General features: G+C 50.8%; 52 protein-coding genes, 1 pseudogene and 1 riboswitch (1 of these 54 running past the window's edge). Of the genes and pseudogenes, 33 read left to right on the top strand and 20 right to left on the bottom strand.

The annotated features are described in order from the left end of the window. Nucleotides 1–316: ExbD/TolR family protein (locus HJG40_RS08845; protein WP_215862345.1), on the top strand; the 316-nt coding region annotated here is incomplete at its 5' end. Nucleotides 317–362: 46 nt separating this feature from the next. Next, nucleotides 363–2,738 carry a TonB-dependent receptor gene (locus HJG40_RS08850; RefSeq protein WP_215863847.1) on the top strand — a complete coding sequence of 792 codons (2,376 nt, stop codon included), beginning with the start codon at nucleotides 363–365 and terminating at the stop codon, nucleotides 2,736–2,738. A gap of 36 nt (nucleotides 2,739–2,774) precedes the next feature. Here HJG40_RS08850 and HJG40_RS08855 read toward each other — a convergent pair. Then, nucleotides 2,775–3,629: pseudogene (locus tag HJG40_RS08855) on the bottom strand (IS1595 family transposase). Nucleotides 3,630–3,637: 8 nt separating this feature from the next. Between HJG40_RS08855 and HJG40_RS08860 the strand changes: the two are divergent. From HJG40_RS08860 to phnF, 14 genes are all read left to right on the top strand, one after another. Then, nucleotides 3,638–4,150, top strand: a complete 513-nt coding sequence (locus tag HJG40_RS08860; RefSeq protein WP_215863848.1) for a tetratricopeptide repeat protein — start codon at nucleotides 3,638–3,640, stop codon at nucleotides 4,148–4,150. 214 nt (nucleotides 4,151–4,364) lie between these two features. Then, a complete protein-coding gene (locus tag HJG40_RS08865) occupies nucleotides 4,365–6,431 on the top strand; it encodes a phosphocholine-specific phospholipase C (RefSeq protein WP_215863849.1) in 2,067 nt (688 codons plus the stop codon). A gap of 61 nt (nucleotides 6,432–6,492) precedes the next feature. After that, complete coding sequence (locus HJG40_RS08870) at nucleotides 6,493–8,871, top strand: TonB-dependent receptor (protein ID WP_215863850.1); 2,379 nt, start codon at nucleotides 6,493–6,495, stop codon at nucleotides 8,869–8,871. A gap of 127 nt (nucleotides 8,872–8,998) precedes the next feature. Continuing rightward, a complete protein-coding gene (locus tag HJG40_RS08875) occupies nucleotides 8,999–10,387 on the top strand; it encodes an MFS transporter (protein ID WP_215863851.1) in 1,389 nt (462 codons plus the stop codon). Between the two features lie 61 nt (nucleotides 10,388–10,448). Next, nucleotides 10,449–10,919, top strand: a complete 471-nt coding sequence (phnG, locus tag HJG40_RS08880; protein WP_215863852.1) for a phosphonate C-P lyase system protein PhnG — start codon at nucleotides 10,449–10,451, stop codon at nucleotides 10,917–10,919. Then, entirely contained in the window at nucleotides 10,916–11,488 is a 573-nt protein-coding gene (gene phnH / locus HJG40_RS08885) for a phosphonate C-P lyase system protein PhnH (protein WP_215863853.1), read from the top strand. The genes phnG and phnH overlap by 4 nt, the downstream gene beginning before the upstream one ends. A gap of 3 nt (nucleotides 11,489–11,491) precedes the next feature. Further along, a complete protein-coding gene (locus HJG40_RS08890) occupies nucleotides 11,492–12,601 on the top strand; it encodes a carbon-phosphorus lyase complex subunit (protein ID WP_215863854.1) in 1,110 nt (369 codons plus the stop codon). Beyond that, a complete protein-coding gene (locus HJG40_RS08895; protein WP_215863855.1) occupies nucleotides 12,588–13,415 on the top strand; it encodes an alpha-D-ribose 1-methylphosphonate 5-phosphate C-P-lyase PhnJ in 828 nt (275 codons plus the stop codon). Before HJG40_RS08890 ends, HJG40_RS08895 begins: the two co-directional genes overlap by 14 nt. Continuing rightward, the gene (locus HJG40_RS08900) at nucleotides 13,406–14,188 is read left to right on the top strand and encodes an ATP-binding cassette domain-containing protein (RefSeq protein ID WP_215863856.1); all 783 of its coding nucleotides are present in this window, start codon (nucleotides 13,406–13,408) and stop codon (nucleotides 14,186–14,188) included. Before HJG40_RS08895 ends, HJG40_RS08900 begins: the two co-directional genes overlap by 10 nt. After that, a complete protein-coding gene (gene phnL / locus HJG40_RS08905) occupies nucleotides 14,185–14,883 on the top strand; it encodes a phosphonate C-P lyase system protein PhnL (protein ID WP_215863857.1) in 699 nt (232 codons plus the stop codon). Before HJG40_RS08900 ends, phnL begins: the two co-directional genes overlap by 4 nt. Further along, a complete protein-coding gene (locus HJG40_RS08910) occupies nucleotides 14,880–16,019 on the top strand; it encodes an alpha-D-ribose 1-methylphosphonate 5-triphosphate diphosphatase (RefSeq protein WP_215863858.1) in 1,140 nt (379 codons plus the stop codon). The genes phnL and HJG40_RS08910 overlap by 4 nt, the downstream gene beginning before the upstream one ends. After that, nucleotides 16,012–16,710: a DUF1045 domain-containing protein gene (locus tag HJG40_RS08915; RefSeq protein ID WP_215863859.1), complete on the top strand. Its 699-nt coding sequence runs from the start codon at nucleotides 16,012–16,014 to the stop codon at nucleotides 16,708–16,710. The genes HJG40_RS08910 and HJG40_RS08915 overlap by 8 nt, the downstream gene beginning before the upstream one ends. Beyond that, complete coding sequence (locus tag HJG40_RS08920) at nucleotides 16,707–17,255, top strand: ribose 1,5-bisphosphate phosphokinase PhnN (protein ID WP_215863860.1); 549 nt, start codon at nucleotides 16,707–16,709, stop codon at nucleotides 17,253–17,255. Before HJG40_RS08915 ends, HJG40_RS08920 begins: the two co-directional genes overlap by 4 nt. Then, entirely contained in the window at nucleotides 17,252–18,004 is a 753-nt protein-coding gene (gene phnF, locus HJG40_RS08925) for a phosphonate metabolism transcriptional regulator PhnF (protein WP_215863861.1), read from the top strand. Before HJG40_RS08920 ends, phnF begins: the two co-directional genes overlap by 4 nt. On the opposite strand, the gene HJG40_RS08930 is transcribed toward phnF, so the two are convergent. Both HJG40_RS08930 and hda read right to left on the bottom strand, forming a co-directional pair. Further along, nucleotides 17,958–18,890 carry a YihY/virulence factor BrkB family protein gene (locus HJG40_RS08930; protein ID WP_215863862.1) on the bottom strand — a complete coding sequence of 311 codons (933 nt, stop codon included), beginning with the start codon at nucleotides 18,888–18,890 and terminating at the stop codon, nucleotides 17,958–17,960. The genes phnF and HJG40_RS08930 overlap by 47 nt on opposite strands. Then, on the bottom strand, nucleotides 18,887–19,606 hold the full coding sequence (hda, locus tag HJG40_RS08935) for a DnaA regulatory inactivator Hda (RefSeq protein ID WP_215863863.1): 720 nt from the start codon (nucleotides 19,604–19,606) through the stop codon (nucleotides 18,887–18,889). The genes HJG40_RS08930 and hda overlap by 4 nt, the downstream gene beginning before the upstream one ends. Before the next feature lie 256 nt (nucleotides 19,607–19,862). Between hda and HJG40_RS08940 the strand changes: the two genes are divergently transcribed. The 3 genes from HJG40_RS08940 to purN all read left to right on the top strand — a co-directional run bounded on the left by HJG40_RS08940 (nucleotide 19,863) and on the right by purN (nucleotide 22,307). After that, complete coding sequence (locus HJG40_RS08940; protein ID WP_215863864.1) at nucleotides 19,863–20,480, top strand: superoxide dismutase; 618 nt, start codon at nucleotides 19,863–19,865, stop codon at nucleotides 20,478–20,480. 131 nt (nucleotides 20,481–20,611) lie between these two features. Then, entirely contained in the window at nucleotides 20,612–21,649 is a 1,038-nt protein-coding gene (gene purM, locus HJG40_RS08945; RefSeq protein ID WP_215863865.1) for a phosphoribosylformylglycinamidine cyclo-ligase, read from the top strand. Continuing rightward, nucleotides 21,642–22,307, top strand: a complete 666-nt coding sequence (purN, locus tag HJG40_RS08950; RefSeq protein WP_215863866.1) for a phosphoribosylglycinamide formyltransferase — start codon at nucleotides 21,642–21,644, stop codon at nucleotides 22,305–22,307. The genes purM and purN overlap by 8 nt, the downstream gene beginning before the upstream one ends. Nucleotides 22,308–22,320: 13 nt before the next feature. Here purN and HJG40_RS08955 read toward each other — a convergent pair whose 3' ends face one another. Then, entirely contained in the window at nucleotides 22,321–22,989 is a 669-nt protein-coding gene (locus HJG40_RS08955) for an SIMPL domain-containing protein (RefSeq protein WP_215863867.1), read from the bottom strand. Nucleotides 22,990–23,046: 57 nt separating this feature from the next. Beyond that, nucleotides 23,047–23,649 carry a cytochrome b/b6 domain-containing protein gene (locus HJG40_RS08960; RefSeq protein ID WP_226857337.1) on the bottom strand — a complete coding sequence of 201 codons (603 nt, stop codon included), beginning with the start codon at nucleotides 23,647–23,649 and terminating at the stop codon, nucleotides 23,047–23,049. A 190-nt stretch (nucleotides 23,650–23,839) separates the two neighbouring features. On the opposite strand from HJG40_RS08960, the gene ppsA reads away from it, so the two are divergent. The 3 genes from ppsA to HJG40_RS08975 are packed head-to-tail and all read left to right on the top strand — an operon-like array spanning nucleotide 23,840 to nucleotide 28,727. After that, nucleotides 23,840–26,245: a phosphoenolpyruvate synthase gene (ppsA, locus tag HJG40_RS08965; RefSeq protein WP_215863869.1), complete on the top strand. Its 2,406-nt coding sequence runs from the start codon at nucleotides 23,840–23,842 to the stop codon at nucleotides 26,243–26,245. Next, on the top strand, nucleotides 26,242–27,189 hold the full coding sequence (locus HJG40_RS08970) for a hypothetical protein (RefSeq protein ID WP_215863870.1): 948 nt from the start codon (nucleotides 26,242–26,244) through the stop codon (nucleotides 27,187–27,189). The genes ppsA and HJG40_RS08970 overlap by 4 nt, the downstream gene beginning before the upstream one ends. Continuing rightward, a complete protein-coding gene (locus HJG40_RS08975; RefSeq protein ID WP_215863871.1) occupies nucleotides 27,186–28,727 on the top strand; it encodes an MFS transporter in 1,542 nt (513 codons plus the stop codon). Before HJG40_RS08970 ends, HJG40_RS08975 begins: the two co-directional genes overlap by 4 nt. Nucleotides 28,728–28,803: 76 nt before the next feature. Here HJG40_RS08975 and HJG40_RS08980 read toward each other — a convergent pair whose 3' ends face one another. Together HJG40_RS08980 and HJG40_RS08985 are read right to left on the bottom strand one after the other, a co-directional pair. Next, a complete protein-coding gene (locus HJG40_RS08980; RefSeq protein WP_215863872.1) occupies nucleotides 28,804–29,193 on the bottom strand; it encodes a hypothetical protein in 390 nt (129 codons plus the stop codon). A gap of 4 nt (nucleotides 29,194–29,197) precedes the next feature. Then, nucleotides 29,198–29,620, bottom strand: coding sequence for a DUF423 domain-containing protein (locus HJG40_RS08985; RefSeq protein WP_215863873.1), 423 nt, complete (start codon nucleotides 29,618–29,620; stop codon nucleotides 29,198–29,200). 178 nt (nucleotides 29,621–29,798) lie between these two features. Between HJG40_RS08985 and HJG40_RS08990 the strand changes: the two genes are divergently transcribed. Beyond that, nucleotides 29,799–30,842, top strand: a complete 1,044-nt coding sequence (locus HJG40_RS08990) for a complex I NDUFA9 subunit family protein (protein ID WP_215863874.1) — start codon at nucleotides 29,799–29,801, stop codon at nucleotides 30,840–30,842. Between the two features lie 124 nt (nucleotides 30,843–30,966). Here the strand turns inward: HJG40_RS08990 and HJG40_RS08995 are convergent, their stop codons facing one another. From HJG40_RS08995 to HJG40_RS09010, 4 genes are read right to left on the bottom strand one after another with little or no spacing between them, the layout of a single operon-like run. Further along, on the bottom strand, nucleotides 30,967–31,386 hold the full coding sequence (locus HJG40_RS08995) for a tetratricopeptide repeat protein (RefSeq protein ID WP_215863875.1): 420 nt from the start codon (nucleotides 31,384–31,386) through the stop codon (nucleotides 30,967–30,969). A 4-nt stretch (nucleotides 31,387–31,390) separates the two neighbouring features. Continuing rightward, complete coding sequence (gene mdoH / locus HJG40_RS09000) at nucleotides 31,391–33,475, bottom strand: glucans biosynthesis glucosyltransferase MdoH (protein WP_226857338.1); 2,085 nt, start codon at nucleotides 33,473–33,475, stop codon at nucleotides 31,391–31,393. A gap of 1 nt (nucleotide 33,476) precedes the next feature. Further along, nucleotides 33,477–33,980: a hypothetical protein gene (locus HJG40_RS09005; protein WP_215863876.1), complete on the bottom strand. Its 504-nt coding sequence runs from the start codon at nucleotides 33,978–33,980 to the stop codon at nucleotides 33,477–33,479. Nucleotides 33,981–33,985: 5 nt separating this feature from the next. Next, nucleotides 33,986–35,521 carry an OpgD/OpgG family glucan biosynthesis protein gene (locus HJG40_RS09010; RefSeq protein ID WP_215863877.1) on the bottom strand — a complete coding sequence of 512 codons (1,536 nt, stop codon included), beginning with the start codon at nucleotides 35,519–35,521 and terminating at the stop codon, nucleotides 33,986–33,988. A 357-nt stretch (nucleotides 35,522–35,878) separates the two neighbouring features. Between HJG40_RS09010 and HJG40_RS09015 the strand changes: the two genes are divergently transcribed. Beyond that, nucleotides 35,879–37,306, top strand: coding sequence for a dihydrolipoyl dehydrogenase family protein (locus HJG40_RS09015; protein WP_215863878.1), 1,428 nt, complete (start codon nucleotides 35,879–35,881; stop codon nucleotides 37,304–37,306). Nucleotides 37,307–37,326: 20 nt separating this feature from the next. On the opposite strand, the gene HJG40_RS09020 is transcribed toward HJG40_RS09015, so the two are convergent. The 3 genes from HJG40_RS09020 to HJG40_RS09030 are packed head-to-tail and all read right to left on the bottom strand — an operon-like array spanning nucleotide 37,327 to nucleotide 39,800. Beyond that, nucleotides 37,327–37,803, bottom strand: a complete 477-nt coding sequence (locus HJG40_RS09020; protein ID WP_215863879.1) for a CopD family protein — start codon at nucleotides 37,801–37,803, stop codon at nucleotides 37,327–37,329. Then, nucleotides 37,784–38,476, bottom strand: coding sequence for an alpha/beta hydrolase (locus HJG40_RS09025; RefSeq protein ID WP_226857339.1), 693 nt, complete (start codon nucleotides 38,474–38,476; stop codon nucleotides 37,784–37,786). Before HJG40_RS09025 ends, HJG40_RS09020 begins: the two co-directional genes overlap by 20 nt. Beyond that, nucleotides 38,469–39,800 (bottom strand): sigma-54 interaction domain-containing protein, encoded by a 1,332-nt coding sequence (locus tag HJG40_RS09030; protein ID WP_215863880.1) that lies wholly within the window; start codon nucleotides 39,798–39,800, stop codon nucleotides 38,469–38,471. Before HJG40_RS09030 ends, HJG40_RS09025 begins: the two co-directional genes overlap by 8 nt. Before the next feature lie 254 nt (nucleotides 39,801–40,054). Here HJG40_RS09030 and HJG40_RS15100 point away from each other — a divergent pair, with 254 nt between their 5' ends. The 5 genes from HJG40_RS15100 to HJG40_RS09050 are packed head-to-tail and all read left to right on the top strand — an operon-like array spanning nucleotide 40,055 to nucleotide 43,791. Next, nucleotides 40,055–40,444: an MBL fold metallo-hydrolase gene (locus tag HJG40_RS15100; protein WP_226857340.1), complete on the top strand. Its 390-nt coding sequence runs from the start codon at nucleotides 40,055–40,057 to the stop codon at nucleotides 40,442–40,444. After that, on the top strand, nucleotides 40,368–40,781 hold the full coding sequence (locus HJG40_RS15105; RefSeq protein ID WP_226857341.1) for an MBL fold metallo-hydrolase: 414 nt from the start codon (nucleotides 40,368–40,370) through the stop codon (nucleotides 40,779–40,781). Before HJG40_RS15100 ends, HJG40_RS15105 begins: the two co-directional genes overlap by 77 nt. A 10-nt stretch (nucleotides 40,782–40,791) precedes the next feature. Next, nucleotides 40,792–42,426, top strand: a complete 1,635-nt coding sequence (locus HJG40_RS09040) for a cytochrome ubiquinol oxidase subunit I (RefSeq protein WP_215863881.1) — start codon at nucleotides 40,792–40,794, stop codon at nucleotides 42,424–42,426. A gap of 12 nt (nucleotides 42,427–42,438) precedes the next feature. Beyond that, the gene (gene cydB, locus HJG40_RS09045) at nucleotides 42,439–43,572 is read left to right on the top strand and encodes a cytochrome d ubiquinol oxidase subunit II (protein ID WP_215863882.1); all 1,134 of its coding nucleotides are present in this window, start codon (nucleotides 42,439–42,441) and stop codon (nucleotides 43,570–43,572) included. Nucleotides 43,573–43,587: 15 nt separating this feature from the next. Continuing rightward, the gene (locus HJG40_RS09050; protein WP_215863883.1) at nucleotides 43,588–43,791 is read left to right on the top strand and encodes a cytochrome bd oxidase small subunit, CydX/CbdX family; all 204 of its coding nucleotides are present in this window, start codon (nucleotides 43,588–43,590) and stop codon (nucleotides 43,789–43,791) included. A 383-nt stretch (nucleotides 43,792–44,174) separates the two neighbouring features. Here HJG40_RS09050 and thiC read toward each other — a convergent pair whose 3' ends face one another. Continuing rightward, entirely contained in the window at nucleotides 44,175–46,061 is a 1,887-nt protein-coding gene (gene thiC, locus HJG40_RS09055) for a phosphomethylpyrimidine synthase ThiC (RefSeq protein ID WP_215863884.1), read from the bottom strand. A gap of 67 nt (nucleotides 46,062–46,128) precedes the next feature. After that, a riboswitch (TPP riboswitch) is annotated at nucleotides 46,129–46,225 on the bottom strand. Nucleotides 46,226–46,358: 133 nt separating this feature from the next. On the opposite strand from thiC, the gene HJG40_RS09060 reads away from it, so the two are divergent. Next, on the top strand, nucleotides 46,359–47,984 hold the full coding sequence (locus HJG40_RS09060) for an ABC-F family ATPase (protein ID WP_215863885.1): 1,626 nt from the start codon (nucleotides 46,359–46,361) through the stop codon (nucleotides 47,982–47,984). On the opposite strand, the gene HJG40_RS09065 is transcribed toward HJG40_RS09060, so the two are convergent. Continuing rightward, on the bottom strand, nucleotides 47,947–48,246 hold the full coding sequence (locus tag HJG40_RS09065; RefSeq protein ID WP_215863886.1) for a hypothetical protein: 300 nt from the start codon (nucleotides 48,244–48,246) through the stop codon (nucleotides 47,947–47,949). The two genes, HJG40_RS09060 and HJG40_RS09065, sit on opposite strands and share 38 nt — an antisense overlap. Continuing rightward, nucleotides 48,230–49,681 (bottom strand): phosphomannomutase, encoded by a 1,452-nt coding sequence (locus tag HJG40_RS09070; protein WP_215863887.1) that lies wholly within the window; start codon nucleotides 49,679–49,681, stop codon nucleotides 48,230–48,232. The genes HJG40_RS09065 and HJG40_RS09070 overlap by 17 nt, the downstream gene beginning before the upstream one ends. A 157-nt stretch (nucleotides 49,682–49,838) precedes the next feature. Here HJG40_RS09070 and HJG40_RS09075 point away from each other — a divergent pair, with 157 nt between their 5' ends. The 3 genes from HJG40_RS09075 (at nucleotide 49,839) to HJG40_RS09085 (ending at nucleotide 55,813) form a co-directional block, all read left to right on the top strand. Then, nucleotides 49,839–53,174 (top strand): DEAD/DEAH box helicase, encoded by a 3,336-nt coding sequence (locus HJG40_RS09075; protein WP_215863888.1) that lies wholly within the window; start codon nucleotides 49,839–49,841, stop codon nucleotides 53,172–53,174. Nucleotides 53,175–53,492: 318 nt separating this feature from the next. Further along, nucleotides 53,493–53,864 carry a hypothetical protein gene (locus tag HJG40_RS09080; RefSeq protein ID WP_024894265.1) on the top strand — a complete coding sequence of 124 codons (372 nt, stop codon included), beginning with the start codon at nucleotides 53,493–53,495 and terminating at the stop codon, nucleotides 53,862–53,864. Between the two features lie 95 nt (nucleotides 53,865–53,959). Further along, entirely contained in the window at nucleotides 53,960–55,813 is a 1,854-nt protein-coding gene (locus tag HJG40_RS09085; RefSeq protein WP_226857343.1) for a lytic transglycosylase domain-containing protein, read from the top strand. Between the two features lie 9 nt (nucleotides 55,814–55,822). Here HJG40_RS09085 and HJG40_RS09090 read toward each other — a convergent pair whose 3' ends face one another. The 3 genes from HJG40_RS09090 to katG all read right to left on the bottom strand — a co-directional run. Beyond that, nucleotides 55,823–56,242 (bottom strand): EAL domain-containing protein, encoded by a 420-nt coding sequence (locus HJG40_RS09090; RefSeq protein ID WP_226857345.1) that lies wholly within the window; start codon nucleotides 56,240–56,242, stop codon nucleotides 55,823–55,825. 386 nt (nucleotides 56,243–56,628) lie between these two features. After that, the gene (locus HJG40_RS09095) at nucleotides 56,629–57,381 is read right to left on the bottom strand and encodes an MBL fold metallo-hydrolase (RefSeq protein ID WP_215863891.1); all 753 of its coding nucleotides are present in this window, start codon (nucleotides 57,379–57,381) and stop codon (nucleotides 56,629–56,631) included. Between the two features lie 233 nt (nucleotides 57,382–57,614). Continuing rightward, nucleotides 57,615–57,671, bottom strand: the final stretch of a protein-coding gene (gene katG, locus HJG40_RS09100; RefSeq protein ID WP_215863892.1) for a catalase/peroxidase HPI. 2,130 nt of this gene lie beyond the right edge of the window; only the last 57 of its 2,187 coding nucleotides appear in the window; its start codon lies off the right edge, out of view; the stop codon is at nucleotides 57,615–57,617.

Consider the following 57,671-nt stretch of genomic DNA (forward strand, 5'->3'; position numbering starts at 1 on the left):
TTTCATCATGATCACTCTGCAGATGATTCCCGACAAGGGCCTCAATTTGCAGTTGCCCACTTCCAGTGAAGCCCAGAGTCTGCCGCGCCCGCATTTCACCATCAACATCAACAAAGATGGGTCAGTAAATGTGAAGGGCCATCACTACGACCTGGATGGTCTGGAGAAAATGCTCGCCAGCGATGGTGACCCCGGCAAGACCCAGATCACCATTGCCGCTGACAAGGGCGTGCCCTTTCAGGATTTCATTCATGTCATGGACCGCTGCCAGAAGGCGGGGGTGAGTGATATTGGGATTGCGGCGAAAAGTTCTTGAATTGTTTAAATTTTTAACCGCTTATAACCGCTTACGGGAGAATGACATGAAGTTAAGAACACGAAAAAATAAGTTAATAATTACCTTATTAGCCGCAGGATTACTAGAAGCAGTCACGCTTTCAGCTCATGCGGATATGACAGAAACCACAAAAAAATTAAATGCAAAAAACACTAATAAATCCGCAGTAAGTGTTGGTGAAGTTTCAAAAGTAGATAATACACTAGGAACTAATGAAATAATATTAAAAAATATGAGCGCGATTCCAAAAGAAAATATTACTAATTCCACACAATCGCAACTTCAGGTTGGAAAGGAACAGTTGTCTTTTCTATCCCCTGCAGCTGGTGGGATCCAACTTGCAGTAAAATTGCCCGGTGTATATGTCAGTGGTAGCAATCCAACTGGTAGCGTTGGCGATAACGCATTATTAATTAATGGCTTTTCTGTCGGTTCTTACTCAAATTCTTCGGCAACACCAAACTTCAACAGTATTGCCGTAACATTGGATGGTATCCCAATGAACAATCCTTTATCGGGAGATGGGGGATGGTATTCAACAGAAATTCCTATTGCTAATCTTCTTTCCAGCACTAATATTATCTATGGACCAGGTAATCCTGATGGAAGATGGCAGGCCAGCATAGGCGGCACATTAAATTTCATACCAGTCCAGCCTTCACTCAAACCAAAAGTAAAAATAACTGGATCTTATGGAAGCTTTGATACACAAACCGAATCGTTCAATGCTTCCACAGGATTAATTAATGGATGGACAGGAATAATTGCGGGTGGATACACATCAGGAAACGTGCCAGGTCTTGAATATTCATATCCATACCGGGCGTATGCTTTTTTTGCCAAGGCGTTAAAATTTTTTAACGGAGGAGATCGTGTTTCATTTGGTGCTTATGGAGTAAACAGCTATTATCTTGATCCAGCTACCACTCCCTTGACACCAATCGCCGGATATACAACGAATGGATATGGGGTGCCTGGTCCACTGCTAAGCGAAGCAACATCTGGTTTTTATTCAACAGAGACACCCCAACAAAGTTATTTCTATTATCGTGACAATTCAGCCATTTTTTATTCTAAACAACATATTGAAATATCTAAATTGTCATCAATTGACAATAAGATATGGTTTCGTGATTCTTGGAGAGAACACTATGGTTCTGGCAACTATAATGGAACCTCATCACCCACAATGAATGAGTATTATACCCCAAACAATAAAACGTATGGCGATAGAGTTAAGTTAGCCTTTAACTTGCCGCACAATGAATTAACGTTTGGTGGTTACATTATCCAACATAATTATCACTCAAAATGGGATCTCTTCAATCCTATATACGGAACATCCATTAACAATCCGAATACAAAAAATGATGTTGATATGACACAAACAAATGAAAACATCTACTTACAGGATAAACTACATTACTTGCATGACACAATTTCTATTACCCCTGGCATAGCCTATGCAGCATACCAAACCACTCTTAAAAATCTGTACCCGGCGACTGACTCACTAAACGCAAACGGGGTCATAAACGAAACTCTTGCGAGAAGAATACATACCAATTTTTCTGGCATCGAGCCATCTATTGGGTTTAATTGGTGCGCATACAATGGAATTAGTTTTTATGGAAATATAGCTTACACAAATGAAAACCCAAACGGTGAATCATATGGTGATTATTATGAAATATACCTCAATCCAAATCTAATAAAGTTGACAAAAAATTTAGATTTTGAAGGTGGTATACGATTCCATGACAAGGGGCTTTTTTTGAATCTAAATTATTATCATGATCAAGTAAAAAATCAAATTTATGGTCTCTATGCTCAAGGTACAAATTTTGCTCCAACAGGATATGAATTAGCTAATTCTCTTTACCAAGGCTTGAATCTTCAGATTCATTGGAAACCAATATATGATCTTATGATTTATGCGACAGCTAATATACAGCACTCCTATTATACGTCCCTAAATACAAGCAATAATAAATCATTTTCTGGAAATCTTATTGCCAGCATTCCACTACATCTTTTTTCAATTGGTGTTAGCTATGAGCATATGGAATATGGCGGGTTAGCTAAAATCAATCTTGATGATAAATATGTTGGTTCTGCTGGCATGGCCAATCCTATTACAGGAGATGTTACGTTGAGAACAAATCCATATAACTTAGTAAACTTAAATTTAAGTTATAAGACTACATTGATCAAGAGAGTATTATTTTTTGCTCAATATGCTGACCTGCGTCTGGGATTATATAACTTGCTAAATCGTCACTATAATGTTGATGAAAGTGTTGGATCAGGAGAAATAGAACCAGGGCTTCCTAACAATGCGATATTTGGCTATCAAGGCGCGCCCCGTACGATCTTCGGCTCGTTATCGCTCCAATTCTGAATTAACGACATGCATCCTTACAAAACAGGCTTCCAGTCATACGGATATATGGTCCATATAGCCATTGAGCAGCCCCGAAGACAACTCGGGCACCCAAAAGCGTCGGTTGCAGCTATAGACGAACTCATCCAGGTATTCCTGCAGGTATTTGCCGGAGACTCCATGATAAGTTCCCAGCAAGAACGCCTTAAGCTTACCAATAGCGATGTGCACCCAGGGCAGGCATTAATCTACCTGTTCTGGCGGTGTAACACGGCCTTCATGGTGCTGGGTTTCTCCCAGAACGCGCAAAGCCCTCAAGCTATCCGCGCGGGTAGCCTGCCAGGGGAGCAAATGACGCTGAACGAACTGACGGATATTTCCAGCGGAGACCGATGGAATGGTTTCCATAGCCATGATGCCCTCCTTCTTATCCCAGCTTTCAATGGCTACCAGGATCAGTGTTTTCCCTTCTGCACCGCGTCCGCTTTTGCCGCCGGATCGGCGTCCGCCCAAGAAAGCATCATCCAACTCAACCAATCCACCCAGGCGGTAGATACTGTCTCGGTCCGCCATGGCGCGGCGCATCTTGCGCAGCATCCGATGCGCAGTAATCCAGGAGACTCCGATCTGCATGGACAGGCGCAGGGCAGACAAGCCACCTTTGTCTCAGACCATCAAATGGATGATCAGAAACCACTGCACCAAGGGCAGATCGGTGGAAATAAAGAGGGTGTCAGCCGTCGCAGAAGTCTGGCGTCGGCAATGATTGCACTGGTAGGCCTTGCGAGAGGTTACCCAGTGGCCTTGATCGTGCCCGCAATGCGGGCATTGAAAACCATTGGGCCAGCGCTGCTATTTCAACACTTCGGCGCATTCACCCTCTGTGCTAAACAGTGCCTGGTAAGGAATTGAATTTTATGTATTATAGATTAATTATGAAAGGTGTTCTTATTTGTTACGTTGTGTTGTTTATGAGTATAACCACATATGCTTTTTCCGAAACACCGGGGTCACTAGGAAAATCGAATATAGTAAGAAAACCTGAATCAACTCATCATGACAGCCTGAGTGATCTACACACACGAATTTTTGATAATAGAAAAAAAATCATAGCATTACTTAATAAAGGTGCATATAATCAGACTATCCCCATGTTAATAAATGCAGTAAAAAGTGATAGGGACTCTTGGGCTGCAGATACGTTAGGAAATCTTTATTTAGCAGGGTTAGGGGTAAAACAAAACCAAGAGTTAGCCTTCAATTGGTTTTCTATAGCTGCTAAATTAGGAAGCATACCTGCCCAGAGACAGTTAGTAAATGCTTACATGAATGGTAATGGCGTCAATCAAAATCCATCAGAATCTGCGTATTTTTTCCGTAAGTACTTAGCCCCATTGCAATGGGCTGGAGCCTACTGCGGAGTTTTTTAAACGTTTACTCATGGTTTTTTTGTACACAACCCAATAAAGGCTAACTATTACTACAAAAAATGTGTAACTGATTTTCATATGTTGATATATAACAATAACCATGAAATTTCAAACGACATAAAATATGCACTGCAATACTATGATCACTAGTAGTTCTACTGATAAGTTTCTGATTATTTAAGCTGTTGATTTTTATTTCTACGGGAGTTTTGTAATGAAACGACGTGAATTTTTAAAAAATTTGGGGGTCGGTGCCTCTCTGACAGCCTTTCTGGGTAGTTCGGTAGCCCGGGCCGCCATGCTGCCTTCCTTGGGTCGTTCTGGGACCCTGGAAGATGTGGAACATATTGTTGTATTCATGCAGGAAAATCGCTCATTCGATCATTATTACGGGCATCTGAGCGGGGTACGCGGTTATAATGACCGCTTCCCTCTGACTTTGCCCGGTAATAAATCCGTGTGGTTTCAGGGACGCATGGACGACCCGTCACGGCCTATTTTGCCATTTCATTTGAACACACACAAAACTTCTGCTCAGTTTATACAAGACCTGGATCACGGTTGGGCATCACAACATGGAGCTATTGCTGGTGGCCTTATGAATGCCTGGCCTCTGAATAAAACCAATATGACTATGGGATATTTTCAGCGTCAGGACATTCCATTTCATTATGCGCTGACCGACGCATTCACTATTTGTGACCATTATTTTTGTTCTATTGCAGGTCCCACTGAACCAAATCGCTGCATGTTATGGAGTGGTACCATTGATCCGGACGGAAAACATGGCGGTCCATTGATTGATGATGACAACTATTGGCCAGGTAATGGTCCTAATGGATACCATAAGACTGAACCATTCACATGGCCAACATATGCAGAACGGTTACAAAATGCTGGAATAAACTGGAAAGTATATCAAGAACAATTACACACTATTAATCAAAATCCCATGACCGGGTGTTATGGGGATAACGCGCTGATGTATTTCAAAACCTTCGTGGATGCACCCAGCAGTTCCGAGTTATATCGTAGAGCCGTTACTGAAGGAGGAATAAAAACTCTTCGCGAAGATGTAAAAAATAATCGTTTACCCCAAGTTTCCTGGATAGTTACCCCGGCAGGTTATTGTGAGCACCCTTCTTATCCACCGGCATACGGCGGCATGTATATTGCTCGAGTGCTGGATGCATTAACGAGCAATCCCGAAGTATGGGGCAAGACGGTTTTGCTTCTGGATTACGATGAAAACGATGGATTTTTTGATCATGTACCGCCGCCACAGCCGCCAACACCCGTTAGACCGGGTCAATCCACAGTCAGCACGGAAGGCATGGTCCATGACCAAATCAACCCTAACTGGCCAACTCTCTACAGTGCGGATCAACTACCCTACGGTCTGGGTCCCCGGACGCCCATGACGGTCATCTCGCCCTGGAGTAAGGGGGGATATGTGTGTTCAGAAGTTTTCGACCATACCTCGGTCATCCGCTTTATTGAAAAACGCTTCGGCGTCAGTGAACCCAACATCGCCCCGTGGCGACGGGCGGTGTGTGGTGATCTGACTTCGGCCTTTGACTTCTCACGCGCCGATGCGCGCAAGGTGTCACTGCCCAGCACCGCCAACTATGTGGCAACGGTCCATCACGAATCCACCTTGCCAGCGCCGGAAGTCCCCGAACACACCGAGAGCATCATTCCCCAGGAGAGTGGCTTACGCAAACGGCGCGCCCTTGCTTATGCGACCGAAGTTCGGCTGGAAGCTACCCGTAGAGGCGTACGTCTGCATATGCACAATCCTTCTGATTTGGGGATCGTCTGTACCGCCTACTGGGATGGCAGTCATGAGCTCCCTCATCATTACACCATTGGGGCCGGAGCCAAACTGGAAGATGAGATGCTGCTGCCCAAGGATCAGGAGTTAGCGCTCACAGTTTATGGACCGGATAGCTATATCCGCAAAATTACGGGTACGGGTCCTTCCACTTTGCACATTGATACCCAGGGAACCAAGGCGGGGGATATCCAGGTGCTCTTGTATAACGCCGGAGCCGATACCTTGCCCATTGAAGTAACGGACCCAGTGTATGGTCAGGCAGCTCGTAAAATTCAACTTGCGGCAGGTCAAACCCAGGAAATTCTCTGGAACTTGCAGTCTAGTCACCACTGGTATGACCTGATCGTCTCCACTCCTCAGCACCATTGGCGCATGGCAGGGCATGTCGAAAATGGGCATGAAAGCTGGTCCGATCCCGCAAATAAGTTCCCAATATTAGTTTGAAAATTAACACAATTTTTTAATGGTTTGTCAACTATCATCAATGGAGAAAATGGTGAAAAACATGAATATCTCAACAGAAACTAAGGACTACGAAAGCAAATTTTTGTTAAACAGCCAGCCCAGGAAATTTACACAGAAGAAAATCTGCCTATTATTGGCAGGTATCGGTATGTTTACACTCGGTCCCTATTCATACGGGGGAGACAATATAACGAAAAATTCTGGGGTAAATATTGGTGAGGTTTCAAATAACTATTCAAGTAACGTTGAAAATAAAAAAATAGACAAGAAGAAAATTGCGCAATCATCCGAGTCTAAATTAGCCGTAACAAAGAATCAATTAGAATATATGGCACCTAATACTGGGGCATTTCAGCTTGCCGGTCGACTACCAGGTGTACAAGTACTGGGTTCAAACCCAAGTAGTGGTGTCGGTTCTAATAGTCTAAATATTAATGGATTCGGCGTTGGTACAGGCCCTACTGTTAACGGCCATTTTAATGCCATCCAGGTTAATCTCGATGGAATTCCACTTAGCAATCCTTTATCTGGTGACGGTGGCTTTTACTCAGTAGAAGTTCCAATAGCACAAATTTTAGTTGGTGTGACAGTAAATTATGGTCCAGGGAATCCCTCTTCCCGCTGGCAATCCAGCATAGGTGGAACTGTTAATTTTTTACCCGTTCAGCCATCCAAAAAACCGAGCTTCAAAGTAGGCACATCGTTTGGTAGTTATGGCTCAGAAACGCAATTTGCAGTGGCAAAATCAGGACTTTTTGATAATGGATGGAGTGCGGTGGCATCATTCGGACAGACGAGTGGCCGAGTGCCAGGTTTAGAATTCAACTATCCAACTCAAGCATCTGTTTTCTTTGGAAAGCTGATGAAAACAACAATGTCTGGCAATAGATACTCGCTTGGACTTTATATTTCCCGTTCAAAGTATTTATCTGTTCCATCGGTGCCTTTAACACCTTTAGGTGGCTATACCGTCAATGGTTATGGAGTACCAGGTGCACCTTTAAGCGAGAAAACGTCTGGTTTCTACTCAACAGAAACCCCTGATCAGTCTTATTTTCAATACACTGACAATATTTGGCTACTCTATGCAAAGCAACATTGGGCACTATCAGAAAATTCATCTATAGATAACAAAATATGGTTTAAACATTCACATCGTATTCATGTTGGGCATGGACTATATAATGGTGACACATCTCCGACCTTAGATGAGTATTACCCGCCAATATTCTACTCTATTGGTGATCGTATTAAATACTCAACTCATATATCTAACAATCACATTAAGGTAGGGGCATATTTATATTATATAAACTATAAAAATCCATATATCTTATATAATGCACCAGTTCTGCATGAATCAGTTAGTAATTTTTATTACGATGCAGATAATGACACTTCACAAATGTCAGAGTATGGTTACATTCAAGACACAATAAACTTATTAAATGATAGATTAAAAGTAACGCCAGGCATCGCGTATGCCGCTTATCAAACAAGCGACGCGAATCTCTTACCACCCACAGGTTCACCACTGTTACATGGGGTCGTGAATGGTACTTTTGACTCAGGGGTCGAAACAAGTTTTGGTGGATTTGAACCGTCATTAGGTATAAATTACCAAGTGATTAAAAATCTCTATTTGTATGGATATGGTGCACGTACAAACGCTAATCCTGAAAATGAATCATATGGGAATGAATATACATTCTATATTGATCCTAGCAAAATTAAATTGGTAAACAATACCGACTTTGAGTTAGGTATAAAATATCATACCAAAAATGTTTTTGCTTCTGTGAATTACTATCACGATCAGGTGAATAACATTGTCAAAGGGCTATACGCCAATGGAACAGATCTTTTCCCAACTGGATATAAGCTTGGAAATGCGCTTTATCAAGGTGTAAATTTACAAGCATCATGGGAACCTATATATTGGCTCAATATTTATGCCTCAGCCAACATTCAACATCCTTATTATACCAAGCTATTAACCAGTTCAGGTGGCAGTTTTTCAGGTAATATCCTATCTGGAATACCTCTTCGAAGCTTCCTCTTTGGCGTTGCTTATAAGAATGAGATCGGGCCAGGAGTATTTTCTGCCAATCTTGATGATCGATATGTAGGTGCTGCTGGTATGTCTAACCCAGTAACCGGGGATGTAACCTTACGAACCAATCCATACAATCTTGTCAATCTCACTCTGGGATATAAGACAACGATTTTTGATGATTATATCCCCTTGCTGAAGTATGTTGGTTTGCGTTTTGGCATATACAACCTACTGAATAGAAAATACAATGAAAGCGAAAGTATAGGATCGGGCATTAATGAACCGAATTTGCCATCCAATGCGGTGTTTGGCACCCAAGGTGCACCCAGAACTTTATACGGAACAGTTTCATTGAAATTTTAGTATTATAAATACTAAAACCAACTGGGAAGAAGGCAATATTATACTTCTTCTCAGACTTTTTTTATTCCCTTACAAAACCTCCTGCCTATTTTAGGTCTCCAGTCTCACTAATTTATGGAGTTTCTGCATGCAATCCATCCACACCCACTTCGATAACCTCAAAATCAATTCCCAGCACCGGCGCATTGTCATGGCGGCGGGGCTCGGAATTTTTCTGGATGGTTATGATCTTTCCATCATTGCTGTGGCCTTGTTGCTACTCAAACCCCAATGGCATCTGGGGGCAGTTTCGACCGGACTGTTGGGTGCGGCGACACTCGCGGGGGCTGCTCTGGGTGGGCTTATTGGCGGCCGTATCGCTGACCGTTATGGTCGCAAAATCCTTTATTTGATTGATGTTGCGACATTTTTTATTGCGGCCATCCTTTCCGGCTTCGCCTGGGATGTCAGCTCCCTCATCCTATTGCGCTTTATATTGGGTATTGGTGTAGGTATGGACTACCCCTTGAGCTCCAGCTACATCGCGGAATTCATGCCCAAAATGCAACGAGGCAGTGGCCTTTCCTGGGCTTTTACCTTATGGATGGTTGGGGCAGCTGTTTCTGCGGTTATCGGACTACTGCTTTTGCAAACCGGCCCTGAAGCCTGGCGCTGGATGTTTATCAGCGGTGCCTTACCTGCCCTTGCCGTCCTCTGGTTACGCCGCAACCTCCCGGAAACCCCGCGCTGGTATATTGCCCACAACCGTTCTCAGGATGCCTTAAAGGTTCTAAGACAAATTTCTCCCGAAGCTGATAGCCAAGCACTGCATGAGGCAATTGCTGCCCAGAAACAGGATGAACAACCCATCCGCGCCTGGTCAACCTTGTTTCAACCGGCCTGGCTGCGTCGGACGTTATTGATATTGATACCCTGGATGATGATGGATATTAGCGGCTATGGTCTGATTATTTATCTGCCTACCCTGCTGGGCAGTTTTGGTGTGCATTCTCATACTGCCGCGCTCTTGTGGAACGTCATTTTCGATCTGGTCGCGCTGGGTGGCATTGCCCTTCTGGCCTTGACCACCCGCAAAATCGGTCGTCTTTTGCCTCAGAATATTGGTTTTGGTCTGGATGTATTGTTTTTGGGCACCCTCGGACTGGTGGCGCTGGCCGCACAACCACCTCTCTGGTTACTGGCCATCACTTTATTTGGGTACACTTTTTTCAACAATTTTGGTCCTGGATCTACCACCTGGTTTTTACCGGTGGAATTGTTTCCCACCGATTTGCGTGCTTCGGCGCATGGTCTGGCCACGGCTTGCTCGCGCGTTGCTGCAGCTACTTCTGTTTTCCTCCTGCCCTCAGTACATGCCGCAGTGGGTGATGGCTGGCTTATGTTGATACTGGCTTTTACGGCGCTAATCGGGTTGATCGTGACCATGCTGTTGGGTCGTAACCTGGAACCCGGAAATCGTAGCCTGGAGGAAATCAGCGAAACAGATCCGGAAACTGCGCTGCAACCTGCAGCATAGGCATTGCCGGCCAAACTCGCACCTGTTATGATCCAGTCGTCTATACAAGATGAAGACTGCTATGCCCAACAGCGCCACATCTATTCCGAATTCAGTAGTACAACGCCCAGACTGGATGCGAGAACTGGCTGTAGCCAGCCTGGAGGATTTCCAGAGGATTTTACCCCTGGTTAAAAGCTGGCCAAATTATCAGATACTGGAAGGCCCTGAAGTTGGCAGCATCATGATTCACGGACGTATCGCCGGAAACGGTTCCCCCTTTCCGGTGGGAGAATGCAGTATTACCCGCTGTATTGTGGAAGATGCCCAAGGCCATACCGGATATTCCTGGATATTGGGGCAACAAACTGAAAGAGCATTGTGGGCCGCCCGATGGGATGCCTTGTTGCAAGATTCGACCCATTTTCAACATCTATGGAACCAGGCTATCCAACCCTTACAACAAAAACGAATACTTAAAGAACAGTCGGTTACGAATAAAATGCAGCGTACCCAGGTTCAGTTTTTCAGCATGGAAAACATGCGTACATGAATACCCAGCAAAACCAGCAGGTTTTCAGAACCCTGTTAAATGCCATGTCGGCACCAGGTAAAACTTTTGCGTTTGGCGCAACAGAATGGTCTGACTGCTTATCATCAGCCCCTTTGTCTCCTGCCTGTGCGGCTATTTGCCTGAGCTTGCTGGACAGGACCAGTCCGGTCAGTCTTTTCCAGATGCCAGCATCCGTAGCGCCGTGGCTACTCAAGCACTGCCGGGTCCCCATCAGCTCACCAGAGCATGCGATTTTTGCGCTAGGTCTGGGTAAGCACTGGGATTGGGATCAAAACCTGTTGAATATTGGCACTGAAGAAGAACCGGAAAAAGGCGTCACCCTGATACTGGAGCTGGATAGTCTTGACGGTGGCGAGCCTCTGCAGTTGACCGGCCCCGGCATCGCCACCAGCCAAATAGCCGCACCCCGGCTCTCACCCGGATTTTTGACCTTCTGGCATCAGCTGCAAGGCCTTTATCCGCGCGGGATAGATCTGATCTTATGCTGCGGGAATGAATGTCTTTGCCTGCCCCGCTCCATCAGCATCCATGCAGATAGGGAGAATTAAGTCATGTCTTATGTAGCCGCTAAAGGGGGTGCCCAGGCCATTCAAGCCGCCCATCAACTGGTTGCGGAAAGAAATGCACCAAATCCTGATGACCTGCAGGCGCAAATCGCCCAGCACCTTCATCTAAGCATTGATCGCATCATGGCCGAAGCTTCGCTGTACGACCGGGATATTGCCGCAAAAGCCCTGCTGCAAGCTCAGGGCGATACTATTGAAGCGGTATTTATTGTGCGCGCCTATCGCGCCACATTGAGCCGTTTTCTGGATTCGGCTCCCCTCAATATTGGCCAAGCCCATTTGCAAAGACATATATCCGCTGCATTCAAGGATATTCCTGGAGGGCAGCAACTCGGCGCCACATATGATTACTCCCATCGTCTGCTGGGTTACTTCCAGAATCTGCCTGTGCCAGATGAATCAGAAGCGCACACTGCCATCCTCGCAAATACAAAAACACCCAATGCGCGGAAAAAAACAGGCGTCATGGACATTCTCGAATCAGAAGGTCTGATTGAAAAAAGCTCAACCGAACAGGCAGGTGCAGAAAATCGGGACATCACCCAAATCCCACCCAGTTTTCCTGCCAGTCGTGCCCAGCGCTTGCAAACATTGGCGCGGGCAGATGAAGGTTTTGTGCTCGGCATGGCCTACTCTACCCAACGCGGCTATGGGCAAAATCACCCTTTTATTGCCGAATTAAGCCACGGCTCAGTCAATGTCGAAATCTGCCCGCCAGAACTGGGCTTCAGCTTCTGCATCGGTACCATAGAAATGACAGAATGCCAGATGATCAACCAATTTCAGGGAGATTCTCCGGAAACGGCCACCTTTACCCGAGGCTACGGATTGGTTTTTGGACACAATGAACGCAAGGCCATCGCCATGGCATTGCTCGACCGTGCCTTACGCGCTCAGGAACTCGGCGAAAAAGTGGAAGCGCCCGCACAAGATGAAGAATTTGTGCTCAGTCATTGTGACAATGTGGAAGCCACCGGTTTTGTCGAACATTTGAAACTTCCCCACCATGTCGATTTTCAGAGTGAAATTTCGACATTACGGGCTCTGCGCGCCCAATCACCCGGCACAACGGCAAAATCCGATGACACCCTATAACTTTGCCTATCTGGATGAAAACAGTAAACGGGCCATCCGCCGTAGCCTGCTCAAAGCTGTTGCCATTCCTGGCCACCAGATTGCCTTTGCCAGCCGGGAAATGCCTCTGCCCTATGGTTGGGGAACAGGAGGCATTCAGGTAACTGCCGCAATTATCGGGAAGGATGATATTCTCAAAGTCATCGACCAGGGCGCAGATGACACCACCAATGCCGTTTCCATCCGGCATTTTTTCCAAAGCGTAGCCGGTATCGCCACGACTACCGAAACCCGGCAGGCCAGCATCATCCAGACCCGCCACCGGATCCCGGAAACACCACTGCGTGCCGACCAGATCATCGTCTATCAGGTTCCCATGCCCGAGCCGCTGTTCAAGCTGGAACCTCGCCGCACGGAAACCCGAATTTTGCACGCCATGGCCGATTACAGCCTGATGTACTTACAGCTATATGACCATATTACCCGCTATGGTCGCGTTGCTATCGGCTATGATTACCCGGTCATGGTGCATGACCGCTATCTGATGTCGCCCTCTCCTATTCCGGCGTTTGATGTTCCGAAAATGCACATGAATCCCGCCCTGCAACTTTTTGGTGCCGGCCGCGAAAAACGCCTCTATGCCATTCCTCCTTATACCCGCGTTGCGCCCCTGGCCTTTGAGGATTACCCCTTTGCTCCGCTGCAGGCACAAGCCGCCTGTGCCATTTGCGGATCGACACATTCCTATAAGGACGAAATCATTCTGGACGACTCGGGCAAAAGACAGTTTGTCTGTTCTGACACCGACTATTGTGGGCGACCCTCATGTCAGTAAACATCCAACCTGCACTGGTCGCGCGAAATCTTTGTTTTCAGTTTGGCAAGCAGCCTGTGATTCGTCAGGTGTCTCTGGAATTATATCCTGGCGAAGTCTTAGCCATTGTTGGCGAAAGTGGTTCGGGCAAATCCACCTTGCTAAACCTGCTTTACGGCACCTTGTCCTCCACTCAGGGCGAAATACAGGCCACCACTCCGAACCTGGGCTTGCGTCCTGTCTCTGCACTCAGCAGACAGGCACTGCGGCATCTGCAACGCACGGCCTGGGGTTTTGTCTGCCAGAATCCCCGCGATGCCCTGCGCATGGAAATCAGCGCTGGCGGCAATATCGTCGAAAGACGCATGATCATGGGCCTGCGTCATTATGGTCACTTACGCGAGGAAGCCCTGTACTGGCTGCAAAAAGTAGAAATTGACCCGACCCGCCTGGACGATTTACCCGCGACCTTTTCTGGCGGCATGTTACAGCGCCTGCAGATCGCCCGAACACTCATCAGTCAGCCCGCCCTGCTCTATCTGGACGAACCCACCAGCGGTCTGGATGTTTCCGTACAGGCCGCCTTACTCGATCTGCTCCGCAAACTCGTCGCCACCGAAAACATGGCCGTACTTCTGGTTACCCATGATCTGGCAGTAGCCCGCCTCCTCGCCCAGCGCATTGCGGTCATGCGTCAGGGCGAAATCATCGAAGAAGGGCTGGCAGACCAGGTGCTGGATGATCCGCAACATCCATACACTCAACTTTTGGTCAGTTCGGTGCTCCCGGCATGAATATTCTGGAAATTGAAAAACTCAGCAAAAAATTTGTATTGCATCTGCGCGGCGGCTTGAATCTGCCCATTTTACGTCACATAGAATTGAGCGTTGCCGCCGGTGAATGTGTGGCATTGGTCGGTGCTTCAGGCAGTGGCAAATCATCGCTACTAAGAACCATATACGGCAATTATCGGGCAGAATCTGGTTCTATCCGCCTGCTAAACGGGCAGAATATGGTGGATATTTTGCAAAGCAGCCCCCGCGAAATCATCGCGTTGCGACGACACGTCATGGCTTATGCCAGCCAGTTTCTGCGGGTCATTCCCCGAGTCTCCACTCTGGAGCTCGTCGCGCAACCGCTGACTGATCAGGGCATTGATGTGCAAACGGCCATGGAAAGCGCTGCTGAGATATTGCTGGAATTGAATCTGCCGAAACATCTGCACGCCTTGCCACCCGCCACCTTTTCCGGAGGGGAACAGCAACGGGTAAATCTGGCCAGAACTTTTGTCGGTCAACACCCGCTGATTCTGCTGGATGAACCAACCGCTTCTCTGGATGGTCACAACGCCACAGCCGTCAAAAACCGGATTCTCCATGCCAAAAAAGCCGGTCGAGCGGTACTGGCCGTATTTCATGATCCAGACTTGGTTGCCCAAGTGGCTGATCGCCAATATTCCATCCCATCCCTTTCGGAGCATGCCCCATGAAAACCCTGGCCTTCAGTAATTTCCGTATGGTTCTGGAAGATCGCATTGTTCATGGCGCTCTGACACTGGATGAAAATGGCAAAATCATAGCCCTGGAAGAAGACCCACATCCCCGACCCGGCAGTGAAGATGGACAGGGCGACTGGTTGTTACCCGGACTGGTGGATGTGCACACTGATAATCTCGAACGCCAGGTACAACCGCGCAGCAACGTGCGCTGGCCTTCACGTTCCGCTTTTTTGGCGCATGACAGCCAGTGTGCAGCCGCAGGTATTACCACCGTGGCAGATGCCCTTTGTGTCGGAGATGCCGGCTTTGAAAGCCAGCGTATCCAGACCCTTCGTGATGCGGTTGTAGATCTGACTTTTCTGGATGAACAAGGGTTATTACGTTCCGACCACGTGCTGCATCTACGCTGTGAACTCCCCACACCCAATATGCAGCAATTGTTTGAAACGGCAATGGCTCAAGCCCCTGTTCACATGATCAGCATCATGGACCACACCCCCGGCGTCGGTCAGCACGCCAATCTCGATAAATTCCGCGAAGGGCGGCGTGGCGATGGATACAGCGAGGCCGAACTGGACCAGATGATTGAGGAAGCCCAGCAACGTCGGGAAATCCATAGTGAAATCAATCGTCATTATATTCTCGAAAAATTGCACGGGATGGGTTTGCAAATCGCCAGTCATGACGATCGGACGGCTGAAGAAATTCAACGAAACGCCGCAGACGGTATTCGTATAGCCGAATTCCCGGTGACTATGGAAGCCGCGCAAGAAGCCAGAAAGCTAGGTATGGCCACAGTCGCAGGGGCACCCAACGTGGTGCGCGGTGGCTCCCATTCTGGCAATATCGCCGTGCGCGATCTGGTTGCCGCCGGGTTGGTGGATGTTCTCGCCTCGGACTACGTCCCCCACGCATTGCTGGAAGCAGCCTTTGCTCTGACCCGCATGGGTCTGATCAAACTCCCTGAAGCGGTGCAAATGGTCAGCCTCGCACCGGCCCGCATGCTCGGGCTGGAAGATCGGGGCGCACTGCAAATTGGCATGCGCGGGGACCTGCTCCGGGTTCGGGACTTCGACAACCATCCTTTATTGCGTGCTGTCTGGAAAGCCGGAGAACGAATTGCCTGAGCCCATGCGTGTCGCCATTTATTATGTGCCAGAAGCCAATGATCCCCTATGGGTAGCGGGCAGCCATTGGTTGGGTTGGGACTCCGAAACGGCCCAAGCAAGACAAAGACCCCCAATTCATGGCCTCGCAGAAGCTTCACGACGCGCCAGTCGCTATGGTTTCCATGCCACCATCAAAGCCCCCATGCCCTTGCAGGGCAAGCTGGACGATCTGATCGCAGCGCTCGAGCAACAGCTGGCAGAAACTCCGGCGTTTGACCTGCCTCCTCTGCATTTGTGTATGGAAGAAGGTTTTGTTTCCTTGCGTCTCAGCCAACCCTGTCCTGAATTACACGCATTGGCTGATGCCTGTGTGCGCAGCCTGGAACCCTGGCGTCGTCTTTACACTGACGCGGAGCTCGCGGCAAGAAATCAGAAGTTAAAGCTTCCCCGGCAGCGGGAATACCTGAAACGATGGGGTTATCCCTATGTATTTGATGAGTTTGTTTTTCACATGACGCTCAGTGACCAACAAACGGACATGCGCTTGCTTGATTCCGCCAGCAAGTATTTTGGTGACATTCCCAAGCAGCCACGCCGCTTACAGAGTCTCGCATTAGCTTGTGAAACAGACCCGAACGCACCTTTCACCCTTTTGCGCCGCCTGCCCCTTGCTCCGGCGACACCCGCCCCCCACCAAAACAAATCATGAAGCCCCTGCTGGTTCTGGTCGTGGGTCCTTCCGGTGCGGGCAAGGATTCGGTTATTCGCGGCGCAGAAGCCACACTGAAAAATGACCCCCGCTTTTATTTCGCCCGGCGAATGGTCACCCGCAATGCCCCACAGGCTGGAGAAATCAACATCGGCGCCGAAGCATTCAGGCAACGCGCTGAATCTGGTTATTTTGCCAAAACCTGGAACGCGCACCAGCTATCCTACGGCCTGCCCTGGTCGGAATTGCAGCCCCAAAACGCCGCTGTGCAGATCATCATTGCCAATGTTTCGCGCACCGTGTTGAATGAGCTGCTTGCGGAATATGGTGGACATGTTTTATATATCACCGCTTCATCAACGGAAATTCGCCGCCGCCTGGAAAAACGTCATCGTGAAACTGCTGCATCCATCAACGAACGCTTGTGTCGTCACATTTCCCTGTCGGAGCAGTTGCCCATGACCACCATCCATAATGATGGATTGCTTGAAGATGCTATCAAACAATGCGTGCTTAGCCTTATCAAACTACTGGAGCACCCATGATCAGCACCAGCAAAGTACAATTCGTCCCCGGAATCACCATCTGGAAACAAATTGTCGATGATCTCCAGGCCCGCATAGATTCCGGCGAACTTGTCGAAAACCAGAAACTGCCGGGCGAGGCAGATATGGCCAAGGCTTATGGAGTCAATCGCCACACTATGCGTCGCGCTCTGCAGGAACTCGCGGCCGTGGGCAAAGTACGGATTCAGCATGGTCGCGGCAGTTTTGTCGCTAAACATGTGTTTGACTATGAACTGGTCGAAAGACCGCGTTTTTCGGAATGGGTCAAAAAGTACAATAAACCGGGCAAAAATGACATTCTGGAGGCGGCCATACTGAATCTGGCCGAGCTTCCAGAATTAGCGCGCATTCAGCAATATGGCGTATTCCCTGAGTGTTCTCAGGTTGCCATGATCAAAACCCTTGGCCGGGTTGGTGAAGAGCCCATTTCCATCGCCAGACATCTCTTTTTCGGTGAGGCTCTGCTGGGCTTGGTTGAAGATCTTCACGTCGGACGCGGTATCACTGAATCCCTGCGCCAGCATGGCATACACGATTATACCCGCATGCGCTCCACTATTTCGGCAGCCATGTCCGGCCCTCAGGAGCGGGATCTGCTGAAAGTCGAAAAAGGTGAAATCGTTTTTGTCTGCGAAAACGTCAACGTCGATACAACAGGAGTGGGCATAGAATTCTCAACAGTCATTTATCCGTCTTCACGAGTGCGGCTGGTTTATGAGCCGGGTTAGGATCAGCAGGGTGAGAATAAACACCCGCTTCAGCCATTTCCGCCCCGAATAAAATGCTGGCCCAGGCCACATACAACCAGAGCAAAAACACCGGAAAAGCGCCCAGCGCCCCGTAAACTGTTTCGAACGTCGAAAAGCGCAAATAGGCTGATAGCCCGAATTTATCCAGTTCAAACAAAAGGGCTACCGTCATCCCCCCCAGCAGTGCATCCCGCCAGCGCGGCGCTGCCGCTGGCAGAATCTTGTACAACAGCAGCATCATCACCGTCACCACTAAAAAAGTCAGAACATGACTGAAAAACGGCGGCAGCACGGGAATATTACCCAAATATTTTAATAAGGGTTGCAAAGGACCCAGCAGAGGCAGGAGCAAGGCCACACTCAAGGGTGCCACGACCAGCATAGCCAGATAACGCAAAACCCGGCACCACCAGCAATGGGGCGCAACCCCCCAGATGGCATTCAGATGCCGCTCGACCGCGTGCAGCAGAAACACAGCCGTCAGCGACAAACCGATTATCCCCAGCAACCCCAGTTGCGTACCCTTGGCGGCCAGTAAATTCACTTCATGAAGAATGGTATAACCCGTCTGTGGAACAAAGCTGCGCAATATCAGGCGATCTACCTGTGTGCGATGAATCACGCTAAAACCCACCAGATTCCACATGCTAAATACCAGCACTGCCAGCGGAATCAAGCCAAATAAAGTCGTATAGGACAGCAGACCAGCCCGATCAATACAGTCATCTTTCCAGAAGCCATGCCAGGCCCGATACCAGCGAAAGCCGAAACGCAGCACAAATCCCTTACGGGCAGGAGGCTGTGGACGCGTACCATCTTCCTTTTTACCAAAACACTGTTGGCCTTCTTTATGATCAGTACTCACAAAGACGCCTCCCTGTCCAGACAATGACGAATAAATGGAATGGTCAGTTGGCGTTGCTGCTCCCAACTGCGCGCGTCCAGCATATCCAGCAAGGACTCCAGCACGGCCATATCCCGCGACTGATGGCGCAACACATACTGGGCAACGTCCCGGTCCATGCGTAAGCCGCGCCGCTGAGCCATGGTCTGCAAAATATGCAGCCGCTGCAGATCATCGGATAATTGCAGAGCCATTGGCACACAGGCACTGAACCGGCTCGCCCAATCTGGCAGGGCCCAGACTAGTTGCTGCGGTGCTTCCCGACCCGCCAGCAGCAAGGGCCGGGCTCGATGAAAACGTTCATTATAAATGTCATACAAAAATTTCTCTTGATCAATCTGACCGGCCCAAGCATCCACATTATCCAGACAGAGTAAAGGCGCATCCACCAGACTGGAAAAAGTTTCCGGCAGCGCCAGATCCACAAAGGACTGCATCATTTCGGCGCATTCAATATAAGGTATCCAACCCGCATCATTTTGGGCCGCGCCCTGTAATAAATGGCTTTTACCAACCCCTCCCGGGCCATGCAAATAAAGTCCAAACACGGGTGCTGGCCGTACCAGCAGACTACGCACGGCATTCAATGCCGCAGTGTTGGGTTCTGGACAAAAATCACCCAGTGTTGCGCCACTTCGCAACCCCAAAGGCAAGCGCATCTGGCCATTTGAGAGCATCAGCAGCGCCTTAAAGACAAAAAACGTAAGCCTTCAGGGCTTACCCGTGGGAAACTATCATGGCTTGGCATGACTCCAGAAGCTAGGCAAGGGACCCTTGGCTGTCAAGCAGATTCTTATCTATCTTCATACCCTCTGAAACCGCGCGAATAGGTCTCAGCACTGTCAGACGACCAGCAGGTCGTTTGCAGCCATCCCTGCCACTGACTACAATTACAGGGATTCATTCCCAACCGACCAGCAGGAGAGTAGAGCAATGTCTGAATATAAAGTACGTGAAGAATTGAAGCCCAGCGGTCTTGACGGCATTTCCGACGCCCAGATCAACGATCACTGGGGCCTGTACACCGGCTATGTCAACCAGAGTAACGCTCTGCACAAAGAATTGGAGGAAATGCGTGCGGCTGGCAAAACCGCTTCCCTGACCTATGCCGACCGTCGTCGTCGTTTTGGTTTTGAATACAATGGCATGGTTTTGCATGAATACTATTTCGCCCAGATGAAACCCGGCGTCAATATGGATCAGGCTCCCGGCTTCAAGGCTGCAGTCACCGAACAATTCGGCAGTGCCGAAGCCTGGCACGAAGACCTCGTGGCTGCTGCCAAAAGCCGCAGCATTGGCTGGGCGATTGCCTATTACGATGGTACTACCGGCCAGATCAACAACCATTTCGTCCAGTTACACGAAGATGGCAACATTGGTGGCTTTGTGCCCCTGGTCATTGTGGACGTGTTTGAACATGCCTACATGGTCGACTGGAAAGCCCTGGGGCGCGGCGATTACCTGGCAGCACTGCACAAAAACATGAACTGGAGTGTCATTGAAGCACGCTTCCAGGCAGCCAAAAGCGGACAGATTTTCAAGCGCTTCTGATCTGTTACCGGAGTAATCCTGACGCCCAATCACTTGGGGCGTCTGAATCAAGAGCGGCCTGGCCGCTCTTTTCTTTTGACAGCAGCCAGCCCCCCTCATAACATGACCCGAAATTGACGGAGGAACTTGCTGTGGACAGCCCCAAACCGCTTAGCTATCGCAGTGCAGGAGTCAACATTGACGCAGGAAATGCGCTGGTTGACCGGATTAAACCCCTCGCCCGCAGCACTCACCGCCCCGGTGTGCTTGGCGGCATTGGCGGCTTTGGTGGACTTTTTGAATTGCCCACCGGTTATCGCGAACCGGTACTGGTATCCGGAACCGATGGCGTCGGCACCAAATTATTGCTGGCCCTGGAAGCCCAACAGCATGATGGCATCGGCATCGATCTGGTGGCCATGTGTGTCAACGACATTCTGGTTTCCGGAGCTGAACCACTCTGGTTTTTGGATTACTACGCCTGCGGACAACTGGACACCGCCGTTGCCGAAGCGGTCATCACCGGCATTGCCGAAGGGTGCCGTCAGGCGGGTTGTGCCCTACTCGGCGGCGAAACCGCCGAGATGCCCGGTATGTACCCCGGCGGTCATTATGACCTGGCGGGCTTCGCTGTCGGTATCGTTGAAAAAAGTGAAATATTGACCAGTGATGCCTGCCTGGAAGGTGACGCCCTTATCGGCATCGCCTCATCCGGCGCCCACAGTAATGGCTACTCCCTCATCCGTGAAATACTGGTCCGCAGCGGAGCCCATGCGCACATTCAGTTAAATGGCGAAGCTCTGGTCGAACTCCTGCTGCGTCCCACCCGGATTTACGTGCAGGCTATCCAGAATCTGCGTAAGGTCGTCAGCGTTCACGCCCTCGCTCACATTACCGGCGGGGGTCTCACCGAAAACCTGCCCCGCTCCCTGCCCGCCCAGCTGAGTGCTCACATCAACCCCCAAAGCTGGCAAATCCCCGCGCTTTTTCAGTGGTTGCAGGAGCAAGGTCAAGTCAGTACCGAAGAAATGCGGCGGGTATTCAACATCGGCATTGGCATGGTCGCCATCGTCCCCTGGGAATCTCGGCAAAACGCTCTGGAATCCCTGCAAGCCAGTGGTGAAGAAGCATACGTTATTGGTCAGCTGGCCCTTCGTCAGGCCGATGAAGGGGTTGTTTTTCTTGATTAAAAAACTGGTGCTGCTGATTTCCGGTCGCGGTAGCAATTTACAAAGCATCCTGCGGGCCTGTCAAACCGGACAAATAATCGATACAAAAATCGCCGCAGTCATCAGTAATCGTGCCGCAGCCCCCGGATTGGTTGTGGCTCAGGCAGCTGGTATCCCCACTGAAGTCATAGACCATCGTGCCTTTCCCAGTCGTGCCGAATTTGACATTGCGCTGCAGCAGCAGATTGACCAATACGCACCGGATCTGGTGGTGCTTGCCGGTTTTATGCGGCAACTGACAGATGCCTTTGTGGAACACTATCCGGGTCGGCTGGTCAATATTCACCCTTCCCTGCTGCCCGCCTTTCCCGGTTTGCACACCCATGCCCGCGCCATCGCTCAGGGTGTCTGCTGGCACGGTGCCAGCGTTCATTTTGTTATTCCGGAACTGGACGCCGGCCCGGTCATCATTCAGGCTGCCGTACCTGTCCACACCAGTGACGATCCCGCCAAACTCGGGGCAAGAGTTCTCGCTGCCGAACACGAAATTTATCCCCAGGCCTTGAGCGCTCTCCTGAGCGGCCGGTGCAAACTGGAGGAAGGCCGGGTTTATTGGTCAGATCCAATACCTTCCTGCGCAAATACAGCCATCAATCCGGTTGTTATAACGCCGTCCTAACACTGAAAACCGGTCATTGCCCACCAAGACAATGTACTGAACCGGAAACCTCCACAGACATCGCCGATTCACCGGGAGCACTTGCCACTGGAGCACGAACCGCCATCATCAGCACTGGCCCGGGAGAACTGCGCAACGCATTAATCTGTACAGAATTCAGCACGCTTTGCGAATAACCAAAATCTTTACAAAAGTTATTCGCACGTTGCTTAAAGCGCTGAATAGCCTGGTGGGCCGCTGCTGATGCAGCGCTTTCACGGGCACTTTCGCTAGGGGCGGCCTGCATGGAAACCAGCTCCAGACGGGATTGTAAATCTCCCAGGAGTTGGTCCAGCCGGGATGATTGCGGAGCGCTGACCTGCAGGGTCTGCTGTACGGTCCAGCCATCGGGTTTACCATCCACAAAATCACGTTGGGTATGATAATTTATTGTCTGCGCCTGAATATGATCAGCTTTCTCCGTTTGCTGCAAGGCCCAACGCATTTTTGCGTTCACTTTTTGCGCCAGATTTGCGGCGTCTGGTCCAGTAGCACTGGCCTGCAACTGCGCAACCATGAGCGTATTAGGCACATGATAAGATTGTTCCACGCGAAGATTTATTTCCTGGGCCGCAGTCCCCGCTGAAGCCAACAGCGAAACAGGTAATAAACCCCATAGCATCATTTTCATTAAATTTTTCATTTTGCCTATCGCTCCATTCAGTCATTTATCCATAAAATCAGGTTAGAATTGTAACAACTAACTACCCAGTCGAAAAATGTCGAGAATGCGATCACGGCGTAGCAAATGCACAGCAAACATTCCCACGTGTCCTATCCAGTAAGCCCACACCAAATTAGACAGCGCTTTATGCAGAGGGATCAGATTTTGCAGCAAGGCCCCTGGAGGTGTACCCCCCTGGGGTAAAAAGAAAAAAATTACCGTACCGGTAAGGGCCATCCAACTGACCAGAAGCAGACCGAGCCCATGGAGCAGGGCAGCAAGTCCAGAAGCTGGACCGGGAGCTTGAAGTTGTCCGCGCAAAAGTAACCGAAGGTCATTAAAAATTGGATGCCAAGGGCCCATAAATGGAAAAAATTGCCGGCGTACCGGCGCAGAAGTGGCAATCCAAAGCCACTGCCAGAGCAAAAAAAGTGCAGTAGTCAAACCGACCCAGGCATGGAAGCTGAACAGTAACTGGGTGAAACTGGCATAATCCGCATGTTGCCAATCGGGTGTCATCCACAAGGAAGAAAACAGTTGAATGGTGACACCGGCAGCAATGCCAGCGTGAAGCCAGCGTGCCTCTGGTGGCCACAGATTTTCCCTGTCAGCGTCAGAATCTGAGCTATTATTTTTCAAAGACATAATTCCCTTAATTCGCCATGCTTCGGACATGGAAACATAATCCACACCTGTTTTGAGAACCTTCGCTATTTTGCCAGCAATCATACCAGAGTGACCCCGATAATAGGGAACTGCTTGTCTAGTGCTACTTCCTTGACTATCTTTTATTCAGAGTCTTTGCTCTGATTTATTTGGAGGAAATCCTATGACTGCGAAATACATACGTTTTTTTAATGAGATTCGCATAGAAGATGTGCCCTTGGTCGGTGGTAAAAATGCTTCTTTGGGAGAGATGTACCGCCAACTCACGCCGCAGGGAGTGAAAGTACCCAACGGCTTTGCCATTACTGGCGACGCCTATCACTATCTGCTGGATCAGGCCGGTGCCTGGCCAAAGCTGCATGAGGCACTGGATGGCCTGGATCCCGATAATGTTCGGGATCTGGCCAAACGGGGTGCCAAGGCCAGGGAAATTGTTTACAGCGCGCCCCTCCCCGAAGATTTGCAAAATGAAATTTTGACCGCATACGCCCAATTACGTGAGGAATACGGCGAGACCCTATCTTTAGCCGTGCGCTCTTCTGCCACCGCAGAAGACCTGCCAACGGCAAGTTTCGCGGGTCAGCAGGATACTTATCTGAACATTTCCGGAGCGGCCGCTTTGCTGGATGCCTGTCGGCGTTGCTTTGCCAGTCTGTTTACCGACCGGGCCATTCATTATCGTGTTGATCAGGGTTTTGATCATTTCAAAGTGGCCCTATCGATTGTCATCATGAAAATGGTGCGCTCCGATCTCGCCACCAGTGGCGTCATGTTTTCACTAGACACCGAAACCGGATTTAGAGATGCCGTCTTTATTACGGCATCCTGGGGTCTGGGTGAAAATGTGGTCCAGGGAACCGTCAATCCCGATGAATATTATGTCTTCAAGCCCTCGTTTCAAAAGGGGAAAAAGGCAGTTTTGCGCAGAGTCCTCGGCAGCAAAAAAATCAAGATGATATATACCGAAGGAGACATCCGCCACGGAACCCGCAATGTACCTACCCATCGTGATGAACAGGAACGCTTTTGTTTGAATGATGAGGATATATTTAAGCTCGCCGATTACGCCATCAAAATTGAAAATCACTACAGCCAGAAAATTGGTGAAAGCCGACCCATGGACATGGAATGGGCAAAAGATGGTCTGGATGGTGCTATTTACATGGTTCAGGCACGACCGGAAACGGTTGCTTCGCAAAAAAAGGGACAAATTCTGGAGGAATATATTCTGGGTGAACGCGGGAAAATTCTGGGCAGAGGCCGCGCTGTGGGCAGTAAAATTGCTGCCGGGCCCGTCCGGATTATTCGTAGCCTTGAACATCTCGCCGAGTTTCGCCCCGGTGAAATACTGGTAGCAGACACCACCACGCCAGATTGGGAACCCGTCATGAAAAATGCGGCGGCGGTTATCACCAATCGCGGCGGACGCACCTGCCACGCCGCCATTATCGCCCGTGAGCTGGGGATTCCGGCGGTAGTAGGCGCAGAAACGGCCACCGAAATATTGCATGACGGTGAGCCTGTTACGGTTTCCTGTGCGGAAGGCGATATGGGAAACATTTATGCGGGTCAATTGCCGTTTACTGTTCAACATACCGATCTGGCCGCAGTTCCCCGCCCCAAAACCAAAATCATGATCAATCTGGGCAACCCGGAAATTGCTTTCCAGACTGCCAATCTACCCAGCGATGGGATTGGTCTGGCGCGGATGGAATTCATCATCAGCAATACCATCAAAGCGCACCCCATGGCTTTGCTCTATCCGGAAAAGGTCAAAGATCCGCAGGAGCGTCTGGCCTTGGCGAAGCTCATCCAAGGCTACACGCAGCCCCAGGATTTTTTTGTGGAGCGGCTATCAGAAGGAGTCGGCACCCTGGCTGCCGCTTTTTATCCCAAACCGGTAGTGGTACGCATGTCTGATTTCAAAAGCAATGAATATGCTTCATTACTTGGGGGTCGCTACTTCGAACCCGAAGAAGACAACCCCATGCTGGGCTTTCGGGGCGCATCCCGCTATGCACATCCTGCTTACAAAGAGGGTTTTCATCTGGAGTGCCTGGCCATGAAAAGGGTACGCGAAACCATGGGCCTGGATAATGTCATTTTGATGCTACCTTTCGTACGTCGCGTACAGGAAGCTGATGATGTTCTTGCGCAAATGGCAGAATTTGGCCTCAAACGTGGCGAAAACGGCCTGAAAATTTATGCCATGTGCGAAGTCCCCAACAATGTGCTTTTAATTGATGCGTTTGCCCAACGCTTTGACGGATTTTCCATTGGTAGTAATGATCTCACCCAGCTCACACTCGGCGTTGATCGGGATTCGGAAATCGTCGCGTTTGACTACGACGAGCGCGACGAAGGAGTGAAAACCATGATCCGCCTCGCTGTAGAGGGCTGTAAACGGCATGGCATCCATTCTGGAATATGTGGTCAGGCGCCTTCAGACTACCCGGAAATGGCTGAGTTTCTGGTCGATATTGGCATTGAATCCATGAGCCTCAACCCGGATTCCGTACTGAAAACCACCCTGCATGTTCTGGAACTGGAAAAGCGAGAAATCCGTTGAATATTCAACCCGTGCTGTTAGTCATTTTTGATGGTTTCGGCCTAAACCCCAATCGGGCTTACAACGGCTGGGCACAAGCCCATACGCCACATCTGGATCATTATTTTGCCAGTTTCCCCCATACTGCCCTGCAAGCATCCGGGCGGGCGGTGGGCCTGCCCGATGGACAATTTGGAAATTCAGAGGTCGGTCATTTGACGCTGGGCTCAGGGCGCATACTCCTTCAGGACATGGTGCGCATATCGGACAGTCTGGCTAATGGCAGTTTTTCCAACATTCAGAATTGGCAAAACATTTTGCAAAATACCCAGCGCCTGCACCTGGTCGGTATGGTCTCTGATGGCGGCGTACATTCCCATATTGACCATTTGCTGGAGATTCTACCTCTGGTGGTTCAGGCGGGTGTAGAACCAATCATCCACATGATTACGGATGGGCGGGACACAGCCCCGCAATGTGCGGATATTTTCGTGCAGATACTGGAAAAGCGCCTGCAAGAGCTCGGCAGCGGCAAAATTGCCAGCGTATGTGGCCGCTATACCGCCATGGATCGTGCTGGCCATTGGGAACGCACCCAAAAAGCCTGGGCCGCTTTGCTGAAAGGTGAAGGGCTTCAGTCAGCAACGGCCCTATCGGCTGTTCAGGAAGCCTGGCAACGCGGGGAAGGAGACGAATTTATTCAACCCACCGTCATTGGCAATCCTCAGGAAAACCGGATTGCACCCAATGAACCCGTATTCTTTTTCAACTTTCGCTCTGATCGTATGCGCCAGTTGAGCGCGGCCATCGCCATGCCCGAATTTGAACATTTTGATCGCGGTTCCGAATTGGGAATTGGCCGGGGTACCGCCGATATTGCGCCAACTATTCTGGATATCATGGGACTTTCCCAACCGTCTGAAATGACCGGAAAAAGCCTGATTCTTCGGGACAAACTGCGTTGAATCCAGATCCAACAGCAGATACCCACGCAAGCACGGTCAATGCTCCTAGATTAAAAAAATCCGCTGCATCCATTCTGGATACTGCACACGCTATTCATCCTGATCATGCCGCAATGACCGACATACTCGACAAAAGCCCGATGTTACCGATCCACTATCGGATTTGGGCGTTGTCTACTGGAGGCACCCTTTTAAGTGGGGTTTCCATGTTTTTGTTGGGCGTCACCCTGCCGCTGGTAATACCACGCTTTCACATGCCCGCCACCAGTGTCGGCATGGTAGCTGCCATGCTTATGGGGGGAACCGTCATCGGGGCCCTGTTGGGAGGACATATTGCCGATCGGTGGGGCCGTAAACCGGTCATGATCAGTGACATGATTTTGTTGATTATTGCTGCCTCATTAGCGGCATTTGCACCCAATGCCACTATTCTAACCCAAGCAGAACTGTTGCTGGGCATCGGTGTCGGCATGGATTTTCCGGTCGCCAGCAGCTATCTGGCAGAATTTATGCCCCAGGGACGCCGGGGCAGAATGATGGCTGCGTCCATCGCCATTCAGTCCGTCGGCATGTTGGCGGGCGTCGCTTTGGCAATTGTCCTGCTTCAGAATGCCCGGACTGGTGATGATACCTGGCGCTGGTTACTTGCTGCAGAAATTCTGGTGGTGCTTCCCTATCTGATCGGACGGCTGAGTCTGCCGGAAAGTGTGCGCTGGTGCATGGGTCATGGCCGCAATGCTCAGGCCGCAAAAATTCTTACCCGCTTTGCCCCGGATAAAAAAAGTCAATTACTGCAGATTGCCCAACGCCTGGGTAGAAAACATCATCATGTTGCCAAAATTCTGCCTGGTCATCATTTGGGTGTCGCCACCTTATTTGCGCCGGAATATCGTCGACGAACATTGCTGGTGACTCTCCCCTGGTTTTTTATGGACGTTGCCACCTATGGAATCGGTTTGTTCACCACCATTCTGCTGGGCAGTCTGCGCACAAATCTGCCCGAATTAAGCTCCACATTGGGGAGGGACCTCAGCAACGCTCTGGATAGTGGCAAGGTTGATTTGTTTCTTTTGTTGGGTTCACTGCTGTCGCTCTGGGCAGTACCCAAACTGGGGCGCATTCATATGCAACTGATCGGTTTTGTGGGGATGATTACCGGCATGGGACTACTGCTCGGTGCAGCGCAGCAGCATACGGGAAATGCATTCAGCCAATATTACCTGATCCTCGCTGGCTTCATGCTCTTCAATTTGTTTATGACCATGGGTCCCAATGCCACCACCTTCATTTTACCCACAGAAATGTATCCTACTCAGATCCGCGCGTTCGGGTCAGGGTTTGCCGCTGCAATCGCCAAAATAGGTGCCACCATCAGCGTATTTTTACTACCACTTATTCAGGCAAGCTGGGGACTTTCAGCGGTATTGATGCTCATGATTCTGGTGAGCCTGCTCGGCCTGGGAATGACCTGGACCTTCCGGGTTCAGGGCCATGGTAAAACCCTCGAAGAACATCATGGCCCGCAAGTGCCGCAATAACCTAACGCACCCAAACCTGAGTGCGGCCGTTGGTCTGGGAGCTTCGCTGCGACTTTAGCCCACGCCCTGATAATGCCTATTCCCGTCGCATTTCCACGCGGCGTTGCCAGGCCAGAATGGCGTCAACTACTTCCTGATCAAAATCACGGCTTTCATGCTCCTTGATCAATTTACGTACCCATTCTACCTGGCTACTGATTTCAAAGGTTTTCTGTATATCTGAAAAATACGGATCATTTTCGAGGTAACAGTTTTCCTGCAAGGTACTCCGTTTTATTTTCAACGGTTTAGATGATTCTGATTGACAAATAACCAGTTTGGAACGAATTTCAGTGACTGTATATTTTTGAACCCCTTTAATGGTGCCACTATAAGGCACATGTTCGACGACCCAGAACACATCACCCATTTCAGCGTCGGCAAAATCCAGTTGTTTATGATAGGCGTCATTTTTGGCAATAAGCATTACATTACTCCTTTACTTGTCTGGATGCCTGCCAAAGACCGATGGCAAGAAGTAACCAGGCGACAATCCACGCAGTGCCTCCAAAAGGGGCAAAAATTGCCCAGAATGACTGACCGGTCATTACCAGCAAATAAAGCCCTCCGCAGAAAAAAAGCACGCCCAGAGCCATCAAGAAAGCCGAAACACAAAGCAGCCGTCTTTTACCCCATAGTCGAATCAAAATGCCGAGCAAAACCAGGCCTAGCGCGTTATAAATCTGAAAATGCACGGCAATATCGTACACATGCAAACTCTGCTTGCTCACCTGCCCGGCAACCAGATGATCACCGACCGCACCGGCCATAATAGCCAGCCCCACCAGCAAAGCACCCAGCGCGGAAATTTGTCCTCCCCTGCGTGCACCGTTTTCATTACAACACTCTGCCATTCCTTTCTCCTCAATTTTGTACACCGCAGTTTCCGGATATTTCCTGCCCGATGGTCACATGCAGCCGAATCTATTCTCTTATAGCCTACCTTCATGCCCTGATTCAAACTTTCTGCAGCATCGGGGCAGGCTAGCTGTGCTATGCTCTGACTGATAATTTACGGAGGAGTTTCAGCTCATGACAGCACATAAAATCTGTATTCTTGGTGGCACGGGTTTTGTTGGCCGACATCTGGCAGAGCGTCTCAGTCAGGACGGGCACCAGATTCGGATTCTGACCCGCAATCGGGAGCGTAACCGCGAAAACCTGCTGGTTTTGCCACAGGTAGAGGTTGTTGAATGTAATGTGCATGACCCTATTGCGCTGGAGCAGCAACTCAAAGGTCGGGATGTAGTGATCAATCTGGTCGGCATCCTCAACGAGAATCGTCCGGGACGCAGCGATTACCCCCCCGAGCGCCATGGTGATTTTGAAAAAAACCATATTGAGCTTCCCCGCCTGGTCGCTAATCTTTGTGGACATCTGGGTATTCCCCGGCTCCTGCATATGAGCGCCCTCGGTGCCAACCCCATTGCCCCCAGTGCCTACCTGCGCTCCAAAGGCATCGGTGAAGAAATCATCCGTCAGTCTGGCGAAAACAGTGCCAAAAACGGCTACTTCAATTATCTGAATGGTCCGAAATTACTCTGGGGTCGTGGCCTTAAAGTAACTTCATTTCGCCCTTCGATCATATTTGGTGAAGGCGACAGTTTCTTCAATCGTTTTGCCCAACTACTGCGCAGCATTCCTTTATTTTTACCCATAGCCGGCACTGAGGCCAAAATGCAACCGGTGTGGATTGAAGATGTAGTCAGTGCCTTTGTGCAGTCCATAGACGACGAAAAAACGTATGGCAAGGCTTATGATCTCTGCGGCCCCAAGGTCTATACTCTGGGCGAATTGATTGCTTATACCCAAAGCCTGATTGGCACACATCGCAAGGTGATTGCGCTCTGTCCTTTATTGGGCAACCTGCAAGCGGGACTGATGGAAAAGCTGCCTGGCAAAGTGCTGACACGCGATAATTTGAAGTCATTGTCCGTAGATAATATTTCCAGCAAAAAGGATTTGCAGGAGGTATTTGGCATTCAGCCTACAGCAATTGAAAGTATTGTACCGACTTATCTGGGCGGCAAAGGTCAGCATACCGAACGCTTATCAGAAATTCGTAATCGCCGCTAAAACTGCAGCAAAGAGCCCTTCCTCGGCAGGCTTTGATACTTCCTGCCGGGCGAGATCTTATCAGGGGTAACCAGAATCCCAGTTTAAGTCACTAAAAGCTCTTGGTAGATTTGCCATTTTCAGCTTAGTGGGTTGCGGCACCCTGGTCGCCCTGACCAAACTTTTCAATGAGCTCCTCAGCGAGTTCAGTGGGAACTTCACCGAGAATCGCCGTCATCCCGGCCTGGGCACGCGTATCTCCCTGTGCTGCGGCGAGGCTGAATAACTCGTAAGCGCAGGATAAATCCTTGCGCAAGCCCTGCCCCTGGTAAAACAGTAAGCCCAGATTGAATTGCGCCGGTGCATCATTCTGATCTGCCGCTGCACTGTACCAGCGCGCAGCTTCCTGGTAATCCTGGGCGACCTCAGAGCCTTCGGCGTATTTCACGCCCATATTAAACTGGGCCACAGGATCTCCGGCCTGGGCACGGGCGCGGAGATCATCCAGATCATGACGAATGCCGGCCAGAGCCATGAGATCAAGGGTTTCACCATTTTTTGCCATGGGGTTATTGTCCTGCTTGGTTGATCAGATCTTGATCGTCACTCTCTACACCCCAGGCCGTCAAGCGTTCGCGGTCATTCATGGACCAGACGGCCCGGTGGAGAGACAGCATGGAGTTGCGATCACTCAAGAGGATATTGCGCTCGCGATTGCTGAGTTGTTGCGGGCCTTCTTCCAGAGCCTTGTGGCAAAGGCTGGCGGCACGCGGCCATAATCCGGTGCGATTGCGCTGCAAAGCGCTGTGAATGGCATTAAAACGAGGATCTACCACAACCTGCACAAAAGCATCACCCTCAATGTGCGGCAAATAGGCCACACTGTCACTATCCAGCGACTGTAATTCTTCCGGGACGATAACCTCCTCGGGAATCACAAACAGGCGCTGCTGACGTGCCCAGCGTCCCAGCCCGGGACGACTGGTCCAGGCCCCCAAAGGCACGGCGGCGACCAGGCCGCCCAGAATAGGAACCAGCCAGACAAAATGCCAGAACCCCAAAAAGGGGTACAGGGCGACGGCCAACACCAAACCCAGTGCCGAACACCAGCCAAAAAAACGCAAGGCCACTGACCAGCTGGTTTCCTGGTCACCACGCACCTGAGCTCCCCAACGAACACCCTTCCCCATAAGTGTTTGGATGACGAACTGACTATGAAAAGCCATTCGGATCGGTGCCATCAAAACCGAAAACAAACTTTCTACCAGCATGCTCAGAATGAGGTGAAACAATCCGCCAAATTGCTGGCGGCGACCCGGTTGACGGGCCACCCAGAGAACCGCCATCCACTTGGGCGAAAGCAGTAAAACGGCCGTCACTCCAAACAACCAGAAGGGTAAGGGATCAATACTACTTCCCCAATGAAAAGGCACGACCGTATCATCATTCCCGCCACCAGCCCAATGCAGTGAACCCAACGCGCCCAGAATCAAAAACAGTCCCCAGAGTGGTGCCGCCAGAAAAGACATAGCCCCGTTAATGAACAGGAAGCGGTGAGCAGAACGCAAGCCTTCCCCGGCCAATAAACGCAGATGTTGCAGATTACCCTGCGCCCAGCGCCTATCCCGTTTCAAATCATCGATCAGGGTGGGGGGAACTTCTTCATAACTACCAGACAGACTAGGGACAAACCATACTTCCCAGCCATTCTTGGCCATCAGTGCCGCTTCGACAAAATCATGACTGAGTAAAGGGCCGCCCAAAGGGGGCCGACCAGGCAATACCGGCAATGCACAATATTCGGTGAATGGGGCAGTCCGCAAAATCGCATTGTGACCAATGTAATGACCATCACCCAACTGCCAGAAACGCAAGCCGGCGCTGAAAATCGGACCATACAGGTGCTGCGCAAATTGTTGCAGGCGGGCATACAGGGTTTCCCGGTTGACAGCCACCGGTTGGGTCTGAATGATACCCACCTGCGGATTCCCCTCCATCATTTCCAACATGCGATAGAGGGTTTCACCGTTCATGACACTATCAGCGTCCAGCACGACCATATATTCGTAAGCGCGACCCCAGCGTCTGCAAAAATCAGCGACATTGCCACTTTTGGCTTTATTGTTAACCGGACGCCGTCGATAATGAATTTTGCCAAAAGCATCCAGAGACTCACAAAGTGCCGACCACACCAGTTCTTCGCGCAACCAAACATCAGGATTACGAGTGTCACTGAGCAGAAAAAACTCAAAATGAGCCAAGGCACCAGCCCGCTGCAAGGATTTGAAAGTGGCCTGTAGCCCGGCAGCCACCCGCTCCACTTCTTCATTATAAATGGGCATAAGAATCGCCACTTTATTTTGCGGGAGGGGCTCAGCCAGGCGGAGTTCGGGGCTACCGGGGGCGGTATCGGTGCGCCCGCTCATCAGCAGAATAAAGCCAACCAGTGCCGTCCAGAAGCCAGCAGAAATCCAGGCAAACAACATGGAAAATATGATGAGGGTAGGAATTTCCAGCCAGAGTGGTAAGCGATCGGCAAGAACCTGATCCAGCATCAGGCCTGCACTACAGGCCGGCAAAATAATAAAGGCACTTAACCAGTAACGTCGGTAACGGCTGATGGTTTCCCACTGCCGGGCCATAGCCCGTGCCAATTCAGACTTCTCCGCTCAGAATACGGCGGCTCGTCAATACGTTGCTGCGGCTAAACAATGTCTGCCACAGGCGCGATGCAGCAGCCAGCCAAGAACGGTTCATGGGCAGAGACGCCATATTGCTGCGCTGAATAGCAGGCGCTACCTGCTGCTGTAGCCAACGGCATGACCGGGCATCCTGAGCCGCATTTGCAGTCAGGCGCAGGGAAAGATCCAGACGGGCGTCCAGTTCATCGCCGTTACCCAAGGTCGCCAGTGCTTGGTGCAGGCTGGCAAAAGCCCGGGCATAAAGCGCATCCTGATGGGTTTCCAGGCCTTGCAATTGGCTGATCACCTGACCACGTATCCATAAACGCTGGGCATCGGTTAGCGTCAAGCGCGCCATATACCGCTCCATACGAATAAGAACAGGTGCGCTATTTGTGACGACCAGGGCCTCTGCTGTACCACCTGCCAGCCACTCACCCGCAGGATTGACGCTGTAGCTTGATTCATCTTTAAACATTACACCTACTCCTTTGCCGCATGAAGAAGATAAGTCCAGGTATTGGTCATAACCTGCTTATCGAGGGTTAAATAACAACGCACATTACTGGGTGAAGCAGTTTGCGGCTGGATGACCGCAATCACCCGCCAAAAATGATTCTTAGCATCCCATTCCAGCTTTTGACTCAAAATCTGAGCCCCATTTTCAGCCGTGAGATGGGCTTTAATAGGCATATTCCCGGGCAATTTCGTCAGCGCACCACTGCCAAAATCAATAACGACGGTACGCGCGCCAGCGCTTTTCGGATCATCGCCAAGATAAGTGCCGACCGGATGTGCCAGGGGGATCAGGCCATGGTTATCCAGAAAGAAACGCAAGTTGTAGGCAAAATGCAGGGGCGTTTTCGGAGCGGGTTCCTGATCCGGAACCCAGAAAACATCAATATTGTCCATGTCCCGGTTATTGGTGGGCAGCTCAACGAGACGTACCTGGCCCTTCCCCCAATCTCCTACCGGTTGCACCCAAACACTGGGACGGCGCTGGTATTGGGTTTCAATACCCTGATAAGCAGAAAAATCACGGTCTTCCTGAATCAAACCGAAGCCAACTGGATGCTCCATGCTGTAGGTCGTAGTCTGAATCTGCAGAGGATTATCAATGGGGCGGGTCAACCATTCACCATTACCGTTGGCCATGACCAAATCACTGGAATCATGCTGCGCGGGATGCCAGTCGCCAGCGGTGATACCACGACCATGACCGTGCCAGTACATGCTGGTCAAAGGCGCGAGCTCAAGTACCTTTACGGGTTTACGCAAATATATGGTGGCCTGCACCTGTACCGTCGTACTGTCACCGGTCTGGATAGTGAAGCGATAAGCACCTGTGGCTACTGGACTGTCCATGAGCGCATAAACCACCATATCTTGCGCACCGGCCTGGGGCTTTTCCAGCCAGATCTCTTTGAAGTAAGGGAATATTTCTCCAGACGGTTGGGCCGTATCAATACCCAGACCGCGTGCTGAAGTACCATAAACGGCATGTTTACCCACCGCACGAAAGTACGTTGCGCCCAAAAAAGAAATAAATTCGTTATAGTTCGGCGGCGTGTTCAGGGGCGCCAATAAGCGGAATCCGGCATAACCCAGATCACTCGGCAAATCAGCAGGGACCTTTAAATTACCAAAACTGAAGCCTCTGAGATTAAAAGGGATGGGGCGCACCTTGCCATTGATCACTTCGCGAATGATTTCAGGCTGATGAAACCAGGAACCCGGCAGATAAAATTGTGCCTGAAAAGGCGTATTCTGGTTCTGCCACAAAGGCGTTGTGTCCTGAATCTGACTGTACTGTTCAGGACTTAGATTTTTGAGGAACGAAGGAATCGGCAAAGGCTTAGGATTATAATGTGCATCTACCAGTGCCTGAGCCTTGGACTCTACGGTCTGCATGTTAAAATCATCCGCCGACGCCGCAATGCTGAAGGCCCAGCCTGTCAGGCTGAGCACAACAGCAGAAGCAAGCTTCAAGGAGGAATGATTGCGTGATAAATAGTTCATGAGAATGCTTAAGCAATTCTTGTACCAAAATACTAACTATATATTTATCATCTATTTTTTTTTGAGTTGGTTGATTTTTTTGTCGCCTCTGCCCGACGCAGTATGTCGAAGTCAGCCATAAAAAACGCTATGGATAATGCCGTCATTCATCAATAATTTTGCGGATAAAATGTAACATACTGAAAGTATTAATTTATCGCAATTTCCTGTTAAACTGATGCAACTCTGCGCGACGCCTAACCGGAACCATAACAAAAATCATTGCGTCGCCGAAAAACAACAGGAAATTTTATCACTGGAAAATGGTTCATAAACTACTTTTAAGAATTTTTTCAACCGATTGATAAGGATGGGCTTATGAGTAATTATCAAGTAGACATCACCATTATTGGCAGCGGACCAGGTGGCTATCGTGCTGCGGTTTTGGCGGCTTTACGTGGCCAAAAAGTGGCGATTATTGAAAGTGCCACCTGGGGCGGAACTTGCCTCAATCGTGGCTGTGTTCCCAAAAAAGATTGGCATGAAACCGCCAAATGGATTGAACAAAGCCGGCATTTTGCCAAACGCGGTGTTATCGGCACAAAACTGAAGGGAGATATGACTCAAGCCTGGGAACACCAGCACCAGGTAGTTGAGTCCGTACGCAACAGCTATGTGGATTACCTCAAACGTCTGGGGGTGCAACTGTTGGAAGGAACGGGCAGCTTTGTAGATGCCCAGCAAATTCGCGTTGACAGCCCAACTGGCAGTAGCCAGATAAAAACCAAGTACACAATTATTGCAACAGGGTCCACCCCTGCTCTTCCCGAAAACATCCAGACCATTTCTGGAAAAGTGCTTACCAGCGACATGCTCTATGATGACGGAGCACCGGCGGGTAAGCGCGTTATACTGGTTGGCGGCGGCGTAATTGGCACCGAGTTTGCCTATATTTTCCATCAATTGGATAAAGACGTGCAGTGGCTGGTGAACTCCGCCTCATTGGCCCATACCCAATATTCACCGCAGGCCAAAGATACCCTGAAAGCCGCCCTCAAGACACTGGATATTCAGGCCGTAGAGCATTTTCGTGTAGCACGCATTGCCGAGGACGGCCAGGGCGTGACGGTTTTTGCGGAAGACGGGCAATCTGTACAGGGCGACTGGGTGCTATTGGCCACCGGGCGTAAGGCTTTTACACAGGGTTTGGGTCTGGAAAATACGGCTGCGGAACTTGATGAAAACGGCTTTGTACAAACAGATGACCACCTGGAAACCGCAGAACCGGGCATTTTTGCTTTGGGGGATGTAGTGGGCCCCATCATGAATGCCAACCAGGCTCTGAGCGACGCCCAAATCATCATTCACAACCTGCTCAGTGAAGACAAGCAGGAGCGGAATCCGGCCTGGGTACCCGAACTGGTTTATTCGGCGGTCGAACTGGCGCGCATCGGCCTGGATGATGACACAGCAGAAGACGAAGGCTATGAACCAGCCGTTGGCTTCGCAGCATTTGAAACCTCGCCAAGGGCATTGGGTCAGGATGACACAGCAGGATTCGTGCGACTGCTCGCGGATATGGATAGTGGTGAGTTATTGGGTGGCGAAATTGTCGGTCGGGATGCTGGAGAGCTGATTCATCTGCTCGCCAATAGTGGCAATCGTGAAGAAGCGCTGCGCCGCATTGCCGAAATTCGTGTCAACCATCCATCCCGCGCCGAAGAACTGGTCAATGCGACCGAAACTCTGGCAGCCCGCTGGGGGTTGGAAGCACAAATTTTCGGATCTGCGGAGCCATCTGATTAGGGTTCAAAAACCAGTCATGATTACCAGGGCGTGCCAAACACGCCCCATATACCCACCAGAATGACAATGAAGGACAGCACAAGATTGGTGCTGGCCAACATTCGGACTTGACCCAAGGCCTTGGAACCCGCCTGCCAGTCCTGATCGCGCACCGCCCGGCGCAGTCGTTTGAGTGGTGCAAAATAAGTATGCAGAACGATCATTACCATGATTGTCCCCAAAACCACCATGATCCATTCGGGGATGGTAAGAGCGGCAAATCCTCCGTAGAACACGAACACCATGCTGTAACCGGTCAGCAGCAACAAGAAAGCCGCGAGTAACATCCAGAAAAAGAAACGGCGCAGCAACACATGCATTAATGTAATACGCGTGCTGTTCTGAGTGATTTCTTTTTTCAGGGTCGGAGCCAACACCATCGTCACAAAAAACAGGCCGCCAATCCAGACAATCACCGAAAGTATATGTACAAACTGCTCAATCCAGAGGGTATTCATGATTTTTTAAATTTCCTTGCATGACCATACTGCCCAAAAATTTCCGTACGTCCACGAGCTCTTCCGCACAAATACTGTGATCCATGGGATAAATATGGGTACTGAGGGCGTACCCTTGGGATTCCATGATGTCCCGGGCAATTTCCATATATTCCAGAGGCAGAACGGGATCAGAACGACCATGCCCCCAGAAAATCGGGGTCACCTGAGCAGCCTGAGGAAGCGTCTGGCGAAGTGGTAAATAGGCACTCAGGGCCAGCACGGCTGTTGCGCGACAAGCGTGATGAAAAGCCAAATAAAGCGCCATCGCCCCGCCCTGGGAAAACCCGCCCAGTATCAAGGGTTGCTCACCCGCATGCTGTTGTTCATGCTCCATCAGCGCAGCGAGGCGAGTCGCCATTTGTTCCATTCCCGCTGCATCTTCGCCAGAATCCCGACCCAGCCCATAAATATCATACCAGGCCCGCATTGGCCGCCCGCCATTGAGGGTTACCGGACGTACTGGTGCATCAGGGAGAACCCAGCGAAACTGTTTTTCCGGATCCACAAAATCTGCGAGAGGCGCAAGATCTTCTTTGGATGCACCCAGACCATGCATCAAGACAATACAGGGAGCTTCTTGCTGGGCTGCAGGTCGGATCCACAAGCCTTCCGGCCAGATATTTTCATTCAAGACTATGCGCCTCCTTCAAGGCATCCAGTTTGCGATAAAGGGTGCGCTCACTGACACCTAGTCGGGCGGCCAAACTGCGTCGATCTCCGCCAAAAGCACTCCGCGCCCATCGTAAATACTGGGCTTCCAGATCCGCCAAGGGGACAATGGCATCCACGCCGGAAATTTTTGCATGATTGTCTTGTGTTGGCGGCATACTTTGCTGTTGCAAGGCCGGGGGCAGATGCTGGGGGAGTATCCAATGTTCATCGGCCAACAGCGCCGCACGTTCGAGAATATTGCGCAACTCGCGAATGTTGCCCGGAAAAGCGTACTGACCCAGTAACTGTAGGGTATCAGCGTGCAGTTGCAGCCCCGTGGCTGCCGGGATGCGCTGAAGAATGGCTGCAGCCAGCAAGGGAATATCATCCAGACGATCCCGCAACGCCGGTAAAGCGATGGGGAACGTGTTGATGCGATAATAAAGATCTTGACGAAAACGCTCTTCCGCGACCATTTTCTCAAGATGCCGGTGCGTTGCTGAAATCAGTCGAAACCGGGAACGAATCGGTTCAACCCCCCCGACCCTGCGAAACGTGCCGGTTTCCAGTAGCCGCAGCAATTTCACCTGCAGATTAAGGGGAATGTCACCCACTTCGTCCAGAAACAAAGTTCCCCCATTGGCCGCTTCCACCAAACCGGTTTTTCGGGAATGCGCACCCGTAAATGCGCCTTTTTCATGACCAAACAATTCGCTTTCAAAAAGGGTTTCCGGTAAACCGGAGCAATCGACGGTGATGAAGGGTCCGTGACTGAGATGACTAGCCTGGTGTACCGCTGCTGCAGCCAGCTCCTTGCCGGTTCCTGATTCGCCCAGCAAGAGAACCGCCGCATCTCCGGGAGCCACCCGTCGAATCAAGCGCACCACCTCTCGCCAGGTCTCCGATTGGCCGACCATAGCCGGTGTCGCATGGGTTGCGTCTGCGGGGATAGCATTGAGCAATTCAAGAAAATACACCACTTCGGCGCGCTCATTACGAATGGGATACAAATCAATTTGGGTATTTCCCGAGGTACGGGTATGAACCACATGTTGATCTACCCCCGTTTGCTGGCAGGTATCCAGAGGACAGTGATTGCCACTTTGCTGACAGGAAAAACCCGCCTCGGCCATAATTTCCGCACAACGTCGACCCTGCAAGGGTTTGCCATTGCCAAAAGCGCGCCGGTAGGCCTGATTAGCGGCCAACACGGTATAGTCCCCGCACAAGAGCACTGCCGGGGTACTAAAACAATCCAGTAATGAAGTCATTTCCGGTCGTAATTGTTTCAGTAAATCTGTCATATTCCCCCGCTGCACTATCTGCGCACTGACAATTGTAGCAGTCTCTGCCAGATCGTCTATGTCATTTTTGACAGTTTACGGATGTGTGGCTGCAGGACCACTCAGTCTTTAGAAAAATATGCCGTCCAAAAATACCAATATCACATTGAAATAATTATATTTTTTTCATTATAAAGATATCCGCATACAAAATCATAAAATGGCACAGTGTTTGCTTATGCTCTGAGGTCCAGTGGCAACTGACGGTGGAGCAGATGATTTTTAGACAATTATGTTATTCCCCAAAAGGCGCACTCAGTTATTTGCTGGGTGACCCTGTCACTCGGGAAGCCGTCATTATTGATCCGGTGCCTTCACTGCTGGAAAGTTTTGCACTATTCATTCAGGAACGGGGCCTCATCCTGACGTATATATTGCAAACCCACCATGATATCGAACAAATGAGTGCTGCAGAACAACTGAAGACGACCACCGGAGCGCGGGTGCTAGCCCACGAAAGTAATATGCACAGTCAGATTGATTTACGTTTGCGCCATGGCGACAGCCTTTATTTTGGCGAAGTAAAGTTTGCAGGTTTTGCATACTCCCGGACAGAGTCCCTGCGCACTGACTTACCATTGGGAAGATCGCCTGTTTACCGGTAAAACCTTATTGGTCAACAGCACCCTGCCCTGCCCCAACACGGATGATGCGCAATTACTGTATCAAAGCATTACCCAACGGTTAATAACACTTCCAGGAGAAACCCTGGTTTACCCTGGCCTCGAAACCAAGGGAAGACGCCTGACCAGCATTGAAGAAATCCGCCGCAAAGACAACTGGTTTCATAACCAACGTGGGCATCGGGAAATTTTTCAAAAGTACTCCCGCCTGTTCACCAACAGCAACAGAAAAACCAGTAACGCAGTAAAAAAACTCGGCACACCTGATGAAGAGGTGCACCGTTACACGCCGGACCGGAACACCCCGGTTTCTTTGTAGGAGGAAGTTCATGGATATGTTAATTAATCCCACAGTGGTTGAGTTGTCACGTCTGCAATTTGCGCTGACGGCCTTGTATCACTTTCTGTTTGTACCCCTGACTCTGGGCCTGTCATTTCTGCTAGCCACCATGGAGTCGGTTTATGTCATCACGGGGAAACCCATCTATAAGGAAATGACCCAGTTTTGGGGCAAGCTTTTCGCCATCAATTTTGCATTGGGGGTGGCCACGGGCCTGACGATGGAATTTGAGTTTGGTACCAACTGGTCCATGTACTCCCATTTCGTCGGGGATATTTTTGGTACGCCTTTGGCTATTGAAGGTTTAATGGCGTTTTTCATGGAATCCACCTTTGTGGGAATCATGTTTTTTGGCTGGGACCGGATCAGTGCCAAAGCCCATCTGGTCGTTACCTATCTGGTGGCGCTGGGTTCCAACCTTTCCGCCTTGTGGATTCTGATAGCCAATGGCTTTATGCAGGACCCCAGGGGTGGAACCTTTGATCCCAACACCATGCGCCTGGAATTCAGCAGCTTTGTGCAACTGATTTTTAATGAAGATGCTCAGGCGAAATTTGTTCACACTTCCATTGCGGGCTTTGTGACCGGATCCATGTTTGTCATGGGCATCAGCGCCTTCTATTTACTTACCAACAAGCGTAAGGATATTGCCCTGCGTTCTTTTCGTATTGCTGCAGTTTTCGGAGTGATTTCCACTATTGGTGTGGTGACTTTGGGTGACGCACTGGGCTTTATTGACGCCAAGGCTCAACCCATGAAAGTGGCAGCCATGGAAGCCATCTGGAATACCGACTACAACACAGCATCCGCGCCCTGGAATCTAATTGCTTTCCCGGATAAAGCTGCGGGTAAAAACCTTTTTGAAATTGGTGTTCCTTATGTACTAACGCCTCTACTCACCCACTCGGAAGACACGGTTATCCCCGGTATTCATCAATTGGTGGATGAAGCCAAGCCCAAGGTCGTTAATGGCATCAAGGCCATGATTGCCCTGAAAGAATATAATCATGACCACAGTAACGTGCAGGCTTTGGCGACCTTCAAACAATATCAGGCAGACATGGGCTATGGCTTTCTGGCCATGCAGTACGCCCCTGATCAGGATCTGAAAAAGGTGGATGCCAGCAATCTCGCCAGCGTCGTGGACAAAACTGCCCACGAAACGGTTCCCAATGTCTGGGTGGAATTCTGGGCATTTCGCATCATGGTGGCTTTCGGCTTTATCATGCTCGCCATTTTTGCTTTTGCCGCCTATTTCAGCCTCAAAAACGAAATCGAAAAGCATCCCTTGCTCCTGAAAGTCGCTTTGTGGAGTATTCCATTACCCTGGTTTGCCTGTGAATTTGGCTGGATTACGGCAGAAAATGGTCGGCAACCCTGGACGGTTTACAACATGTTACCCACCTTTGTGTCGGCTTCCAGTCACAGCGTCGGCTACATGATTTTCTCCCTGGTCGGTTTTGTACTGCTCTACAGCTCGTTCATCGCTGCGGAAATGTACCTGATGTTCAAATACGCGCGTCTTGGCCCACAAGCCAGCCATCATGGTCATGACAAGGCGCCTGCCGGGGGTGGCATGGCCGGTCAGCCCACTTTTGCCAAGCCCAGCCTGGCCAAGAAATAAGGAGTCAACAGAATGGATCTCTATATTGGACTTAAAGTATTGTGGTGGGTGCTGCTGGGTGTCCTGCTCATGGGCCTCGCCATCATGGTGGGCATGGACATGGGTGTCGGTACCCTGCTGCGCTTCGTCGGCAAAAATGATGGCGAGCGCCGTCAGGCCCTGAACGTAGTGGGTCCCCATTGGGACGGTAATCAGGTCTGGTTTATCCTCGGCGGCGGGGCCATTTTCGCGGCCTGGCCAACCCTGTACGCCACTTCTTTTTCGGTTTTTTACATTGTCATGATTCTGCTGCTGTTCAGCATGATTTTACGTCCGGTGGCTTTTGAATATCGCTCCAAAGTGGCAGCCAGCAAGTGGCGGGATTCCTGGGACTGGGTTTTCCTGGTCTCCGGCTTTTTGCCCATGTTTGTCTACGGTGCAGCTATCGGTAATATTCTCGAAGGCGTCGGCTTTCATTTCGGCTGGGATGGTCAGTATTACCAGACGGAGTCCTTCATCTGGTATTTGCTGAATCCTTTTGCCATTCTGAGCGGCTTATTGGCGGTCAGCATGTCGGTATATCAGGGCGGTGCCATGTTAATGCTACGTGGTACCGATCCCATTGCTTCCCGCGCCCGGAATTACGCCAGCACTGCAGGGATCATCGCCATTGTGCTGTTTATCATTGGTGGCTTCATGATTTCCGGCATGACGGGCTATAGCCTCATCAGCGGTGATCCGGGAATGCCCGCCAATGCTGTCAGTGGTCAGGTGGTGCATGCGGTGTCTGGTGCCTGGCTGGATAATTATGCAGCTCAACCCATTTTGTGGATTGTGCCGATAATTGCCATTGCCGGGATGTTGTTCGGTGCATTGATGTTGCGCGCCAACAAACCCATCCTTGGATGGTGGTTGGGAGCCATTGCCTGGATAGGTATTTTAGGCACGGTTGCCGCTTCCATGTTTCCTTTCCTGATGCCTTCGTCTGAAAATCTCAACCAGAGTCTGACTATATGGAATGCTTCAGGTAGTCGTTACAACCTGATCTGGATGACTATTTTCACCGCCATTTTCGTGCCAACGATTTTGGCTTATACCACCTGGTGTTTTCGGGTCATGCGCGGCAAGGTTAATCCGCCAAACCCCGCCGATGACCACGCTTATTAAGGGAGCAACCCAGTCATGAAAAATCTTTTCACTTTTGTCGGAATGGCCCTCATCATGGCGTTATCCCTGTTTCTGGCGGTCATTACTGGTGACTATGGCCCCTGGTATTTCGCCTGGTTGGTGGGTACGACCATGATTGTGCTGATTGCTGTAGCCGGTGCTGTCATGTATGAAAAACAGGATGCGGAAAGTCAGGGCAAAACCGGACACTCACATTAAAGGAGTAAGACCATGCATCTGGAAGACTATATTTTCTTTTTACCCGTTGTGTATTTTTTCATTACTGTTATCGCGTATTTTTATACACGCAAGCGGTTCTGAGTCGAGTCAGTGGCCGGGACGTTGTCCCGGTCAAAAAAGCCCGGTCTATCCGGGCTTTTTTGTATAAGAACAGATCACCACCTAAAACCGGTAGTTGCCGTGGATGCTTTGCAGCGACTTTTGTTCCGCGCCGTTGTTGTTCTTGGCGAAATCCTGCGCCCGTCAGGAGAGCTGTTTGAGCCCGTAGGGCGAGTTCTCTCCTGACAGCAGGATGCGCCTTAGAACAACAGGCAAGGAACAATGGAGCAAAAAGCATCCACGGCAACTGCCGGTTTTAGAATTCAACGCAAATAAATGTTTTTACCCAAACGCCGGAAATCCTCGGCCTTTTCCTGCAAGCCCTGGGCGCGCGCCGCCTCCAGGTCTTCTGCACCCTGATTCTGGGCATATTCCTGCAAATCCTGGGAGATTTTCATGGAGCAGAAATGTGGTCCACACATGGAGCAAAAATGTGCTGCCTTGGCCCCTTCCTGCGGAAGGGTTTCATCGTGATATTCCCGGGCTTTTTCCGGGTCCAGACCCAGGTGAAACTGATCTTCCCAGCGAAATTCAAAGCGCGCCTTGGACAAGGCATTATCCCGCACCTGGGCACCCGGATGGCCCTTGGCAAGATCTGCGGCATGAGCAGCGATCTTGTAGGTAATAGCTCCTTCCCGAACATCATTTTTATCGGGCAAACCCAGATGCTCCTTGGGGGTCACATAGCAGAGCATGGCGGTACCATACCAGCCGATCTGGGCTGCACCGATGGCACTGGTGATATGGTCATAGCCTGGAGCAATATCCGTGGTCAAGGGTCCCAACGTATAAAACGGCGCTTCAAAACAGTGTTGCAGTTCTTCGTCCATATTGGCGCGAATCATCTGCATGGGAACATGGCCGGGACCTTCAATCATCACCTGCACGTCATGCTTCCGGGCAATCTGGGTGAGTTCGCCCAAAGTATGCAACTCGGCAAACTGCGCTTCATCGTTGGCATCTGCCAGACAACCGGGTCGCAAGCCATCGCCCAGAGAAAAACTGACATCATAAGCTTTCATGATTTCACAAATTTCTTCGAAATGGGTGTAGAGGAAACTTTCCTGATGATGCGCCAGACACCATTTGGCCATGATGGAACCACCCCGGGAAACAATACCCGTGAGCCGCCGCGCAGTCAGGGGCACATAACGGAGCAACACTCCGGCATGAATGGTGAAGTAATCCACGCCCTGTTCAGCTTGCTCAATCAGCGTATCGCGGTATAAGTCCCAGGTCAGATCTTCGGCTTTGCCGTCGACTTTTTCGAGGGCCTGATAAATGGGTACGGTGCCAATGGGAACCGGGCTATTGCGAATAATCCATTCGCGGGTTTCATGAATATGCTTTCCGGTGGATAAATCCATCACGGTATCGGCGCCCCAGCGGATGGACCAGACCATTTTTTCGACTTCTTCGGCAATGGAAGAAGTGACTGCCGAATTACCAATATTCGCATTGATCTTTACCAGAAAATTGCGGCCAATAATCATGGGTTCCAGTTCTGGATGATTGATATTGGCGGGAATGATGGCACGACCCCGGGCAATTTCTTCGCGGACGAATTCCGGAGTGACCACATCAGGAATCTGTGCTCCGAAGGATTCGCCACGATGCGCGCGAAACAGTTCGGGATGGGTGGCGCGCAATTTTTCCAGACCCTGATTTTCCCGAATGGCCACATACTCCATTTCCGGAGTGATAATACCACGCCGGGCATAATGCATTTGAGAGACGTTAGCTCCTTCTGTGGCCCGCCGGATTTCGCGGCGCTGTTGAAAACGCAAATCTGCAGTCCTGGCGTCAGCGAGGCGGGCCCGACCATAAGCCGAACTGGGTTCTGGACGATGCTCCAAAGGCGTTTCCATGGCAGTCCACTGCCAACGGGTAGCCGGGAGACCCGCATGAATATCAATAGGAGTGTCAGGATCGGTAAAAGGACCACTACAGTCATACACGGGAATCTTCGGATTATGCTCTACCGAACCATCGCGGTTGCGGGAGTCGGTCTGCTGGATTTCGCGCAGGGGAATGCGTAACTCAGGGTACATTTCACCGCTGAGGTAGGCCTTGCGGGAACCCGGTATGGATCCTGTGGTAACCGTGGCTTCCTGCATGTTATAGGTGATATCGGTAGGACGTGTCGCCATTGTGCTTCCTCCATGTTCCAGTGCATTACGAAAAACATGATCGGGGCACGGAAGAAAGACGCAGACAGTTGATCCTGGAGCGCTTCCCTACGCCGGCATGACCCGGATCAGGTTCCAAGGGTTCCTCTCAGCCTGCCCCCTGGCAGACGCCCCCAGCGTTGTTCGATTTGCTAACCTAAGGTATAGGCTTGATTGCTGTCAAGCTAATCATTTGTTCAGCATGTCCACAAGCAAGGACACTTAAACCCGATCAGTGCTATCATCGCGCCCGGTTCTTATCGCCTATTGGAGTGTGACGTGCTCAGTACCCATCAACTGACCATGCAGTTTGGTTCAAAGCCTTTGTTCGAGAATGTGTCCGTGGATTTCGGGGACGGCAACCGCTACGGTCTGATTGGTGCCAATGGTAGTGGCAAGACCACCCTCATGAAAATCCTGGGCGGTGACCTCGAACCCAGTGCCGGGAATGTCAGCTTGAGCAGCGGCGAACGACTGGGCAAATTGCGCCAGGATCAATTCGCCTTTGAAGAATATACGGTACTGGATACGGTGATGATGGGTCATGGCGAATTCTGGCAGGTGAAGCTGGAGCGCGATCGCCTCTATTCCCTGACGGAAATGAATGAAGAAGATGGCATGGCGGTAGCCCACATTGAAAGTGACTTTGCCGAACTGGGCGGTTATTCCGCAGAAGCCCGAGCCGGGGAGCTGCTCATTGGGGTGGGCATTCCTCTGGAGCAGCACGACGGCCTGATGTCGGGAGTGGCACCGGGCTGGAAACTGCGCGTACTTTTGGCTCAGGCCTTATTTGCTGATCCTGATATCCTCCTCCTGGACGAACCTACCAACAATCTGGATATTCATACCATTCAGTGGCTGGAAGAATTGCTGAGCACCATCAAAAGCACCATCATCATCATTTCCCATGACCGGCATTTTTTAAATAGTGTTTGCACCCACATGGCCGACCTGGATTACGGCGAACTGCGTGTTTATCCCGGTAATTATGATGAGTACATGCGCGCATCCACGCTGGTCAAGGATCAATTACTGGCTGATAACGACAAGAAAAAAGAAAAAATGGCAGAACTGCAAAGTTTTGTCAGCCGGTTTTCAGCGAATGCCTCTAAAGCCAAACAAGCCACTTCCCGCGCCCGTCAGCTTGAAAAAATCCAATTGGAGGAAGTCAAACCTTCCAGCCGTCAGAATCCCTATCTGGTTTTTCAACAGGAACGTAAGTTGTATCGATATGCCCTGGATGCCAAGGACGTATCCAAGTCTTTCGGAGAATTACGCCTTTTTCAGAAGCTGCGGCTGCATATTGAAGCGGGTGAACGTATTGCGATTATTGGTGCCAATGGTCTGGGGAAGACGACTTTATTGCGCTGCCTGATGGGTGAAATGGCACCGGATGCCGGGGTGATCAAATGGGCGGAAAATGTGAAAATCGGGTATTTTGCCCAGGATTATGCGCCGGAATTTGCGGAAGACCTGACTCTTTTCGACTGGATGTGCCAATGGCGCACCGAAAAAGATGATGACCAGGTCATTCGTGGAGTTCTCGGTCGCCTGCTCTTCGGTCAGGATCAGGTCGGCCGCTCCGTTAAGGTGCTTTCGGGTGGCGAAAAAGGCCGGATGTTATTTGGCAAGCTTACCCTGCAAAAACCTAATGTCCTGATTCTGGATGAACCCACCAACCATCTGGACATGGAATCCATCGAATCTCTGAACAACGGGCTGGAAAAATTCGATGGAACCCTGATTTTTGTCAGTCATGATCGCGAATTTGTCTCTTCTCTGGCGACCCGCATTATTGAATTCACTGCTCAGGGCATTGAAGATTTCAAAGGCAGTTATGAGGATTATCTGCTCAGTCAGATCAGCGTCAGCGACGTCGGGAAAAAGAGCGCCAAAAACCGATAAGCAAGAGGAGGACACCCAGCACAAGAATTCCTCCAATCCATTTCCAGCGCACCATGTTCAGAATATTGGCCAGATGCAGGAGGCTTTCGGCTTCCGCATCCATCCCATGATGGACCGCCAGCACCGCTACGGCGTTGGTTTTGAAAACCACCCCCAAATATCGCAGCACCATCAGGAGCAGGTCGAGAATGATCAGTCCGGTTCCTGCATATATCCACCATGCGCGGGAAAGGCGCGGCAACAAGTTAATGCCGCCAGCCATGCATGATCTGCAAAGTAGCACGCAACATGCGCTCGGCCTCATCAGATGAATCTGCTTCGGTGTAACATCGCAATTCCGGCGCATTTCCCGAAGGACGCAGGTGAATGATGCTGCTATTTTCCAGAGTGACGCGAATCCCGTCGGTGTGATCCAGACTGACTGCCAGGCCTGCCACTTTTCCAAAAGAGTGGCTGAAGGCTGTCAGATTCAGAACCTCGTCGGCGCCCCTGAAAGCATCCAGATGCTGCTGACTCAACCGGGTAGGAAAATCCTGCAGCCGGTCACTGGCGGTAAAACGCGGGGGTAAATGGTCCATCAGTGCTGCAAGCGCAATACCTTGCTGTTTTGCCGCTGTCAGAACGGTAAGCATGGGAAGGATTGCATCGCGGGTTGGGAGCGGCTGCAAGATTTGTCCATGCCGCTGCAGGGGGCTGCCTAGCAAGAATCCGCCGTTGGCTTCATAACCCACTACGGGCCCCTCACCTGCAGCGAGAGCAGTCTGCATGGCTGCAATAACATAGGGAGAGCCAATCCGGGTACGGTGAACCCGCGCAAATAATCCTGATAATTCCAGCGACGTATTACTGCTGACCGGGGTTACGACACTTTGCGCACCCAGCGTATGGGCGGTAAGCACACCCAGAACATCACCGCGCCACCAGCGCCCCGTAGAGTCCGCAATCATGGGGCGATCAGCGTCTCCATCGGTCGTCAGTAAAGCATCCAGCCGATGCTCGGCCACGGCCTGTTGGGCAAACACGGTATCTTCAGGGCGCAACGCTTCCGTATCCAAAGAAACAAATTCTGCAGAACGGCCCAGCGGCAATACTTCCGCGCCCATAGCCACCAAAATATCGACCAGCAGATCCCGGGCCACTCCGGAATGCTGGTACACGCCGAGCCGCAAACCTGCCAGACTTTCCTTGCCAAAAAAATCCAGATATCGATTCTGATAGATTTGTAGATAACGCGGGTCGGCATCAGACAGCAGCGGCGGATGCAACAGGGCGCCCTGTTCTGTAAATAAATCCGCTGCAACATGCATGTCTTGAGCGAGAATGCCGGCTTCGTCAGTTTTCATTAGTTCGCCGTGCGGACGATTGAACTTGATGCCGTTACGATCAAAAGGAATATGGCTGCCAGTCACCATCAGCGACGGGACGCCCGCCGACATTCCGGCAAAAGCCAGCGCTGGTGAGGGTAGATAACCGGCAAATTGGGGCTTACCCTCCTCTGCCAGCACGGCAGCCCAACTGGCAGCCAATATGCGCGGGGTACTGGGTCTTAAATCGCCGCCAAGAATCACTTTCTCACCACTCTGATATTCGCCGATATCGCGGAGATAACGAAGGAATGCCCGCACATGAGTAAAAACCAGTTGATCGGTTAAATCACTGACCAGCCCTCTTAACCCACTGGTTCCAAATGCTGCCATATTCTTATTTCCTCAGAACCTGTTCACGATTTAGGCCATGATAACCAGATAAATGCCAAAAAGGCAGTTGGTACGGATAATTTGCGCACTTTCCCAGGGGGCTACAGGCTGTGTATCATGAACGACTAGCATTCACAATGGATACCCAAGCACAGCAATGCCCAATAATGACGACTGGATGAACTGGCATCGCAGTAACCATGCGCTACCCAGTCTGGATACCTATGACTACGACATGCTCCGCCAGTGGCTGGGTGACCTGGAAATCCGCAAGGCCCAGCCTTATCGGCAAGCGGTCAGCCATCTTGAACGACCAAACGATACGGAGCTCAGTGCATGGGTGCAAGGTAGTATCCGCAATCCATATCATGTGGATATTCATCTGAGTCAGGGGCAGCTCATCAGTTTATGCACCTGCCCCGTTGGGAGCCGCTGCAAACATGTCGCCGCCGTGTTACTGGCATATCTCGCCCAACGTGGTAGCCCACAGCCAGTCAACACCCCCAGGCCGCATGTGATGCAATGGCTGGGTGAACTGCGCTCACATCTGAATCCGCCACCACGCAGAATCCCCACGACCACCTATCGACTCCACTGGATTCTGGAAATTCGTAGTCATCAGCAACGTGTGCCCACCTTGCACTGTCTCAAAGCGCGCCTGAACAAACAGGGTGTTTGCAGCGAACTTACACCCTGGAGTAATTTTGAAGCGGCCTTACGCCGACCACCCGGTTTTCTGGATGAAACGGATCAGGTAGTCATACGCCGTTTGCTCATTGAAGATGTTTACGCCCCTCAAAGCGGATATTTTACGCTGGGTCCACGCCATGGTGGCGCCGCTTTGGGTATGCTGGCTGCCAGTGAACGCCTGTTTATGAATAAACCCGGTTCCTCACCATTGCGGATGGGCGATATTCGTGTGGGTAAATTACTCTGGAAAACGCTCAAGGGTACCGAACAACATCCTATTCTGGAAACCGAACCACCCACCCAAGCCTTGCTGACTCTGGATGTACCCTGGTATCTGGATGCGGAAAATCTCGAAATCGGCCCGATTGACATCCCCATCAAGCCCTCCCTGCTAAAGGATCTTCTCCAGGCACCCCCTCTCAACATTCAGGAGGCCGCACTACTGAGAAATATTCTGGAAGAATCGGCCCCTGACCTACCTGTTCCAGTGGCCGATCCCGTGAAGGATCTTCGGGTCATTACCGAGCCACTCCAGCCGTCTCTATGGTGCGATACTCTGGCGTTGATGGGGATGCAAGCCTACCGGGATTATCCCGGCCAGTGGAGTCCCAATTGCCGGTTTGATTACGGGCAACCGAGTTTTATCTATGGGCCTGCGCATATTGCCATTGATGATGACAGCGAAATACAAACTCTCGCCAATGGCGAAACCGTGCATGTCCAACGCGATCGCAAAGCAGAAAAGAAGGCACTGAAAATTTTGGCGGATACCGGTATGAAAGTCGCCAAAGCCAGTCTTTTTCATAGCCTCTCTTTGCTACCACAGCCCATTTATGGATTGGCTAGCGAAAATGACTGGAATACCTTCATGAATGAAGGCGTGGGGGCTTTGCGCGACGCAGGTTGGGAAGTTCACTGGCCAGATGGATTCCGCCATCATTTTTTGCATATTGATGCCTGGGATATGCAGGTGGACGGAGAAGAAGAAGGCTGGCTCGGCCTTGATGTCGGTATTGTGGTCGAAGGCGAAAGACTGGCGCTGGCGCCGCTTTTGGGTGCGCTGTTTGCCCGCGATCCACGCTGGCTGAGTCCCGGAGGCTTAACCCATATTCCCGATGATGAAGCTATCCATTTGCATACCCCTTCGGGAGTTCCCATTCAAACTGCTGCCCACCGACTCAAACCACTGGTGGGAACCCTTATTGACTTGTTCAGCCTTGGCGCTTCAGGACCCATGCGTGTTTCCGCCTATGATGTCACGCGGCTGGCCGAAATTACCGATAGTCAGCAATGGCGCAGTGAGGGCATGGATGCCATTCGGCGACTGAGTAAACGCCTCCCGCAAAGTGGCGAAATACCCCCTGTAGAACCTCCCCAGGGTTTTGCCTTGCCGCTGCGCCCCTATCAGCAGGAAGGTTTGGCCTGGCTGCAATTTCTCCGCGAACATAACCTGGGGGGTATTCTTGCCGATGACATGGGTCTCGGCAAAACTGCCCAGACCCTCGCGCACCTATTGCTGGAAAAAGAAAATGGACGCCTGCAAAACCCCGCTCTGATCATTATGCCGACGTCGCTGATTCATAACTGGCGGGAAGAAGCCGAACGCTTTGCGCCCGAGTTGCGGGTGCTGTCACTGCACGGCAAGGAGCGACTGGACCTGTTTTCAGAAATACCCCATCACGATCTGGTACTGACTACTTATCCTCTGGTGTGGCGGGATATCGAACTACTCAAAAACCAGCCATTTCATTTGCTGATTCTCGATGAAGCACAAATGGTTAAAAATGCCCAAAGTCGCGCTGCCGAGGCGATTCGGGAAATACCTACCACCCATCGCCTGGCGCTGACTGGAACCCCCCTGGAAAATCATCTGGGTGAGCTCTGGTCGCAGTTTGATTTTCTCCTGCCCGGTTTTATGGGTGATTTACGCACGTTTCAAAAAATCTGGCGTGGTCCTATCGAACGCCATGGTGATGTGGAGCGCCTGAACCTGCTGGCCAAACGCGTCCGCCCCTTCATTCTGCGGCGCAAAAAAGAGGAAGTAGCACAAGAACTTCCGGAAAAAACCATCATTATTCGTTCGGTAGATATTGAAGGGGCGCAACGCGACCTGTATGAAACCGTACGCAGTGCCATGGACGAGAGAATTCGTCAGGAAATTGCTGCCAAGGGCTTTCAGCGCAGTCAGATTGTGATTCTCGACGCCATGCTCAAATTACGTCAGGTATGCTGCGATCCGCGACTGTTGAAAAGTGAAAAGGCCCGCAAGGTTCAGGAAAGTGCCAAACTCGCCATGCTGATGGAGATGATCCCTGAACTTCTTGCCGAAGGTCGCCAGATTCTGCTGTTCTCCCAGTTCACAGAAATGCTGGCCTTGATGAGCACACGCCTGGATAAAATGCATATTCCCTATGTACAGCTCACCGGGAATACCCAAGACCGGAAAACACCCATAGATCGCTTTCAAAGGGGTGAGGTTTCGTTATTTCTGATCAGCCTCAAGGCTGGCGGTGTTGGCCTGAATCTCACAGCGGCCGATACGGTCATCCATTATGACCCGTGGTGGAATCCCGCCGCCGAAAACCAGGCTACGGATCGTGCCCATCGCATTGGTCAGCAGCGTCGTGTGTTTGTCTACAAAATGATTGTAGCCGGCAGTATTGAAGAAAAAATCCTGGCGCTGCAGGAGAGAAAAGCGATATTAGCCTCCGGAGTGCTCGATAAGGCGCGCAAGGACAAGCTACAATTTGGTCCTGATGATCTGGCTTCCCTGCTTGCCCCGCTTCCAGAAAGTCGGCGCTGAGGGAGGCCATGCTGCCGGGGTCCGGTAGTGGGCCGGGAGGCTTTTTGCGCCAACGTCCCTTGCCTGTTGTTCTAAGGCTCATCCTGCTGTCAGGAGAGAACTCGCCCTGCGGGCTCAAACAGCTCTCCTGACGGGCGCAGGATTTCACCAAGAACAACAACGGCGCGGGCCAAAGTCGCTGCAAAGCCTCCCGGCCCACTACCGGACCCCGGTTAAAAGCTTTCCGACAAGACCGTCAGATGGCACTATACTGGGGTGCATGTAGTTTATTCTCGGGACATTCATGCTGAATGGTCTCTAACATAGCAGGAAAAAAGCATGAAACAGCAAGAAGAACAGCGTCGCGACCGCTTCATCATCAGTGGAGCCCTGCATGGGGTGACCGACTCGGCGTTGGCAGAACTTAAAGTCTTTGAAGAAATGGGCGGGCATGTAGAAGTGCTACCGGAGAAACACCTCGTCCTGATCCAATATGATGGTCGCTGTGGAGCAGAAGCAGAGGCTAAAATGGTGCAGATTTTGAAAAAAGCCGGTGAAAACTGTGATTCCCATGGCGTTATCTGTCACGGCAAGGATCACTGCGAACCCCTCAATTTGCATGTTGGCCCTTTAGCGAAAGATCATCCACAACGTTCACACTCTCTTGCAAAACACCTCGGCCGATGGCTTCATCTCAAAAAACAATCGTGAAGAAAAAATTGCTGCTGTGGGCAACCTGCATTTTTGCTGTAGCAGGCAATGCTTATGCAGACAATATTCCCCTTACTTCAACACAGGAATCCTTGTTGCAAACGGCCGCAAAGGCTTTTTCACAAGGTAATTACAGACCGGCTGCAGTGGCCCTTCCCGCGCTCGAAAATACCTATATGGGTTCCTGGGTAGGCTACTGGTCTTTACAACCTCGCCTTAACACCTTGTCCCAAGAGCAATATCTCCAGTATTCCTCGCGTTTTCCCGATGGTGTTGCCCATCATCTGCTGCGTCGGCAATGGTTGATCCAATTGGCTCATCGTCACGACTGGAAAAACTTCACTAGCGTTTATCAATCCGGGCAAAAGCCGGATCTCATCCAGTTACGTTGTGACGCCCTGCGGGATCCCGCCTTACAAAATGAAAATGTTGTTTCTCCCTTTTTTTTGTGGAGCAGCGCACCGGCCCGTGATCATTCATGTAATGCTATGGCCCGCGACAGCCTGCAGCGGGGCCTGATTTCCCAGGATCAACTCTGGCAGCGGCTGCAGCAGATGTTTGAAGCATCCGCTTTTTCTGCGGCGCGCCACTTTGCGCCCTACCTGAATGGTCAGGCTGGCGCGCAGCTGACTGCCACCATTGATCATCCCGATAGCTGGATACAAACGCATATCCAGCAAAACGGCACGGGATCATGGCCCGAGGCACAAGTCCGTCTTCTGGAGCTCGCCTTGTTGCGCCTGGCAACAGTCCACCCCCTACAGACCGTACAATTTGTGCAGCAAATCCAGACGCTGAATGCGACACAAAAAGCCCGGGTATTGTATCACTGTGCTTTTCAGGCTACCCAGTCTTTTCGACCCGAATCTGGACGCTGGTATCAGCTGGCCTATAACACCGACCCTCAGTTTCATCCTCAACCGGAAACGCTGGCCTGGATGGTACGGACTGCTATTCGGGTGGGGCGCTGGACCATGGTGAACGATGCCGTCACCCTTATGACTCCTCCACAAAGTCAGCAGCGGCAGTGGCAATTCTGGAAAGCCGTAGCCATGCTGCAACTGGGGAATACAGTACAGGCAAAAACAGAACTCGGCGCTCTCGCTTCCCCCTGGACCTATTATGGGCAGTTAGCCATGGCCACGCTGGGACAGTCCCTGGATCTCAATACGAATACCGCCGCTCAACCAGAAGATGTTGCCCTACCCGTGTTGCAAGAAACTGCGTCTGAGCGCGCAGCCATCAAGCTCTATCAACTGGGCTTGTATTATGATGCCCTAAGTGAATGGGATCATGACCTGAGTACCCTCTCCACTCCCGGCCAGATCAAGGCAGCAGCCCGTATGGCCTTTCAGCAACAGGCCTGGTTACTGGGTATTCATGCCAGCAGTCTGATCGCTGATGGCGGTGACTGGCGTCAGGGCTATGTCCTCCCTTATGCTCAGGAAATCAGCGGTGCCGCCAACCAGACAGGATTGCGCCGGGCCTTTCTGGCGGGCCTCATTCGTCAGGAATCGGGGTTTGCTTTTGGAATCCGTTCGGATGTTGGCGCGCAGGGACTGATGCAGGTCATGCCCACCACCGCTGAATGGTTGCAATCACACATTCCCGCTGCCGCCAATGCTGATCTGCACAGCATCCGGGGAAATCTGGTGCTGGGTTCCAATTATCTCAGTTTGCAACAGCAAAGTTTTGGCGGATCAGAGTTACTCGCTGCAGCCGCCTACAATGCCGGCCCCGGGGCACCCAAGCGCTGGTTGAGTCACTGGGATGGTCCCACCCAGGGACCTTGGGCGGGACCCATTTTTACTGCCAACATCCCTTACCGACAAACCAGGCATTATGTCCAGAGCGTACTGACCAATACCATTATTTATGCAGCCATACTGGATCGCCAGGCTCAGAACATCTGGCCGCAATGGCAGTTAAAACCGACCAAGCCTGACTGATATTGGCAATCAATTACTGCGGAAAATGGGTTTATAATTCTCTACCCAATTCGGGATGTCCTCAGCCGGCATAGGCTGCGCTATTGCAAAACCCTGTAGTACATTCACACCCAAATCAGCGAGCTTGCGCGCATGTCCCAGGCTTTCTACGCCTTCGGCGACAATTTCCAGGCCCAATGCCTGCGCAGTGGAAGTAACCCCGGCAACAATGGCTAAATCTTTGTTATCCACAAGAATGTCGCGTACAAAACTCTGATCAATTTTAATGGGTTGTGCTGGTAATCTCTGAAGATAAGTGAGTGATGCATTCCCGGTGCCGAAATCGTCCAGGGCAATATGAATTCCCAAAGCATTAATCGCCTGCAAGGTACTAATGGCTGAGGGAAAATCAAGCATCGGCGCACTTTCCGTTACTTCCAGTTCAATCAGCTCCTGCTGCCCAGAACTTTAACCGGCTCACTAATTTCTCGCAAAGCCTGCGTAAGTAACCCATCCATTTCTTTGATTTGAACAGGCTTATATAGGATCAAACCAAATTCATCCACGGCGTCTTTCCAATCCCGGATCGGCATGGTCCACTTTTGGCTGATATTCTGCAGAGCCAAATAAAACAATTTCAATAAGGCGTCATCACTCGGGTGTTAATCAGCGGTTGTAATTGGTCAGTTTTCAGCAGGGATCTGCGTCAAAGGCTGCTTAGTCCTACGGCCGGACAGGCACATCGGGCAATGGGGCCTGACTACAGGTCAAACCCATGTTCAAGGGGGATATGGTTGAACAGGGTCGCAAACTCATGGCCATGATTCATACCGTCGTCACCCTCCCTGAAATGATGGGTCGCAAAGACGGCGGAGCGTTTCTGAAATGTCCTCGGGACATCGCCCGCAGGCAAGATTGGCAGGGACAGCGTATGCCATTTTTTGCGGATTGGGCAGTTTCAGATCAGCCATGATGGCCTGGAACTCCGCCGAGCTTTTGCCAGCCAGACGCGGGTTCCGCTCCTTTTCCTGGGCAATAGACGAAACATGCCGGTGCTGATAATCATGGGCCGGGTAAACCAGGGTAGCGTCAGGCAGGACAAACAGCTTTTCCTGAACGGAGTGGTACAGGGTGGCTGCGTCGCCATTTTGGAAATCGGTGCGTCCGCAGCCATCAATGAGCAGGGCATCTCCGGTGAAAACCTGCCAAGTGTCGCCGTCCATCACCAGATAAGCGTGGTGGGTATCCGTATGTCCGGGGGTAAAAAGGGCTTGAAAATGAAGCGAACCCAGGCTCAAAGGCCGCTCTTCGGCCACTCCGAAATCGGTGCAGGGCAAGCTATCCATGGCCGGCCCTGCAATACGGCTGCCGACACGGGCCTTGAGCTTGCGGGCACTACTCACATGGTCGGCATGAATATGTGTCTCCAGGGTATAACTCAGGCGTAGCCCGAGATCATGTAGGACTTGCAGATCCCGCTCTACGGTCTCCAGCACCGGATCGAGGAGCACTGCCTGCCCAGTCTGGGTACAACCGAAGAGATAGGTGTAGGTAGCGGATTCTGCTTCGAAGAGCTGACGGAAGATCATTGGGCTGCACTCCTTCGTGATGAACATCGAATAATGTGATGAGACCAGAGCGGCATGTCGGTCGGCCGCCCAGCACTGCGCCGGCGCGATCTCGTGAAACCAGAAGTCAAGGACATAGGAGAACATGGCGATTCGTCCTTCATAACATTTTTTCCAGGCCTGTTATTCTGCAACTCCATCCCCTCAATACCGAGATCCCCGCTTGCCTTGAATCTGGGCAATGCACAGCAATATCAAGCCAGATCAAAACGATCCAGATTCATCACCTTGGCCCAAGCTGCCACAAAATC

The sequence above is a fragment of the Acidithiobacillus concretivorus genome, assembly GCF_018853445.1.
Classification (GTDB): domain Bacteria; phylum Pseudomonadota; class Gammaproteobacteria; order Acidithiobacillales; family Acidithiobacillaceae; genus Acidithiobacillus; species Acidithiobacillus concretivorus.

Bases quoted from the DNA above. Each gene is read 5' to 3' on its own strand.
- HJG40_RS08850 (WP_215863847.1), top strand. From the start codon at position 363: ATGAAGTTAAGAACACGAAAAAATAAGTTAATAATTACCTTATTAGCC.
- HJG40_RS08860 (WP_215863848.1), top strand. From the start codon at position 3,638: ATGTATTATAGATTAATTATGAAAGGTGTTCTTATTTGTTACGTTGTG.
- HJG40_RS08865 (WP_215863849.1), top strand. From the start codon at position 4,365: ATGAAACGACGTGAATTTTTAAAAAATTTGGGGGTCGGTGCCTCTCTG.
- HJG40_RS08870 (WP_215863850.1), top strand. From the start codon at position 6,493: ATGAATATCTCAACAGAAACTAAGGACTACGAAAGCAAATTTTTGTTA.
- HJG40_RS08875 (WP_215863851.1), top strand. From the start codon at position 8,999: ATGCAATCCATCCACACCCACTTCGATAACCTCAAAATCAATTCCCAG.
- phnG (WP_215863852.1), top strand. From the start codon at position 10,449: ATGCCCAACAGCGCCACATCTATTCCGAATTCAGTAGTACAACGCCCA.
- phnH (WP_215863853.1), top strand. From the start codon at position 10,916: ATGAATACCCAGCAAAACCAGCAGGTTTTCAGAACCCTGTTAAATGCC.
- HJG40_RS08890 (WP_215863854.1), top strand. From the start codon at position 11,492: ATGTCTTATGTAGCCGCTAAAGGGGGTGCCCAGGCCATTCAAGCCGCC.
- HJG40_RS08895 (WP_215863855.1), top strand. From the start codon at position 12,588: ATGACACCCTATAACTTTGCCTATCTGGATGAAAACAGTAAACGGGCC.
- HJG40_RS08900 (WP_215863856.1), top strand. From the start codon at position 13,406: ATGTCAGTAAACATCCAACCTGCACTGGTCGCGCGAAATCTTTGTTTT.
- phnL (WP_215863857.1), top strand. From the start codon at position 14,185: ATGAATATTCTGGAAATTGAAAAACTCAGCAAAAAATTTGTATTGCAT.
- HJG40_RS08910 (WP_215863858.1), top strand. From the start codon at position 14,880: ATGAAAACCCTGGCCTTCAGTAATTTCCGTATGGTTCTGGAAGATCGC.
- HJG40_RS08920 (WP_215863860.1), top strand. From the start codon at position 16,707: ATGAAGCCCCTGCTGGTTCTGGTCGTGGGTCCTTCCGGTGCGGGCAAG.
- phnF (WP_215863861.1), top strand. From the start codon at position 17,252: ATGATCAGCACCAGCAAAGTACAATTCGTCCCCGGAATCACCATCTGG.
- hda (WP_215863863.1), bottom strand. From the start codon at position 19,606: ATGCTCTCAAATGGCCAGATGCGCTTGCCTTTGGGGTTGCGAAGTGGC.
- HJG40_RS08940 (WP_215863864.1), top strand. From the start codon at position 19,863: ATGTCTGAATATAAAGTACGTGAAGAATTGAAGCCCAGCGGTCTTGAC.
- HJG40_RS08955 (WP_215863867.1), bottom strand. From the start codon at position 22,989: ATGAAAAATTTAATGAAAATGATGCTATGGGGTTTATTACCTGTTTCG.
- ppsA (WP_215863869.1), top strand. From the start codon at position 23,840: ATGACTGCGAAATACATACGTTTTTTTAATGAGATTCGCATAGAAGAT.
- HJG40_RS08980 (WP_215863872.1), bottom strand. From the start codon at position 29,193: ATGCTTATTGCCAAAAATGACGCCTATCATAAACAACTGGATTTTGCC.
- HJG40_RS08985 (WP_215863873.1), bottom strand. From the start codon at position 29,620: ATGGCAGAGTGTTGTAATGAAAACGGTGCACGCAGGGGAGGACAAATT.
- HJG40_RS08990 (WP_215863874.1), top strand. From the start codon at position 29,799: ATGACAGCACATAAAATCTGTATTCTTGGTGGCACGGGTTTTGTTGGC.
- HJG40_RS08995 (WP_215863875.1), bottom strand. From the start codon at position 31,386: ATGGCAAAAAATGGTGAAACCCTTGATCTCATGGCTCTGGCCGGCATT.
- HJG40_RS09005 (WP_215863876.1), bottom strand. From the start codon at position 33,980: ATGTTTAAAGATGAATCAAGCTACAGCGTCAATCCTGCGGGTGAGTGG.
- HJG40_RS09010 (WP_215863877.1), bottom strand. From the start codon at position 35,521: ATGAACTATTTATCACGCAATCATTCCTCCTTGAAGCTTGCTTCTGCT.
- HJG40_RS09015 (WP_215863878.1), top strand. From the start codon at position 35,879: ATGAGTAATTATCAAGTAGACATCACCATTATTGGCAGCGGACCAGGT.
- HJG40_RS09020 (WP_215863879.1), bottom strand. From the start codon at position 37,803: ATGAATACCCTCTGGATTGAGCAGTTTGTACATATACTTTCGGTGATT.
- HJG40_RS09030 (WP_215863880.1), bottom strand. From the start codon at position 39,800: ATGACAGATTTACTGAAACAATTACGACCGGAAATGACTTCATTACTG.
- HJG40_RS15100 (WP_226857340.1), top strand. From the start codon at position 40,055: ATGATTTTTAGACAATTATGTTATTCCCCAAAAGGCGCACTCAGTTAT.
- HJG40_RS09040 (WP_215863881.1), top strand. From the start codon at position 40,792: ATGGATATGTTAATTAATCCCACAGTGGTTGAGTTGTCACGTCTGCAA.
- cydB (WP_215863882.1), top strand. From the start codon at position 42,439: ATGGATCTCTATATTGGACTTAAAGTATTGTGGTGGGTGCTGCTGGGT.
- HJG40_RS09050 (WP_215863883.1), top strand. From the start codon at position 43,588: ATGAAAAATCTTTTCACTTTTGTCGGAATGGCCCTCATCATGGCGTTA.
- thiC (WP_215863884.1), bottom strand. From the start codon at position 46,061: ATGGCGACACGTCCTACCGATATCACCTATAACATGCAGGAAGCCACG.
- HJG40_RS09065 (WP_215863886.1), bottom strand. From the start codon at position 48,246: ATGGCTGGCGGCATTAACTTGTTGCCGCGCCTTTCCCGCGCATGGTGG.
- HJG40_RS09070 (WP_215863887.1), bottom strand. From the start codon at position 49,681: ATGGCAGCATTTGGAACCAGTGGGTTAAGAGGGCTGGTCAGTGATTTA.
- HJG40_RS09075 (WP_215863888.1), top strand. From the start codon at position 49,839: ATGCCCAATAATGACGACTGGATGAACTGGCATCGCAGTAACCATGCG.
- HJG40_RS09080 (WP_024894265.1), top strand. From the start codon at position 53,493: ATGAAACAGCAAGAAGAACAGCGTCGCGACCGCTTCATCATCAGTGGA.
- HJG40_RS09095 (WP_215863891.1), bottom strand. From the start codon at position 57,381: ATGATCTTCCGTCAGCTCTTCGAAGCAGAATCCGCTACCTACACCTAT.